The sequence below is a fragment of the Streptomyces sp. NBC_01571 genome (assembly GCF_026339875.1).
Classification (GTDB): Bacteria; Actinomycetota; Actinomycetes; order Streptomycetales; family Streptomycetaceae; genus Streptomyces.
In genome coordinates, this window is sequence record NZ_JAPEPZ010000001.1 from 7,655,574 (window position 1) to 7,712,733 (window position 57,160).

Genomic DNA, 57,160 nt, shown 5'->3' on the forward strand with positions numbered 1-57,160 from the left:
TGCGCGGCCCGCAGGAGATTCGCGAACTTCCGCTCGTACTCCTCGCCGGTCGCCGCGGTCAGCTCCTGCAGCCAGCCCTGCTGTTGCGCGTTGGGCTGGTTCGGCAGTTCGACGTTGAGCCGGGCCGCGACGACCCGCACCCGTTTGTCGAGGTCGGTGTGGCCGACGATCAGGTGGTCGCCCGCCTCCTTGACGGCCTTGGTGGGCGCCCGTTCGATCGCCTGCTGTCCGGCCGGCAGTTCCCAGAGACCGGCCAGGCGGACTCGTACGATCAGATCGCGGTCGGAGGCGGACAGGGGCCCCACTGTGTGTTCACCGTCCCCGCCGCCAGATTCGCCTGTCCCGTGCCCGCGCGGTCGGCGTACGACCACACGGGGAACGCGAGCGCGCCGACCGTGGCGACGAGTGCCGCGATGACGAGCGCCGAACCGTTGATACGCCGCAAGATGAGCCTTCCCGGGGGAAACCAACTGGTCGTTGGAAACCTGCACTTGGCCAGCGACATGAGGTAGGTGAGGGACGGCGGGAATGTTCAAGCGCGTCTAAAGCGATGGCTCGGCTACGGTCAAATCCGCTGGTCGTCCTCGTCGGAGAAGGCCGGCGTTCCTGAACCGTCGGCGGTCGAGCCGGCCGGTGCGTGAAGAGTCCGGCGCACGGCGTCGCGGAGCCAGTGGTGGCCTCCGTCGGCCGCGTGGCGCGGGTGCCAGGCCATGCCGATGGTCAGGGGCGGCAGGGGCAGCGGGATGTCGAGGAGGCGCGGGCCGAGGACGGTGGCTACGTCGGTCAGCGGGGCGGGCGCGACGCGGGGGCGGCCGGCCGGTGACCGCCGTCAGTGCGGGAGGGACCTGACGCGGTCCACACCTTCGACCACGACGGTTTCGCCGGGCGCGATCTCCGTGAAGCCCGCGTCGCGGACCAACGGCATCCCGGACACGACGAGTTCACCCCAGCGGTCCTTGTCCGCGGTGCGGACGGCGAGCGGGAGACCTGCGTCGCGCCAGGCGGCCCGTTCCTCGTCCGACAGCTCCCACCAGGCCAGTTGGGCGCCGTGCCCGGCCTGCGCCATCGTCTTGCCGGCGGACATGTCGAGATGGGGGTTGAGCCACAGCGTCGGTGCGGTGGTGTCGGCGTCCACCGGAGGCTCCGGATCGTCGAGCTCCGTACCCGAGACCTGGAGCCGGGCGAGATCCTTCGGCCAGCCGTCCAGCGGGACCGGCGGGAAGACCCGTACCTCGGCCGACTTCCCGGTCACCGTGATGCCGGGCAGCGCCGCGGCCCGCCGCCACTCCGCACCGCGCGCCCGCCGTACGACCTTGCGGATCCGTGCGTCCTGCCAGTCCCGCATGGCCTGCGCCCACTCGCCGTCCCCCAGCGACCGCTCGTCGCCGAGGATCGTCAGGACGGCGCGGGCCGCGGTCTCCAGCGCGTCCGTCCGCGCCGGGGGAGCGGTCTTCTCGATGCGCACGACCATGGGCAGCACGAACTGTGGTGCCTCGTCGCGTGCGATGCGCTCGTCGCGGAAGGGACTCTCGCCGGAGGTGGTGGGGTCGCTGCTCACCTCCCCAGTGTGCCAGGCGGAAGATCCGTTCTTCGGCCCGTGCCGTCCAGGGCCTGCGCGAGGATGACCGCATGACCATCGCTCTACGACTGGCGGGCATCGGACGCCGCTACGGGCTCCGGGGCTCCTGGATCCTGCGCGGCGTCGACCTCGACGTCACCCCCGGCACGCTGATCCGCGTCGAGGGCGCCAACGGCACCGGCAAGTCCACCCTCCTGCGTCTCCTCGCCGGGACCGACGCACCCACCGAGGGCCGGATCACCGGGCGCCCGCGCACGGCCTACGTTCCCGAGCGGTTCCCCGCGGCGCTCCCCTTCACCGCGTCGGGCTACCTCACCCACCTCGGCGCCGTCCACGGCCTGGGCCGCCCGGCCGCCGCACGCGCGGCCGGGGAGTGGCTGGAGCGGCTGGGCGCCGCCGCGTACGCCGGTACGCCGATGGCGGAGCTGTCCAAGGGCAGCAGCCAGAAGGTCGCCGTCGCGCAGGCCCTGCTCGCCGCGCCGGACCTCCTCGTCCTCGACGAGGCCTGGACCGGCCTCGACACGGCCGCCCGCGCCGAACTCGAACGCGCCGTCGCCGAACGCACCGCGGCCGGGGGAGCGGTGGTGTTCGTCGACCACGATCCACAACGGCTCGCCGGGTCGCCGGACGCGACGTACACCGTGGTCGGCGGCGGCCTCGAGCACCGTCCTCGGACGGCCGCCTCGACGCCGGAGGGACCGCACGTCCTCGTCGAGGTCCAGGGGCCGCCGGACACCGCACCGCCGGCCGACGCCGTACGCCTCGCCACCTCGGTCGACGGGACGGCGCCGGGCACGGTGCGGCTGACCGTTCCGGCGTCCCGCTCGGACGTCCTGCTGCGCGCCCTGCTGACGGCACGTCCGCCGTGGCACGTGGTGAGCGTGGCGCCGGGAGGTGTGGAACCGGGAGGCGGGGAGCCGGGAACCGCGGAGCCGGGGTCCGTGGAGCCCGGATCGGTGGAGCCCGGATCGGTGCACGACGCCCCGTGGGACGACGTACCCCCGCTCGGGACCGGAGGCCGCCGATGACCGCCCTCCTGCGCTACCAGACCGCCCTCCTCCTGCGCTCCCAGCGCTGGCTTCCTCCGTTCGTCCTGTACGCGGCCTTCCTCGGGATCGGCGTCCAGAGCGGGCAGCCGGTGCTCGACTCGCTCGGCTACACGGCCGCCGCGGTACTTCCCGTCGCCGCCTGGCTGGTCCGGGTCTGCGCCACCAACGAGCCCCCCGCGGTCCGCGGTTGCACGAGCGCGGCGGCCGGCCCCGGCCGGGCGCACCTCGCCTGTCTGCTCGTCGCGCTGACGACGGCGGTACTCATCGGCGCCGCGGCCACCCTGGTCGTCACGCTGATCAGCGACCCGACGAGCACGGACCACCAGAAGCGCGTGCCGGTGCTCGCGGCGGCCGGCGCCGGACTGCTCGTCGCGCTGGTGTGCGCCCTGCTCGGCACGGCGGTCGGCGCCCTCACGACATGGCCGCTGTTGCGCACGCCGGGACGCGCGGTTCCGGCGATGCTGCTGGTGGTGCTGCTCGCCCTGGTGGCACCGGGCTCACCGGCGCGGGCGGCGCTGACGGACCTGATCAGCGGCTCGCGGACGGGTACGGTTCCCGCTTCGCTGCTGCCGCTGACGGGTGCCGCGCTGCTCACGGCGGCGGCGCTCGCGGCGGCCTGCGCGCTCACGTCACGCCGGTCGCCCTGAACGGACGGCCGCGACCGAGGGGCACCGCACCCAGGCACCTCCGCGACCGGGGCCTCCGCGACCGAGGTGCCTCCGCGACCGAGTGCCTCCGTGACCGGGTGCCTCCGTGACCGGGTGGCCTCCGGCGTCGGCGGTCACGCGGTAGCCCGACGGTCACCCGGAGCGGGCGGTCACATGGAACCGGTGATCATCCGGAGCACGCCGTCCGCTGTGCCTCCTGCCAGGCGCAGACGGGACACAGCGTGATCCCCTTGTACGACTCCGGGTACTCCGTCGGCTTCCGGCACAGCACACACTCGGCGAACGGCGGGCCGGCCTCGGCGGGGGCGGCCGGCCCACCCGGGGTGCTGCGGTAGTCCTCGCTCATGGGCCCAGCGTACGGCGGACGGCCGGGGCACCTACCGGTGCTGGTTCGTCGCCCCGATCAGATCGGACACCTTGACGAAGCGGAAACCCTTCTTCCGTAGTTCGGGGACGATCGTCCGCAGCGCCCGCTCGGTCGCCGGAGCCGCACTCCGCGTGCAGTGCATGACGACGACGGACCCGGGCTTCACACCCTCCAGGACCTGCCGTGCCACCGCGTCGGAGTCGGTGGCGAACGCGTCCCCGCTCACCACGTCCCACTGCACGGCGGTCACCCCGACCGCGCTCAGGGTCCGCAGCGCCTGCTGGTCGTAGCACCCGCCGGGGAAGCGGAAGTACGGCATCGGGTGGGGCACGCCCGCCCTCTTGAACGCGGCGTACGCCTTTTCCACGTCCGCCCGCATCGCGTCCTCGGCGACGGTCGGCAGCCCGTAGCAGTCCTTGGTGAAGGCGTAGTGGCTGTACGAGTGGTTCGCGACCTCGAAGAGGGGGTCCCGCCCGATGGCCCTCGCCTCCGCCGGGTACTGGTCGGCCCAGCGCCCCGTCATGAACACGGTCGCCGGCACCTTGAACGCGCGGAGCGTGTTGATCAGCCGCGGGTTGTCGAAGTGTTCCCCGCCCGCTGCCCGGGACCCCTGGTCCGCCGTCATGTCCGCGTCGAAGGTCAGGGCGACGGTCCTGCCCCGGGCACGCGGGCCGTTCGTGAAGACCGGGGTCAGTCCACTGGGGCCGGGGGCCAGCGTGGGCGGCCGTGAGGGGACGGCGCTGCCGGAGGCCGACGTAGGGGGACCCGGCGGGGCCGGCTTCGGGGTCCCGGGGGCCCCGGAGCTCCCGCAGGCGGCGAGGGCGACTCCCAGGGCCCCGAGGGCGCAGGCCGCGACGATGCGTCGTACTGGAATCATCACAGGACGACGATATCTAGGTAAATGTGACTATCAGGTCATCGATGTGCAAGTCGGACGGATACGGCAGGCAGGCCACCCGTCCGGCTGCCCCGGACCGTCCGGGTGCGGCTCAGCCCTGGGCCAGCTCCGCCACCTGCTGCCACTTCTCCCACGTCGCCAGGCGCTGCTCGTAGTCGGCCTTCGCGATGCCCAGCGGCGCCGTGCCGAAGAAGCAGCGCAGGGGCGGCTCATCTGCATCCACGAGTTCCAGCACGGCCGCGGCGGACGCCTGCGGGTCGCCCGGGGTGCCCACGCGCTCGCGGCGCTGTGCCTGTACCTGCTCGTGGTACTCGGCGTACGCCGGCAGCTGTTGCGACGTGCTCGACGAGGAGCCGGCCCAGTCGGTGGCGAACCCGCCGGGCTCGATCAGGGTGACCTTGATGCCGAACTGCGCCACCTCCTGGGCCAGCGACTGGCTGATCCCTTCGAGCGCCCACTTCGACGCGTGGTAGATGCCGACCAGCGGGAACGCGCTGATGCCGCCGATGGAGGAGACCTGCAGGATGTGACCACCGCCCTGCTCGCGCAGGAACGGCAGTGCCGCCTGGGTGACCCACAGCGCCCCGAACAGGTTCGTCTCCAGCTGCGCGCGAGCTTCCGCCTCCGTGAGTTCCTCGACCATCCCGAAGTGGCCGTAACCGGCGTTGTTGACCACCACGTCGAGGCGTCCGAACCGCTCGTGGGCCTGGCGCACGGCGGCGAAGTCGGCGTCCCGGTCCGTGACATCGAGTCGCAGGGGCAGGAACCGCTCCCCGTAGGCGGCGGAGAGATCGTCCAGGGTGGACAGATCGCGGGCCGTGGCGGCCACCGAGTCGCCGCGTTCCAGCGCCGCGATCGCCCACTCCCGGCCGAAGCCCCGTGAGGCACCGGTGATGAACCAGATCTTCTGCGTCATGGTGTGCTCCTCGTGAAACCCGACGCCCACTCCGTCGAGACGCCGTGGTGCTTCCTGCGCCAGGGAACACCTTGGAGTGCGCTCCATGGCAACTCCGGCCACACGGGGCAACTCCCGAATGCGCCGAGTAGCCCCCGCGGGCGTGGATCAAACGCTCCTCAGCAGCTGTTCCCGGTACTCCGTCACGTCGAAGTCGGCCTTCGGGTACCGCGGGTCCAGCGCTTCGAGGTGCTCCAGGAGCAGCGTTCCGATCGCCCAGTTCCGGTACCACTTGCGGTCGGCGGGAACCACGAACCACGGCGCCGCGGGCGGGGAACAGCGCTCGAGCGCGATCTCGTACGCCTTGCGGTACTCGGGCCACAGCGCGCGGTCCTCGATGTCGCCGGTGCTGAACTTCCAGTGCTTGGCCGGATCGTCGAGACGTCGCAGCAGGCGGCGGCGCTGCTGCTCGTAGGAGATGTGCAGAAAGCACTTCACGACCGTGACGCCGTCGTCGGCGAGGGACTCCTCGAAGCGGTTGATCTCCCGGTAGCGGCGGGCGATCTCCTTGTGCGGAGCCAGCCCACGGACGCGGGCGACCAGGACGTCCTCGTAGTGCGAACGGTCGAAGAGGCCGATCTCGCCCGCTTCGGGGAGCGCCCGCCTGATCCGCCACAGGAAGGAGTGCTTGCGCTCCTCGGGGGTCGGCGCCTTGAAGGCGCGGATACGGCAGCCGGCCGGATTGAACATCCCGGCGACGTGCTTCACGGTGCCGCCCTTGCCGCTGGTGTCCATGCCCTGGAGGATCAGCAGCACCCGCCGCCGGTCGCCCGCCGTGCTCGCCGCCCACAGGCGTTCCTGCAGGTCGGCGAGGGCTTCGCGCATGCCCGCGATGGCGGCAAGACCGGCGGTTTTGCCGTCCTGCCAGGCGGGGGTGGCCCGGGCGTCGTGCGAGGTGAGGTCGACGCCGCCGCCGTCCGGAAGGCGCAGCAGCGCGCTGAGCCGGGCGGGCTCCTCGGCCTCCGCCGGCCCGTTGGCCTCCTCGGGCCCGACCGCCTTCTTCGGCCCGCCGCCGTCCTTCTTGCCCACCGCGCACCCCTTCCGGCCGTGTCCCTCGATGGTGCGTCGGGAGGCCGGGCCCCGCTACTCACGCCGGGGCTTCCGGCGGGGCGCGGCGTGCGACGCGGTGGTCGGCGTGTGACGCGGTGGTCGGCGTGCGACGCGGTAACCACGGTCGAGCGGGCCGGCGCCGCGGGCGTGGACGGTCGCCGACCCGCGCCGCGGTACCTCGTCCGCGGCCCGCGCGCGAGGCGGCGGCCCGCCGAAGAGGCGGCGGCCGTCGCGCGGACGCGGGCGATCTGGCCGGCGGCGGCATCCCGGGGTGTGTCGCCTGTCACCCAACGCGGTTCTATGCGGGGAAAGTTCGCGGTGAGGGGGAGTGGGGCGGCGGACGAGGGCAGGCGGGTCTCAGTGTGTGTGCCGACACTCCGCGGCGCTCGGCGCGGCAGAGGGAGTCGTCGGTCCCGGACCGGGTCCCGGCGCGGAATCCGGGCGCACCTCAATTCCTTGACGGCGCAGGCGAATTAGGGGCGTTGCGATGGCCCGGTTCCTGGGCGCGATCCACCCGTTCGCCCGGTTTGACTTCCCTGTCCCGTATGTCTAGGTTAGATGGAGATCGAACGATATGGGCGCCTTTTGCCTGGTAAAAGGCGGACAATTGCATCTCCGATCGGCGGCCAGATGGTCGCCGAGTTGTTCGACGGACGGGTGCCCCGCCGCGGGGTCCGCTGACGCGGAAGCCTCGGTTGGCCCGATGCCACGCTTGTCGCGTGTGAGTCGACGGCAACTCCCGTTCATTCCATGGCCGATGTACCGGGCCCTTTCGCGGACGCAGCCAGTGCCTCACCGGCGCCGGGGCGGCATCGCGGTCACCAGGACATGGACCCGTCAACGCTCCCTGGAAGGGGAAAGCACCATGCGGGTAAGCAAAGTAACGATCTTCAGGCTGCTTGCCAGCCTGTTCGCCACTCTGGCTCTGGCCATCGGTGGAGCGGGCATAGCGAGTGCCGCGACCACCACCAGCCACACCCAAGCAGTGGCATCCGACTACAACTGGGGCGGCCACGGTGGCGGCGGCTGGGGCGGCGGCGGCTACGGTGGCGGCGGCTGGGGCGGCGGCTACGGCGGCGGCGGCTGGGGCGGCGGCTGGGGCGGCCACGGCGGCGGCTGGGGCGGCCACGGTGGCGGCTGGGGCGGCGGCGGCTGGGGCGGCGGCTGCTGACACCTGAGAGAAACAGCACCGGGAGCCGGAGTCGGCAACGACTCCGGCTCCTGCACGTGCTGAACGGCCCCTGGGCGAACGGTCCTTGGCCGCGTAGTCCGGGCGGGCGCACGGTCTCACGGCAGGGCCGTTGCGACCCCGCGTATCGCCTGCGACCGTATCGCCTGCGTCGATCCCCGTCCGTATCGCCTGCGTCACTCCCCGTCGCGGGTCCCGTCGCGGAGTCCGTCGGACTCGTCGCGAAGTTCATCGGAGTCGTGGTGAGGTTCAGGCGCTGATGCCGAGGCCGGGGCCGGGGGCGTCGCCGGTGACCCCGGCTGAGGCTGGGCCCGCTCCAGGAACCGCAGCAGTTCGACGGGGAAGGGCAGGACGAGCGTGGAGTTCTTCTCCGCCGCCACCGCCACCACCGTCTGCAGCAGCCTCAGCTGCAACGCGGCCGGCTGCTCGGACATCACCCCGGCGGCCTCCGCCAGCTTCTTCGACGCCTGCAGTTCCGCGTCCGCGTTGATGATCCGGGCCCGCCGCTCGCGGTCGGCCTCGGCCTGCCGGGCCATCGACCGCTTCATCGTCTCCGGCAGCGACACGTCCTTGATCTCCACCCGGTCGATCTGCACGCCCCAGCCCATGGCCGGGCTGTCGATCATCAGCTCCAGGCCCTGGTTGAGCTTCTCGCGGTTGGAGAGCAGGTCGTCGAGGTCGCTCTTGCCGATGATCGAACGCAGCGAGGTCTGCGCCATCTGCGACACCGCGAAGCGGTAGTCCTCGACCTGGATGATCGCGTCGGCCGCGTCCACCACCTTGAAGTAGATGACCGCGTCCACCCGCACGGTGACGTTGTCCCGGGTGATGCCGTCCTGCGCGGGCACCGGCATCGTGACGATCTGCATGTTGACCTTGCGCAGCTTGTCCACGCCCGGAACGACCAGGGTGAACCCCGGTGGGCGTATACCACCCCTGAGCCGCCCGAGCCGGAGGACCACGCCCCGCTCGTACTGCTTGACGACCCGGGCCGCGGCCGCGACGTACACCAGCCCCGCGGAACCGACCGCCACCGCGGTCACCAGGATTTCCTGGAGCATGACGACCCCCTTTCGAGTCGCCCGCTGCGCCTGAGCGCACCAAGCCCGATACCCGAATTTTACGCCGGTGGGGCCGGGCGCGATCACGCCGTACCTCCGCGTAGTCGTCACCGCCCCGAGCGGGGTCGACTCCGGGTCACACCCTCGGAGAGGGCTGGAACTACGCCTCCACGAGCCCCTTGGCGTCCCGTGCGAGGGCGGTCAGCCGGGATATCGCGCGGAAGTACTTCTTGCGGTAGCCGCCGTTCAGCATCTCCTCGCTGAAGAGCGTGTCGAAGGGCCTGCCGGAGGCGAGGACGGGCACCTCGCGGTCGTAGAGCCGGTCGGCGAGTACCACCAGCCGCAGTGCCGTCGACTGGTCCTTGACCGGCTGGACGTCCGTGAGGCAGACGGCCCTGAGGTCGTCCGTGAGCGCGCCGTAGCGGCTCGGGTGCACGCGGGCCAGGTGGTCGAGCAGATGCGGGAAGTCGTCGAGGGACGCGCCCGCGGTGGCGTACGCGGCCTTGGTGACCTGCTCGTCGGTGAACGGCGCCGGGGCCTCGGGCAGCCCCCGGTGGCGGTAGTCCTCGCCGTCGATGCGCAGCGGACGGAAGTGCGCGGACAGCCCCTGGATCTCCCGCAGGAAGTCGGCCGCCGCGAACCGGCCCTCGCCGAGCTTGCCCGGCAGGGTGTTCGAGGTGGCCGCGAGCGCGACCCCCGCGTCGACCAGCTTGCCGAGCAGGGTGGAGACGAGGACGGTGTCGCCGGGGTCGTCGAGTTCGAATTCGTCGATGCACAGGAGCCGGTGGCCGGAGAGCGTCTGCACGGTCTTCTGGAAGCCGAGTGCGCCGACCAGGTTCGTCAGCTCCACGAAGGTGCCGAAGGCCTTGAGCGAGGGCTCCGCCGGGGTCGCGTGCCACAGGGAGGCGAGCAGATGGGTCTTGCCGACTCCGTAGCCGCCGTCGAGGTAGACGCCGCGCGGGCCGGCGGGGGTTTTCGGCGTCCTGCCCCTGCCGAAGCCGAAGAGGCCCCGTTTCGCTCCACCCACGGCGTGTGCCCCGCCGAGACCGGCCGCGAAGTCCGCGAGGACGCGTACGGCCTCGGTCTGGCTCGGCTGGTTCGGGTCCGGAATGTACGTTTCGAAGCGCACCGAGTCGAAGCGCGGCGGCGGCACCATCTCGGCGACGAGCCGGTCCGCGGGCACGTGCGGCTCGCGGGCGCACAGGGACAGAGGGGCTGCCTCGGGTATCGGATCGATCCCGGAGGCGGCGGTGGAGGACGACACGGTCAACCACTCTATGCGCCGTGCCACACTGCACGACATGCGACGCCTGTTCCCTGTGACCTACGAAACAGCAGCCCAGGGCGCGGCCGGGGCCTCTGTTACCCCTGGTACGCCCGGTGCGCGCGGTGCGGATGCGACGGACCGCGAGTGGGGGCTCCTGGAGCTGGCGGAGGTGTACGCCTACCCGGGCGCCCGTGCCGACGGTGTCCGTACGCCCTGGCTGCGGGCCAACATGGTCTCCACGCTCGACGGCGCCGCCCAGCACGAGGGGAAGTCGCAGGGCATCTCCAGCGCCGCCGACATGCGGATCTTCGGGGTGCTGAGGGCGCTCGCGGATGTCGTGGTCGTCGGTGCGGAAACGGTACGCCAGGAGGGGTACCGCCCGGCACGCGCGCGTGCGGAGTTCGCGGTCTCACGGGAGGCGTCCGGGCAGGGCCCCGCGCCCGCGATCGCCGTCGTCACGGCGGGCCTGGACCTGGACTTCTCGCTCCCGCTCTTCACCTCGCCCCTGGTGCCCACGCTGATCCTCACGGGGGTCGCCGCGGCGCCGGACCGGGTGGCGGCCGCGGAGAAGGCGGGAGCTGAGGTGGTGTTCGCCGGTGAGGGCACCGGAGTGGACCCCGCCCGGGCCGTACGGGCCCTCGCCGACCGCGGGCTGACCCGGCTGCTCACGGAGGGCGGTCCGCGGCTGCTGGGCCAACTGGTGGCGGCCGGGGTGCTCGACGAACTGTGCCTGACGATGTCCCCGACCCTCACCGCGGGCGGCGCGCAGCGGATCGCCGGCGGCCCCTCGACGGAGGTCCCGGAGCGGTTCGAACTGGCGTCCTTGCTGGAAGAGGCCGGGTTCCTGTTCACCCGATACCGTCGATCCTGACCGGCCGTCGGAAGATCCAGTTCCGTTTAACTTCCGCTGGGCACACTAAATTTCGCAGACCCCGTGCGATCACGGGGCAGGATGGTTTCCGCAGGGGGCCAGGGAGTCCCACGGAGGAGAAGGGCGTCTGTCGTGTTCACAAGCGTATTGATGATCGAGAAGGCCCTGACGTCCGCCGATATCGAATTTGTCACCACCTTGCACGGTGATGAGACGGTCGCGTTCCATGTGCTGCTCCAGCCGCGGGGCGACCAGGCGGACCGGCTGCTGCGGGCCATCGACGACGTGGCGCTGGGCGAGCTGGACGAGGCGGCCCACGAGCGCGAGACCCCGGAGGGCGAGGAGGCGGCCGGACAGGGGCAGCGGGCGCTGGAGGTGTCGCTGGTGGCACTGCGCGCCTCCGGCAGCGAGGCCGAGGGCCGGCTCATCGAGGACCACCCGCTGGACGCGCTGAAGGGGCTGGTCAACGAGATCGACGCCGATGAGGTCATCGTGCTGACCGACCCGCACTACGTGGAGGAGTTCTTCCACCGGGACTGGGCCTCGCGCGCCCGTCACAAGGTCGGTGTGCCGGTGCTGAAACTGTTCTCGCACAGCAAGGCATAGGCTGGGCCCTCACCGGCGTACCGCGCCGGACGCACCGCGGCGGCGGTCGCACGACCCGTCGCACCACTTCTTGTCGCACCACCTGGGGAGAGACACGCATGGCACCCGGCCTTCCTACCGCCATGGACCGACCGCACTTCATCGGGATCGGCGGAGCCGGGATGTCGGGCATCGCGAAGATCCTGGCGCAGCGCGGGGCGAAGGTGGCGGGCAGCGACGCGAAGGAGTCCGCGACCGCCGAGGCCCTGCGCGCGCTGGGTGCCACGGTCCACATCGGGCACGCCGCGGACCACCTGGCCTCCGACGCCACCTGTGTGGTCGTCTCCTCCGCGATCCGCGACGACAACCCGGAGCTGGCCCGCGCCGCCGAGCTGGGTGTCCCGGTGGTCCACCGTTCGGACGCCCTCGCCCGCCTGATGGACGGCCTGCGCCCGATCGCGGTGGCGGGCACGCACGGCAAGACCACGACGACGTCGATGCTGGCGGTGTCGCTCTCGGAACTGGGGCTGCGGCCCTCGTACGCGATCGGCGGCGACCTGGACGCCCCCGGCTCGAACGCGCTGCACGGCGAGGGCGAGATCTTCGTCGCCGAGGCGGACGAGTCGGACCGCAGCTTCCACAAGTACGCGCCCGAGGTCGCGATCGTCCTCAACGTGGAGCTGGACCACCACGCCAACTACGCGTCCATGGACGAGATCTACGAGTCCTTCGAGACGTTCGCGGGCAGGATCGTCCCCGGCGGCACCCTGGTGATCTCCGCGGACAACGAGGGCGCGCGCGAGCTGACGCGGCGGCTGCCGGCCGACGTGCGCGTGGTGACGTACGGCGACTCGGCGGACGCGGACGTCCGTGTCCTGTCCGTCGTCCCGCAGGGCCTGAAGAGCGAGGTGACGGTGGACCTCGACGGCTCGGAGCTCACCTTCACGGTCTCCGTTCCCGGCCGCCACTACGCGCACAACGCGGTGGCCGCGCTGGCGGCCGGCGTGGCGCTGGGCGTCCCGGCGTCCGAGCTGGCCCCCGCGCTCGCCTCCTACACCGGGGTGAAGCGCCGCCTCCAGCTGAAGGGGGAGGAGGCGGGTGTGCAGGTCGTCGACTCGTACGCGCACCACCCGACGGAGATGGCGGCGGACCTGGAGGCGATGCGCGCGAGCGTCTCCGGCCGCATCCTGGTCCTGTTCCAGCCGCATCTGTTCTCCCGCACCCAGGAGCTGGCCAAGGAGATGGGCGAGGCCCTGTCGCTGGCGGACGCCTCCGTGGTCCTCGACATCTATCCGGCCCGCGAGGACCCGATCCCGGGCGTCACCAGCGAGCTGATCGTCGAGGCGGCGCGGGCGGCGGGCGCGGACGTGACGCCGGTCCACGACAAGGCGGAGGCCCCTTCGGTCGTCGCGGGAATGGCGAAGCCCGGTGATCTCGTTCTCACCATGGGCGCGGGTGACGTGACCGATCTCGGCCCCGAGATCCTGGCCCGTCTGTCGAAGTAGTCACAGCGTTTGTAAGGGGTTGAGCTTCATGTCGTACGACATCGAAAAGCCGGACGAGCAGTGGCGCGCGGAGCTGACCCCGGCCGAGTACACCGTTCTGCGCCGTGCGGGCACGGAGCCGGCCTTCACCGGGGAGTACACCGACACCAAGACCAAGGGCGTGTACTCCTGTCGCGCCTGCGGTGCCGAGCTGTTCACCTCCCACGAGAAGTTCGAGTCGCACTGCGGCTGGCCGTCCTTCTACGACCCGAAGGACTCCGACTCGGTCGAGCTGATCGAGGACCGCTCGCACGGCATGACGCGGACCGAGGTGCGCTGCTCCCGCTGCGGATCGCATCTCGGGCACGTCTTCGAGGGTGAGGGGTACGCGACCCCCACCGATCAGCGGTACTGCATCAACAGCATCTCGCTGCGGCTGACGGAGGACGAGGGCTGAGCCCGACTCCGCTCACAGCGTGGGGCCGGCCCGAGTGGCCGGCCCCTTCGTCGTGGGGCCGGAGCGACCGGTTCGGTCGGCCGCCCGCAGGTCCACGCGGAACGTGACCGGTGGGGTCCGTGGCAGGGCCCTGCGTGGCTCGTGGAGTCCTGCCACCCGGCGCGCCACGAACGCCTCCGCGTCGAAGGTGCCGGTCAAACCGGGGCTGTCCGGGGGGAGTTCGGCGACCACGACGGTCTGGGTCCGCTGTGGTACGAGCGGGGCGCCGGCCTGGGCCTGGAAGGTCCAGCCGAAGCCCGCCGGCCCCTCGTCGACGCCCGTGACGACGGGGAGCCGGTCGACACGGCCGGCGCCGCCGGTACGTGTGTGCTTGACGCCCATCCCGAGAAGCCTGGTCAGCGTGGGCCGGAACTCCGAGCTGAAGCCCCGCGTCGCATGGGAACCGGTGTACGTCAGATGCGGACGCAGCAGCATGAGGGGCGGCTGCGCTCGCAGCACGATCCGTACCCGGGCCGTCTCGTAACGGCGCCCCGCGGGCAGTTCGCGCAACATGAAGGTGAACTTGAGCAGTTCGAGCCGTCGCCGCTCGGAGCCGGCCCGTCTGCCCGCCATCGCGGGGAAGTCGGCCGCGGTGACGCGGTAGTTGTCCACCTTCAGCAGCAGCACCCCGCCCTCCTGGACGAAGCGGCTGCGGTCGCCGGGCAGCGACTCGCCGACGAACAGGTCCCGGACGGCGACCGCCGGGCCGTCCGCGGAGGACCCGGCGGACACCGAGCGCCCGGACGCCGGGGGATCGTCGCGCAGGAAACGCAGCCACTCCGGGGAGTCCGCCCCCGTGGAGCCGTCCTCGGTCATCGTGCTCACCCCAGTCCGTACAGCAGGAACGGCGACCACTCGTGTGGCCGGTACCCCTCGGCGGCCAACTCCCGCTGTACCTGGCACAGCGCGAGCGCGGGAGGGTGTCCACCGGCCGCGAGAAGGCGATGGAAGCCGTAGGAGATCTCGAAACCGGCCGTTTCCTCCACCTCGCACAGGGTGAGGACGAGCGTCGTCGGCCCGGCGGCGGGGTCGCGGCGTTCGGCGGCTCACGGCTCGCGGGTGCACGGCTCGACGGCGGGCGGTTCGACGGCGGGCGGCTCCCGGTGACCGTCGCCGTGTAGTGCCGCGGCCGTGGCCACCCCGCCTTCGGGTTCGCCCACAGCCGTACCGTCCCGGTCACGGAGTCGCCGTGCAGCCGGAACTCGGCGGTGCCCGCGTCCGCCTCGCGGGGCAGCAGTTGTCGCGGCACGGGGTCCGGGCCGGGCCACGCCTCGGCCTCGGGCCACATCATCCAGTGCGGCAGCACACCGTCCCGGTGCTCGGGGCCGACCCGGACACCGACCGCGCCCGGCGTGTACCGGACCTCGCCGTCGCCTTCCCACGCCACCATCCAGAACGGTGCCCCAGGGCGGGGTTCACCCTCCGCGGCGAGGGTGAACACCTCTCCGAGGAGCAGTGTGCCGGGGAGTTCCGGCAGCGCCGTCCCGTCCAGCTCCGGCCGGATCAGGACCGTGTACGCCACCTCGGACCCGGACACGCCGTATGCGGGCGGGTTCACCACAGGTCGTAGGGCCGGTCGCCGTCGAGCGTGTCGGCGACCGACGTCTCGGAGGGGGTGTCCGGGCCCCGCTCGTCCGCGGGGGCGGGGCCGCTGTCGCCGCCCGGCACGAAGAGCCAGCCATGGGCCTCGAAGAGCTTCACGCGCAGCAGATGCCGTACGAAGGAGTCACCGGGAATGCCGTGATGGCCGTGACGCAGCACGTCCTGGTAGAGCCGGTCGGCCGCCACGAGGACCAGGTCCGCCGCGGGGTTGCGGCGCAGCGCGTCCCTGACCGGGCCGGCGTCGCACATCCGGAACGCCTCCACGACGGCGTCGCCCACATATCCGTGGTCGGCGCGGTACACCACGCCTTCGTGCAGGGCCATCCGCAGTCTGATCCGGCTTCCCGCGTCCCGCAGACCGTTCACGCCGCCCAGTTCGGCCGTCACCGCCCGCAGGAAGGAGGCGATCAGGCGCGGCTCGTCCACCTTGCCGCCGGTCGGCAGCAGCGCGAGCCCGCCGTCCCCCTGCGGCTGCACCTCGTACTCGCCCGGCGACAGTCCCGCACGGGCACAGGCACCGTCGAGGAGCGCCCGCAGCCGACGCTGCACGTCGAACTGCGCCCCCTGGCCGAGCCCGCTGTACCCCTCCACGTCGTACGCCACGCACACACGACGGTTCCCCGGCGCTTCCAACCCCACTGCCCCCAGGTCCGGTGGTGGAGCAACGGTAGCCCAACGCCCTTCACGCATAGGGGAGTTAGGGGAGTCGGGGGTGCCCGGCGCCGGGCGTCGGTGGCCGGGCCGCTGTCAGTGGTGCGCTCTACTGTGGTGCCGCAGGGGATCCACGGCGAGAAACAGGAGGTTCACATGACCAACCTGCCCGATCGGCCGCACACCGCGCTGCTCGTCATCGACGTCCAGAACGGGGCGATGGCGGGTACCCATGGGCGCGACGAGGTGATCGCGAACATCAACACCCTGGTCGAGAAGGCCCGTGCGGAGGAAGCGCCCGTGGTCTGGGTGCAGCACTCCGACGACCAGCTCGTGCGGGGCAGCGAGAGCTGGCGGTACGTGCCGGAGCTGGTCCGGCGTGACGGGGAGCCGCTCGTGCACAAGATCTACGGCGACTCCTTCGAGAGCACCGAGCTGGAGGAGCTGCTCGCCGAGCGCGGCGTGGGCCGGATCGTGGTCACGGGCGCGCAGACCGACGCGTGCATCCGCGCGACCCTGCACGGGGGTCTGGTCCGTGGGTACGACGTGACGCTGGTCGGCGACGCGCACACGACGGAGGACCTCACGGCGTACGGCGCACCGCCTCCGGACCAGGTGATCGCGCACACCAATCTCTACTGGCGCGAGGCGATCGCGCCCGGCCGTCGCGGAGGGACCGTCGACACGGCCGAGGTGACGTTCGCGGCGTACTGAGCGACGTGGCGTATCGAGTCACGTACCGGCCGACGTGGCGTATCGAGCCGCGTACCGAGCGAACCGGCGTACCGAGCCACGTGCTGAGCGACTACCGCCGGCCCTGCGCGGAGGAGGCGATCAACTCGTCGATCAGGGTGATCAGCACGTCCCGGCACGACTCCCGCTCCCGCGCGTCGCAGAGGAGCACCGGGGTCCGCTCCGGCAGGGCCAGGGCGTCCCGGATCTCCTCGGGTGTGTACGGATGCCGTCCGTGGAAGCCGTTGACGCCCACGACGAACGGGATACCGCGTCGCTCGAAGAAGTCGACGGCGGCGAAGCTGGACTCGGGCCGGCGCACGTCGATGAGGACCACGGCCCCGAGGGCGCCGATGGCGAGGTCGTTCCACATGAACCAGAACCGCTGCTGGCCGGGGGTTCCGAAGAGATACAGGACCAGTTCGGGGCTGAGGGTGATGCGGCCGAAGTCCAGGGCCACGGTGGTCGCCCGCTTCTCCTCGATGCCGTCGAGGTCGTCGACGTCCAGACCGGCGGAGGTGAGGGGTTCCTCGGTGCGCAGCGGGACGATCTCACTGACCGAGCCGACCATGGTGGTCTTGCCGACGCCGAATCCTCCGGCGATCAGGATCTTGACCGCTTCGGGTGCCCGGGGTGGTCCGGGTGGTTCGGCTGCTCGTGGTACGCGCGGTGTTTCGGGTGCTGAAGTCCCTCGCGTGGCGGGGTCAGAGCCGGCCAAGGCCGTCCCTCACTTTCTGCAGCAGGTCCAGATCCGGGGTGCGGGAGACGAGACGCGGCGCCTGGACCGTGATCCGGCCCGCCTCCAGCAGATCGCAGAGCAGGATGACGACGACGCTCACCGGGAGGTCGAGCTGGGCGGCCAGTTCCGCCACGACGACCGGCCGCGCGCACAGCCGCACGATGCGCTGGTGCTCGGGCTGTGACCGGGCGGACCCGTCGGGCGGCGGGTCCACGGCGGTCACCGACGTGATGAGGGTGAAGTCGGCGCGGCTGGGCCGGGTTCGGCCTCCGGTCAGCGTGAACGGCCGTACCAGACGGCCGGCCGCGTCGTCTTCGCTCACCTCACTCGCCGTGGTCGGCGGCGGCGCTGCCCGCACGCGGCGCTGCCCTGAGGTGCTCGCCGATCTTCTTCACCAGCATGTTCATCTGGTAGGCCACCACGCCGGCGTCCGCGCCCTTGTTGGTGAGCACGGCGAGATGGGCGCCGGGTCCCGCGGCGGTGAGGATCAGATAGCTGTCGCGCATCTCGATGAGCGCCTGCCGTACGGGGCCGCCGCGGAAGTCCATGCTGACCCCCTTGCTCAGGCTCATCAGTCCGGACGCGGTCGCCGCCAGCCGTTCGGCGTCGTCGCGGACGAAGGCCGTGGACTTGCTGACGACCAGTCCGTCCTCGGACAGCACGACGGCGTGGTTCACGTCGGCCACTCGTTCCACCAGTCCGGTGAGCAGCTGGTCGAGCTGGCTGTGTGTGGCGGGGCTGGGGCGTGTCATTTCTCAGTCCTTCAAGAGCGGTCTGCGGGCGGAGTCGACGAGCGGTCTGCGGGCGGGCCCGACGAGCGGCCCCCGGGCGGCGGTGACGAAGGGTCCGTGGGTGGCGGTGACGAGCGGTGCGCGGGTGTGGGGGCCGCGGCGGGGACCCGGTCACCCAACTCTCCGGGCGCGTGCTCCGCCTCCCCTTGTCCGCTCGGTTCGCCTCCGTCGTACGGCGCCCCGTCGTCGGTGTCCCGGGCCCGGAGTGTGCCTCGCTGGAAGCCGGCCAGTGAGGAGGCCGCCCGTTCCGGGGTGAAGTCGGTGAGGTCGGTGAAGGCGTCCGCGTCCTGGCCGCCGGTGTCCGCCGGCCCGGCGTCCTCGCGCAGTTCGGTGGCGAGGCTGGTCTGCGGCACCCGGCGTGGGAGCGGGGTGAGTCCATCCCGCCGGACGGCGGCCGCGGCCGGGGCGACGCCGGTGCCGGACCGGGAGGCGGCCGGAGCGGTGCCGGACCGGGAGGCGGCGGGGTCGGCCGTGCGGGCCCGGGCGGCGGCCCGCGCCTCTCCCGTGCGCTCGTGCGACAGGCGGCCCTCGGCGGCAGCGGTGCCCGGGCTCGGCACGGCCCTGGCCGGCGCGGGCACGTCGGCGTCCGCCGGGTCGGCGGGGTCCGTGTCCGGAGCGGCCGGGCCCGGTGTCTCGCACACCACGATCTCGTGCGGGATCAGCACGATCGCGGTGGTCCCGCCGTACGGCGAGGACCGCAGGGTGACGGCGATGCCGTGGCGGGTGGCGAGCCGGGCGATCACGAACATGCCGAGCCGCAGGTCGTCGGCCAGCGCCACCACGTCGAACTGCGGAGCCACCGTCAACTGGGAGTTGAAGGCCGCGTAGTCCTCCTCGGACAGGCCCAGCCCCCGGTCCTCGATCTCCACGGCCAGCCCCTTGGCCACCATCGCGGCCCGCACACCCACCGGGCTGGGCGCGGGGGAGTAGGCGGTGGCGTTGTCGATGAGCTCCGCCAGCAGGTGGATGACGTCCGCCACCGCGGGCGGCGTGAGGTACACCTCGTCGTCGGCGTGCACCTCCACCCGCTGGTACTGGGCGACCTCGCCGACGGCACTGCGCAGGATGTCGATCAGCGCGACCGGTTCGGTCCAGCTGCGCCGGGGCTGCTCACCGCTGATGATGACGAGGTTCTCCTCGTAGCGCCGCAACTGGCTCGCCGTGGAGTCGAGTTCGTACAGGCCCTTGAGGATCCGCGGGTCCTGGTGCTCGCGTTCCAGCGCGTCGAGCTTGCTGAGCTGCAGGTTGACCAGGTTCTGGCTCTGCCGGGCGATGCCCAGGATCACCTTCTGGAAGCCGCGTCTGGTGTCGGCGAGTTCCACCGCGGTGTGCACCGCCGTGCGCTGCGCGGTGTTGAAGGCCTGGGCCACCTGGCCGAGTTCGTCCCCGCCGTAGTCCAGCGGCGGGGTGGCGAGGTCCACGTCCACCTTCTCGCCCCGGTCCAGTCTGGCGACCACGTCGGGCAGCCGCTCCTCGGCAAGGCTGAGCGTGGCCAGCCGCAGACCGCGCAGCCGCCGGGACAGGGAGCGCGTGATGCGCCACGACATCACGACGCACAGCAGCAGGGCGACGAGTCCGCCCGCGCTCAGCGCGGCCGCCTTGAGCAGCAGGCCGTGGGCCTTGTCGGCGCTGCGGTCGAGCAGTCCCGCGGTCTGCTGCCGGATCAGGTCCGAGTACTGGGCGGAGATCCTGGTGAGCGCGGCGTTCCAGCGCCGGCCCGCGTCCGGCAGCTCGACCGTCCGGGCGACCGCGCCGTGCGCCGTCCGGGCCGCGAGCACCTGGTCCTCGACGGATTCCAGGGTCTTCCAGTCCTGGCTCTGCAGGATCCGTTCGACCCGCGTCTTCACGGCGCCGTCCAGGGAGGAGAGGACCTGGCCGCGGAAGACCCAGCGCCGTACGTCGACGAGTTGCGCGAACCGTGTCCACGCCTTCTCGTCGAGCTTCCCCGCGGGCCAGGCGAGTGCGAGTTCGGCGTCCTCCTGGGCGACCAGCTCCGCGCCGCTTCCCAGGGTGATCAGCGGGCCGGCCTGGGAGGTGAGGTCGCCGTCGTCGACCTGGGAGAGCTCCTGGAAGGCGTGGATCTGGCCGTCGATGATCGCGGTGTACTGGTCCAGCGCCTGCTGGGCGGTGATGTCGGTGGGGTGGTCCACCTGTCCCCGGTAGTACTCCAGGCTTCCCACCGACGCCAGGACCGAGTACAGGCGGTCCCCGACCCGGACGGGCGCGTTCTTGATGTCGTCCGAGCGGCGCACCAGTTTCGCGACGGCCTCGTCCGTCCTCCCGCGCTGCCGGTCCAGCGCGGTCCGCCAACCGTGCGGCGAGGCCAGCCACGCCGCCGACAGACTGCGCTCCTGTTGCAGCGCGAGCGTCGCGTCGGTGCCCATGGCGCCGGTGGACCTGCTCAGTTCGGTCTGCGACCGCAGCCGCAGCCCCTCCGAGAAGATCTGTGTGGTCGTCACACCCCACATGGCGCCGAGAGTGACGCTGGGCACCAGCGCCAGCAGGATCAGGGAGAGACGTATGGAGCCGAGACGGCGCCGGGCACCTGTCCGTGGAGACATCGTCGTCCTAGTGCGATCAGCGGGGGGAGGAGCGGTTCGGCGGACGGGCGGGGGGGTGACCGCGGGTCCGGTACGGCACTGGGGGTGCGCAGGATGCTATCCGTACAAGTGCCCGTACGCACCGTGAGTGTCCGAAAACCTTGGGGCCTGTGATGCCGTGCGCGCCGCCGCGGACGAGCGGCGGGACCGGCTCAACGGGTCTCGTCGGCGGCGAACTTGGCGACGGAGGCGACGTTCTCCTTGGTGACGAAGGCCGGTCCGGTGAGCACGGGTGCCGTTCCGCCGCCGCTGAAGTTGCCGTTGGACCTGTAGAGCCAGAGCGAGTCCACGGCGAGATAGCCCTGGAGGTAGGGCTGTTGGTCCACCGCGAACTGCACGTCCCCGCTCTGCACCGCCTTCACCAGGCTGCTGTTGAGGTCGAAGGTGGCGACCGCCGCCCTGCTGCCCGCCTCCTTCACCGACTTCACCGCGCCGAGCGCGAACTGCGCCCCCATCATGACGACTTCGTCGATGCTCGGGTCCTGCCGAAGTCTGGCCGCGACGGCGGAGGCGACCGCCTTCATGTCGGTGCCGTTGACATAGAGCAGGTCGGTATCGCCGGCGAACGCCTTCTTCACCCCGGCGCAGCGTGCCTCCAGGGCGACGTTGCCCTGCTCGTGGATGACGCAGAGGGCGTGCTCGGCCTTGAGCTCGTCCAGCTTGTCGCCGAGCGCCCGGCCCGCGACGCTCTCGTCCTGACCGAAGTACTCCAGCAGGCCCTCGGACCGCCAGGCGTCGATACCGGAGTTGAGGCCGACCACCGGTATGCCGGCGGCCTTGGCCGCGGTGACGGCGCTCTTCATCGCCTCCGGCTTGGCCAGGGTCACCGCGATGCCGTCGACCCGGTCGCGGACCGCGTCCCGCACCAGGCTCGCCTGCCCCGCGGCGTCGGAGTCGCTCGCGTAGGTGAGGTCGATGTCGTCCTTGGCGGCCGCCGCCTGCGCGCCCTTCCGCACCAGTTCCCAGAAGGCGTCTCCGTCGGCGCCGTGGGTGATCAGGGCGACCTTGATGTGGCCGGTGCCCGCCTTCCCCGCCGCTCCGGTGGCCGCGCCGGAGTCCGATCCGCCGGAGCAGCCGGCCAGGAACAGGGTGACGGCGACGGCGACGACCGTGCGGCCCGCGGATCTGGGGGAGTGGTGAGGTGTGGGGGACGTGTTCATCGGAGTGCGGCACCTCGCTGTGCGGCCCAGCAGAAGGACGGGGAGAGGGAACTCGGCGCGGTCATCGGGCTGTTGTGCACCGACTGTCGGACTTTCGTTGGGCCGGAGCCAATCGTGTGTGACGCACGGTCGTCAAGTGAGCGGTCATGAGCGGGGAGTGCGCACGGTCGAGTCCAGGCCTCGCCGGGAAGTGGATCGTCACCCTCTTGACAGGTGACGAACGGCTTGCGAGGATCAGGCGCAACGTTCAAGACGGGGAGGTCCTAATGACGGGTGAGAAGCAGAAGCCGGGTATGGCCGAGGCGGCGGTCCGGCGGGCTCGGTTCGGCGCGCTTCCGGAGCCGATACGCCTGGAGGACACGATCGAGGAACGGCCGGCCACGGTGCCGGATCCGGCGAGGGACGCGTACAACGAGGACGAGTGGCTCGTCCGCACGTGCCTGTGAGACCGCGGTCCGGCCGGTCGGCGCGGACGTCTCCTTCGTACGTACGGCGATCCGTACGAGGCTGAAGGGTGCACGGCGGTCAGCTCCCGGCGAGACCGTCCGCCTCCGCGACCGCCCGCGCGAAGGCCTCGGGCGCTTCCTGCGGCACGTTGTGACCGATGTCCGCCAGAGTGCGGTGCGCGTAGGGCCCCGAGAACCGGGCGCGGTACGACGATCCGTCGCCGGCCGCGGTGAAGGGGTCCTTCCGACCGTCGAGGGTGACGGTGGGCACCGCGACGACAGGGCCCGCGGCCAACTGCCGTTCCAGCCGGTCGTAGCGCGGGTCGCCCTGCGCCAGGCCGAGCCGCCACCGGTAGTTGTGGATCACGATGGCGACGTAGTCCGGATTGTCGAAGGCCTTCGCCGTACGGTCGAACACGGCGTCGTCGTAGTGCCACGTCGGGGAGTTGAACGTCCAGACCAGGCGTGCCAGGTCGGCCCTGTTCTCCTTGAGGCCGAGCCGTCCACGCTCCGTGGCGAAGTAGTACTGGTACCACCACGCCCACTCGGCCTTCGGCGGCAACGGCTGCTTGTTGCGCTCGCGGTCGGTGATCAGATAGCCGCCCACGGAGACCAGGGCCCTGCACCGCTCGGGCCGGAGCACGGCGATGATGTCGGCCGTCCGCGCTCCCCAGTCGAAACCGGCCAGCACCGCCTTCTCGATCTCGAGTGCGTCCATCAGCGCGACGATGTCGAGCGCGACCACCGACTGCTGGGCGTTGCGAAAGGTCCTGGCGGACCGGAAGCGCGTGGTGCCGTGGCCGCGCAGGTACGGGACGATCACCCGGTGGCCGCGCGCCGCCAGCAGCGGCGCGACCTCGACGAAACTGTGGATGTCGTAGGGCCAGCCGTGCAGCAGGACGACCGCGGGGCCGTGGGCGGGGCCGGCCTCCGCGTAGCCGACGCTCAGTTCACCGGCCTCGATCCGCCGGAGACGGCCGAAGGACGCGTGCCCCGGCGAGGGCGTCGGCGAGGCCGCCCCCGTGGGACCCCCGACCGCCCCGTCCGCGGTGGCGCCGGTGTCGGACCACCCGGTGAGCGAAGCCCCTGCCGCGCCCACGCCCACGATCTTGCCGAAGCTCCGTCGATCGACCATGCGAAACCCTTCCGTGGCGGTCAGGGGACCGGCAGCGTCTGCTCGGCCCAGATCGTCTTCCCCGCGCAGGTCGTGCGGGTTCCCCAGCGGTCGGTGAGCTGGGCGACGAGGAGCAGCCCGCGACCGCCCTCGTCGTAGGTGCGGGCCCGGCGCAGATGGGGAGAGGTGCTGCTGGCGTCGGAGACCTCGCAGATCAGGGCGCGGTCGCGGATGAGCCGGAGCTGGATCGGCGCGCCGCCGTAACGGATGGCGTTGGTGACCAGTTCGCTGACGACCAGTTCCGTCACACAGGCGATCTCGTCGAGTCCCCAGCGGGTCAGCTGCTCGGTCGCGTGCCGCCGGGCCTCGGCGACCACCGCCGGATCGGCCGGCAGGTCCCACACGGCCACCTGCTCGGCGTCCAGGGCGCGGGTGCGGGCCAGCAGCAGGGCCACGTCGTCGGAGGGTCGCTGGGGGAGCATGGCCTTGAGCACGTTGTCGCAGACGTCCTCCAGGTCGCCGGCGGTGGGGGTCGACAGCGCCTCGCCCAGGGCGGTGGTGCCCGTGTCCACGTCGAGATCGCGGGCCTCGACGAGACCGTCGGTGAAGAGGGCGAGCACGGTCCCCTCCGGCAGGTCCAGCTCGGTGGACTCGAAGGGGAGGCCGCCGACCCCGAGCATCGGTCCCGCGCTCACCTCGACGGCCCGGACGGTTCCGTCGGGGAACAGGGCGACGGGCGGCGGGTGCCCGGCGGCGGCGACCGTGCAGCGCCGGGACACCGGGTCGTAGACCGCGTACAGACAGGTGGCGCCGATCTCGCCGCCCGTCGCGCCGTCGTCGCCCGCGAGGTGGCCGACCAGGTCGTCGAGGTGGGTGAGCAGCTCGTCCGGGGGCAGATCGACGTCGGCCAGCGTCCACACCGCCGTGCGCAGCCGGCCCATCGTCACGGAGGCGTGGATGCCGTGCCCGACGACATCGCCGACGACGAGCGCGACCCGGGTCCCGGACAGCGGGATCACATCGAACCAGTCGCCGCCGACACCGGCCCGGGACACGGCCGGAAGATAGCGGGAGGCGAACTCGACCGCCGCCTGTCCCGTCATCGCCTGCGGCAGCAGACTGCGCTGCAGGGCCAGCGCGGTGGTGCGCTCCTTGGTGTACCTGCGCGCGTTGTCCACACATACGGCCGCCCGGCCGGCCAGCTCCTGCGCCAGCGTCGCGTCGTCCCGGTCGAAGGGGTCGGGGTTCTCGGCGCTGAGCAGCCGGGCGAAGACCGCCACCCCCAGGGTCGTGCCCCGCGCCACCAGCGGTACGGCCATCAGGGAGAAGGCGCGGTGGGCCGCCTGGTGCAGCTTGGTGGACCGGGAACCGTGCTGCGCGAGCCAGGTGTCGACGCCCGGATCGCCGGTCCCGGCGAGCACCGCACGACCGGTGGCCAGGGCGCGGGCCGGCGGGGAGTAGGACGGATAGACGTCCGCCGCGCCCAGGTCGATCGCGGCCTCCGGCACGCCGGGGGTGCCGGAGTGGTGGGCGACGCGGCGCAGTTCCACCTCGGCGTCCACCGGTCCCACGGCCGGTTCGTCGCCCCGGAGCACCGAGTCCAGCAGGTCCACGCTGGCGAAGTCCGCCAGCTTGGGCACCGTCAGCTCGGCCAGTTCCCGTGCGGTGTGGATCACGTCCAGCTTGGTGCCGATGCAGGTGGCGGCCCTGTTCAGCAGGGCGAGCCGCTGCCGTGTCCCGTACTCCTCGGTGCTGTCGAACGCGGCCAGGCCGACCCCGAGCAGCTCCCCGGCCGGCTCACGCAGCGGCCACATCTCGATGGTCCAGGCACGGGTGCGCGATCCGGAGGGGGAGCGGGTCCAGCTCTCGTAGTGGACCGGCCGTCCGGTCTCGACCACCTTGCGCAGATGATGCAGGAAGCCGCGGCTGAGTTCCGCGTTCTCCACGGTGTCGGGAAAGAAGCGGTGGCGCACCTCGGCCTCCCGGACCCCTATGATCCGGCACGCCGTGTCGTTCACCCGCAGATACCGCTGTTCGGTGTCGAAGACCGACATCGGCGTCGACGACTGGGTGAAGGCCAGCTCGCCCAGTATCCGGCCGCGCTCGTCCGGCGCGCCGGTGATCACGTATCCCCGCTGCTCCCCGTGTTCGCCCTGGAGCGGGCAGACCCGCAGGGCCAGTTCACGGCGCCGACCGTCCCAGTTCCGTACGGCGACGATCGCGGCGTGGCTCGTGCGCAGGATCTGCCAGGCCGCGGCGGCGTCCCCGTCCACCAGGGCCGACACCGGACGTCCGGCGATCTCCGCGGCGGCGTAGCCGGTCAGCAGGCGGGCGCCCTCGCTCCAGCCCCTGACGATGCCGTGGGCGTCGACCACCACCATGGCGTCGCCTCTCGCGGCCGCGCGCCCGGCATCGCCCGGCAATATCACCATATGTACAAGGATGCGGTGATCGGGCAGCCGCATCAACCCAGGGGCCGGAGCGGGCGCCGGGCGCGTTCGGCTCTCCCGAGGGCCGCGCCACGGGCGTCGGCGCCGCCCCGGCCGTCCACGCGTCCTGGCGCCCGGCCGGGGCGGGTGCCGCCACCGGGTCCTCCGGGTCCTCCGGGCTACGCCTTCGTCGCCGTGGTGTGCCGCTGCCGGCGGCCGCGCAGCAGACGACGGCGCGGCTCCTGGTCGGGAAGCCAGCCGAAGGCCATGCAGCTGCCGGCCGCTCCGAGGAGCAGGCCGAGGAAGAAGCCACCGAGGTTGGAGGTGAGCCAGGTGCCGAGCGAGAGAAGGATGCCGAGCAGCGAGTAGAACAGCCGCTGTGCGGGGTTGAAGAGGATCAGCAGACCGCACACGAGCATGACCGCGGGCAGCAGATATCCCGCCACGCCCTGCATGCCGATGTGCATGACGACCTTGAGGGACGCCTTCTCGGTCAGGAGGATCTCCGCCCCGCCCAGGGTGAGCAGCAGCCCGCCCCAGAAGGGGCGGCGCGCGCGCCACTGCCGGAAGCCCGACCTCGGATTCCGGAGCCGGGACATCAGCAACCCGTGCCGCTGAAGCGGAGCTTGAGGCCCGGAAGCTTGAACACGGCGGCGGTGGTGGCGTAGTTGGTCTGCCGCAGGTTGCCGATGTGGACGGTGTCGGCCTGCTGACTGAAGACGCCCTTGTTCCCCTGGACGCCGGCTTTGTCGAGCGTGCTCGCGTCGTTGCCGATCTCGATGTTCCCGAAGGACGCGTCACCCGACAGCTCGGTCGAGTCCGTGGTCAGGTCGGTCGCCTGCACCTTGTCCGAGCCGCCGCCCGCGGTGATGACCAGGTTGGTGCCGCCCAGGTCGACGCTCTGGCACAGCTTGGTGAGCGTCGCGCTCTTGATGGCGGAGGTGACGACCAGGACCTGGCCACCGGTGTCGCCGGCGTTCGGGCTGTCCTCGGCCATGTTGTCGAGGTTCCCGAACTGCTCGAAGCCGGTGCCGTTCAGCTCCGTGGCCGTCACGACGAACGGCATGCCGGAGATGGCGAACTGCACACCCAGGGCGCCCTGGGCGGTGAGGATCATCAGTCCCGCGGCGATCGCGGTGGCAGGCACCGCCATCACCGCGGCGCGGCGCAGACGGACCCGCCCGCGTCGGTCGGAACCGCTCTCGGGGTTCTCGGGGGTGGGACCGGTGGACGCCGTGGCGTCCGAGGACGAGGCCATGTTCTGCTCCCTGGACATAGTCAACGCAGGTGCGGCTTGAGCGGCACGTGTCCTGGCGCGGACAGGGCTGCCGCGTACGCCTCCTCGCAACTCCCGGCGATCGCAAGGGCTTTCTCGTTACGCAGCAGTAGCCTTCCTGGAAGTTACCGGGGGTTACATTCGCGGGTCAAGGGACTTGTGGCAAGCGGATGTCGATTGTGTGGCATCTGTGTGCACGACTTCCCGCCGCCGACCCGCTGACCTCCAACTTCCTTACTGAGCCTTGACGTTGACTATCCATCAGGTCTACAACTCAGCCTTGTTTCCGATGGATCCGTGGCGCCGGGTCCGTCAGCACGGCGCATGTCACCCTCCCGGCCCCGCCCCCTGCGGCGGGGCGTGCGTGACCCCTTTGAACGTCCCGTGCGCATCCTCGTCACCGTCGTCACACCCCCCACGGCACCGGTACGGCCGCCTTCCCCCGTTGGGGCCGCGCCCGGTAGCCCCTCGCCGCTGCCGGTCCGTCGCGTACGGAGAAGACGTCACGGGCCGGCAGTGGCCTCCAGCTCCGTGTCCACCGGGACGGCCAGGACCGTGCCTCCCGGTGAGCCCGGGACCGCACCTCTCTCCGAACCAGGCCCCGCACCCCCCGTCAGATCAGAAAGAGGCTCCCCCATGCGTACGCGATCCCTGTTCGCCCTCGTCGGTGTCGCCGCGGCCCTCTCGGTCTCCGCGATCTCCCCCGCCTCCGCCGACGACACCCCGGTGCTCACCGCGGGCGGCGCCGCCGTCGCCACCGGCGATGTGCTCACCGCCTCGCTGGCGAGCGGCACCAAGGCCACCCTCTACTCCAGCAGCACCGGCACGAGCGGCGTCTCCTGTGCCGCGTCGGCCTTCACCGCCACGGCCACCGACAACCCGACGGCCCCCGGCACCGCCACCGAGTCGCTCACCGGCCACACCTTCGGCAGTTGCACCAGCAACGTCATCGGCGTGCTCGGCGTCACCGGCGTCACGGTCAACAACCTCCCGTACGCCACCACGGTCGCCTCCGACGGGACGGTCACCGTCACCCCGGCCGCCGGCTCGACCATCCAGACCACCGTCGTGCTGCGCACCCTTCTCGGCAGCATCACCTGCGTCTACCAGGCCCCCAGCCTGACCGGTACGGCGAGCAACACCGACAACAGCATCACCTTCACCAACCAGCAGTTCGCCAAGGCCTCGGGCTCGTCCCTGTGCTTCAGCAACGGCTACTTCACCGCCAAGTACGCCCCCGTCACCGACACCACCCAGCCGGGCAGCCCGGCGGTCACCGTCAACTGACCGACCACCGGACCACCGGTCACCGCCGGCGTCGCAGCGTGAGCGCGACGCCGGCGGTGAGCAGGAGGGCCGCCGCTCCCCCCGCCCCCGCGACGAGGGGGAGCGAGCCGCTGCCCCCGGACGAGTTGTCGGCGGCCGGGGTGAGGTGGTCGGGCGCGGACACCTGCGACGCGGACGGTGTGGCCGGCTGCGAGGGCGTCGGTGACTGCCCGGCCGGGGACTTCGTCCCCTGCGTGGCCTTCCCGGTCGCGCGGCGGGGTGCGGTCGTCCGCGCCGCCGGCGCCGATGTCGGCGCGGCCTTGCCACCGCCGCCCGTGCGCCGGGCGGAGGGGAAGACCACGTCCGAGCACGAGTAGTACGTGTCCGTCGTGCTCGTGTTCTGCCAGATCGTGTACAGCATCTGACGGCCGGTGCGGTCGGAGGGCAGCGTGGCCCTGATCCGGTAGGCGCCGTTCACCAGCGCCGGGTCGGTGGCCGTGGCGAACGGCTCAGCCGGCAGGTCGGACCAGGTCAGGGGCTTGGACGGGTCGTAACCCGGCTTGCTCAGATACAGCTTGAAGGTCCCCGTGTGCGGAATCGTCGAACGGTAGGAGAGGGTGAAGGTCGCGCCCGGTGTCATCCGGGTCGAGGGCCAGTCGGCGCGGGCGAGGTCGAGGCCCTTGTACGCGGGCAGGTTCCCGCTGCACAGCTTCCCGTCGGGGATCACCTGCCGGTCCCTGCCGTTGACGCCGGCGACCCGGAGGTTGTCCCACGCGGTGAAGGGCGCGCCGTTCGCCGCGATCGCCGCCTCGCAGGCCGCGGTGCGGTTGTTGCCGCCGCCCTCGGGGGAGCAGGCGAACACCCGGCTGACCGGATCCGTCGGCGCTCCGTGCGCCTGGGCCGGTCCCGCGGCCCACGTCAGCAGGAGCAGCGGGGCCGCCGCGGCGACAGCGGCCGCGGTGGCGGTGCGGTGTGCGGTCATCCGGTGGGTCTCCTCGACGGCTGGGATGCGGGTGCGGCCGTACCGCGCCTCGCGGCGACGGCCACAGGGCTGCGCTGCGTGACGGCCACAGGGCTGCGCTGCATGGTGAAGTACGGGGGCGCGCGGCCGTGTGTTCAGATCCGGAGTACGCCGGAGTACGGGGAACACGGCCGTGTGTCCGGATCCGGGGTGAGGCGGCGACCCGCCGGGTGTCCGGATCCGGGTGCGGGGGTGTGCCGCCAGGTGTCCGGATTCGGTGTGCGAGCGTGTGCCGCCGGGTACGTGAGGGGACAACTCCGGCGGGCGGGCGCCACCGCCGGGCAGGGGTGCCGACGCGCTGCCACGGCCGCCGCCGGCTCGGCCGGTACCGCGGACGCAGCCGGTACGGTGAGCCGCATGCCTGAGCCCGTCGCCTCCGCCGAACCCCCCGCCGCTGCCGGCGCGCCCGTGATCCTCGGCAACGTACCGGGCTCGTTCCCCCGGAGCGTGCTGGCCGAACGGCATCCGGCGCTCATCCGGAAGGTGCGGGACGCCTTCCCGTACGGCCCCGAGCGGCGGCGCGCGCTCGACGCCCTCCTGAAGAACTCCGCCGAGGGCGTCCTCGAACCGCTCGGCGCGCGGGCGCGGGACCGCGAGCAGTGGGAGCTCTGGGGCGGCCGGGAGTACTTCGGCCGGCCCTGGTTCGACGTGCCCTTCCTCTGGTCCGAGAGCTACTTCTACCGCCGACTCCTGGACGCCGTCGGCTACTTCACTCCAGGGCCCTGGCAGGGCATCGACCCCTTCCGGCCGTTCAAGCTCGCCGAACTCGACACCCCTGAGGCGGACGGGGAGCTCGCCGCGCTCGACGAGCTCGCCGACCGGCCCGCGGCGGAACAGGAGGAGGCGCTGCTGCTCGGCTCACTGTGGGGCAACCGCGCCGACCTCGGATTCCGCCTCGCGGCCGCGAACGACGAGCCGGCCACCGTCTCCCAACTGGTCGTGAACGAGGGCGAGTCGCTGCGGTCCCTGTTCGCCGGCGGCACCCTCTGCGTGGTCGCGGACAACGCCGGCCGGGAACTCGTCCCCGACCTGCTGCTCATCGACCACCTCCTGCGCGGTCGTCGCGTCGAACGGGCCGTCCTGCACGTGAAGCCGTACCCGTACTACGTCTCCGACGCCACCACCGCCGACGTGGTCGACGCCCTGCGCCGGCTCAAGGCCGCGCCCGGTGCGGCCGGGGCGTCGGGCCACCGCCTGTGGTCGGCGATGACCGACGGCCGCCTCACGGTCCGGGCCCACCCCTTCTCCTGCGCTCCCCTGCCCTACGCCGACATGCCCGACGACCTGCGCCGGGAGTTCGCGGAGGCCGACGTCACCCTCATGAAGGGCGACCTGAACTACCGCCGCCTCGTCGGCGACCGGAGCTATCCGGCCACCACCCCGTTCGCCGGGACCACCGCCTACTTCCCGGGACCGGTGGCCGCCCTGCGCACGCTCAAGTCCGACGTGGTCGTCGGCCTCGACCCCCGCACCGAGACCGCGCTCGTCGCGGCCGAGGACCAGCGCTGGCGCACCGGCGGCACGCATGCGCTGATCCAGGTGAGGCGCTGAGACCGCGGGCTCATCCCACCAGCACGGGCAGTGACTTGAGGCCGTTGATGAAGTTCGAGACGAGACGGCGCGGGGCTCCCGCCGTGGTCAGGGCCGGCAGGGCGCGCAGCGACTCCTCGTAGAGCACGCGCAGTTGCAGCCGCGCGAAGTGCGCACCCAGGCAGACGTGCGGCCCGTCGCCGAAGGAGACGTGGGGGTTGGGGGAGCGGGCCAGGTCGACCCGGTGCGGGTCGGCGAAGACGCGCTCGTCGTGGTTGGCCGAGGCGTGGAAGACGACCACCTTGTCGCCCGCGCGGATGCGCTGCCCCGCCAGCTCGGTGTCGACGGCCGCCGTACGGCGGAAGGTGAGGACGGGCGGGTGCAGACGCAGCAACTCGTCCACCGCCGTGTCGAGTCCGACCCTCCCGGAGCGCAGGGCGGCATACGCGTCCGGATGCCGGGCGAGCGTCAGAAGACCGCCCGGAGCCGCACTGCGCACGGTGTCGTTGCCCGCGACCGTGAGCAGGAAGAAGAACATCTCCAGTTCCGCCGGGGCGAGTTCGGGATCGGTGGCGAGAGTGGTCAGCACGTCGTCACTCGGATGGGACTTCTTGTGGAGCGCCAGTCCGTGCGCATAGGCGAACATGTCGCGCAGCATGGCCGGGGAGCGCGGATTGACGGGCCTGCCGTTCGCGTCGCGGACGGGCTCGCCCGCCTCGTCGGGGTCCTGGTAGCCGATCACCCGACGCGTCCAGTGCAGCAGCAGGTCGCGGTCGCGCTCCGGTACGCCGAGCAGGTCCGCGAGGTTGAGCAGGGCGTAGTCGTCGGTGACGGAGGCGACGAGGTCGCAGCGTCCGTCACCCGCGCGGGCCTCGCGGACCGCGCCTTCGAGCAGGGCGCGGGCCCGTCCGCGGACGACCGCCGTGAAGTGTTCGATCCGGCGGGGGGGTGAAGGCGCGGCTGACCAGACGCCTCAGCCGGCCGTGGTCCGGGGGATCCTGATTGAGCATCATCCGGCGGATGAACGGCAGGTCGTCCGGGTCGGGATCCCGGATCTGGGTCGCTCCGAGACGCGAGGAGTACGTCGCCGGGTCCTTGAGCACCCGGACCACGTCCGCGTGCCGGGTCACCGCCCAGAACCCGGTTCCGGCGGGCCAGCCGAGCACCTCGGGTTCGTCCTGCCAGGCCACGGGGTGATGGTCGCGCAGCGTGCGATAGGCGGTGTGCGGGACTCCGTCGGCGTACCGCCGGGGGTCGAAGACGTCGGGGACGGGCGGCGTGGTCTCCCGTACGCTCACGCCTCGGCTCCGGTCCTGTCCGCGTCCGCTTCCTCCGCGCGCAGGAAGGACTCCACCACGCCGATCAGGTCGAGCGGGCTCTCGTCCATCGCGTAGTGCCCGGTCCTGGCCAGCTCATGGAGTTCGGCGTCCGGGTACCAGCGCATCCAGGTCTCCCGCATCAGGGTCGCCGACAGGGCGGGGTCCAGGGCGCCCGTCACGGCCAGCGCCGGCACCCGCGCGCCCTCGACCTCGGCGTGGAAGTCCGCGCCGGCCCACGAGTCCAGATAGGCGCGGAACGCCTTCGGGTCGCTGAGTGCCAGCGACCGCGCCACCATCCTGTCCAGCCAGGCCGCGGGCAGGCGGCCGCCGGTCGTGACGTCCATGATGGTCCGCCGGTTCTCCGGCCGGTGCGCCGCGTCCGCGAACAGCTCCCACTGCTCCTCCGGCAGGGACAGCCCCGACGCGGGCACCGGCGAGACCCCGACCAGGCGGCGCAGCCGGTCCGGGGCGAGCGTGAGCACGCGCTGCGCTACGGCGCCCCCCATCGAGTGGCCGATCACCGAGAACCGCGCCCACCCCAACCGGTCCGCCAGTTCGACGACATCGGCGGCCGCCTCGGCGGTCGTGTACGCGCCGGCGACGTCCCTCGCCTCCCCGTAGCCGCGCAGGTCGACCAGCGCGTACTGGAACGCGGCACGGTCGAGGTCGGGCAGCACGGCCGCGTACGCGGACCGGTCGGCGAACCAGCCGTGCACGGCGATCACCTTGTGGGCGCCGTCGCCGTGCACTTCATGGGGAAGCACGAAGGAGGTCATGCGCCCACGGTGACGCCGGGCGCCCGGGTCGGCAAGAGCACCGACGACGCCCGGCACGCGGCCGGGGGGACCCACGTGCGGCCGGGCAGCCCGTCGCCGAGCGCCAGGCGGGGTGGGTGTCGTCACGGACCCGGCTCGACCCGCCGTTCCCGAACCGGCCCGGCCGGACGGCCCGTTTCGTACGGATTCACGCGATGGTGTGATCATGTCCCGGTGGGTGGATGTGCCCCGAGGGGCCTGGGTAGGGCCCGGCCATGACGCAGCCGTTCGAACTCCCGCACTTCTACATGCCGTATCCCGCGCGGCTGAACCCGCACCTCGACGAGGCGCGTGCCCACACGGTCGAATGGGCACGGGGGATGGGCATGCTGGAGGGCTCCGGCATCTGGGAACAGTCCGACCTCGACGCGCACGACTACGGCCTGCTGTGCGCGTACACGCACCCCGACTGCGACGGGCCGGCCCTCTCGCTCATCACCGACTGGTACGTGTGGGTCTTCTTCTTCGACGACCACTTCCTGGAGACCTTCAAACGCACCCAGGACCGCCAGGGCGGCAAGGCCTATCTGGACCGGCTGCCCCTGTTCATGCCGCTGGACCTCTCCACCCCCGTGCCGGAGCCGGAGAACCCGGTCGAGGCGGGGCTGGCCGACCTCTGGGCGCGCACGGTGCCCTCGATGTCGCTGGGGTGGCGCAAGCGCTTCGCGGTCTCCACCGAGCACCTGCTCAACGAGTCGATGTGGGAGCTGTCCAACATCAACGAGGGGCGGATCGCCAACCCCGTCGAGTACATCGAGATGCGCCGCAAGGTGGGCGGTGCCCCCTGGTCGGCCGGGCTCGTCGAGTACGCGACCGCCGAAGTGCCCGCCCCGGTGGCCGGGTCGAGGCCGCTGCGCGTGCTGATGGAGACGTTCTCGGACGGCGTGCACCTGCGCAACGACCTGTTCTCCTACCAGCGGGAGGTCGAGGAGGAGGGCGAGCTCAGCAACGGCATCCTCGTCCTGGAGACCTTCTTCGGCTGCACCACCCAGCAGGCCGCCGAGACCGTCAACGACATCCTCACCTCGCGCCTGCACCAGTTCGAGCACACGGCGCTGACCGAGGTCCCCGCGCTCGCCGTGGAGAACGGGCTCACCCCGGACCAGGTCGCGGCGGTCGCCGCGTACACCCAGGGGCTCCAGGACTGGCAGTCGGGCGGCCATGAGTGGCACATGCGGTCCAGCCGGTACATGAACGAAGGCGTCCTGGAGGAGAACCGGCCGTTCGGATCCGGCGTCCTCGGCACCTCCGCCCTGGACGTCGGTGCCCTGCTCTCGGCCGCCGGGGCGGAGCGGCTGCGCGCGTACACCCATGTCCCGTTCCAGAAGGTCGGCCCTTCACAGCTGCCCGACTTCCTGATGCCGTTCGAGGTGACGCTCAGCCCCCATCTCGACGGGGCCCGGCACCGCCTCACCGACTGGATGCACGCCATGGGCATGCTCCAGGAGGGCGTCTGGGACGAGGACAAGCTGGACGCGTACGACCTTCCGCTGTGCGCGGCCGGCATTCATCCCGACGCCACCGCGGACGCCCTTGACGTCAGCTCGCAGTGGCTGGCCTGGGGCACGTACGGGGACGACTACTATCCGCTCGTCTTCGGCAACCGCCGCGACGTGGCCACGGCCAAACTGGTCACCGCGCGTCTGTCGGCCTGCATGCCCGTCGACGGCGAGGAGGTCCCCGTCCCCGCCAACGGCATGGAGCGCGGCCTCATCGACCTCTGGCAGCGCACCGCCGCCGGCATGGACACCGACGAGCGAAGGCAGTTCAGGTCAGCGGTCGACGTGATGACGGAGAGCTGGGTGTGGGAGCTGTCCAACCAGATCCAGCACCGCATCCCCGATCCGGTCGACTACCTGGAGATGCGCCGGGCCACCTTCGGCTCGGAGCTCACCATGAGCCTGTGCCGGCTCGGCCACGGCCGGAAGGTCCCGCCGGAGGTCTACCGCAGCGGTCCCGTCCGGTCACTGGAGAACGCGGCGATGGACTACGCGATGCTCCTGAACGACGTCTTCTCGTACCAGAAGGAGATCGAGTACGAGGGTGAGATCCACAACGGCATCCTCGTCGTCCAGAACTTCTTCGGCTGCGACTACCCGACCGCGCTCCGCGTCATCCACGACCTGATGACCCAGCGCATGCAGCAGTTCCAGCATGTCGCCGCTCACGAAATGCCCATTCTGTACGAGGACTTCAGGCTCCCCGAGGAGGTGCGCGAGATCATGGAGGGCTACGTCGGGGAGCTGCGGAACTGGCTGGCCGGAATCCTCAAGTGGCACCAGGAATGCCGCCGTTACGGCGCGGAGGACCTCGCCCGCCGCGCCCACGGCTTCGTACCGGACCTGGTGCCAGGGGTGCCGTTCGGTGGTCGGGGATTCGGCCCCGCGTCGGTTCCTGGAGTTCCTTCCGACTTCCCCGCGTCCCCGGTTCCCTCCGCCGCCCCGGTCCCGGTGCCGGCACCGGCGGGGGAGGCCGCGTCCGCGTACCGTCTGCCCGCCGGGGTGGGGGCCGGGAGCATCGGTGACGGCGGGGCGTTCAGGCTTCCCAGGGGCACGGGAGCAGCCGCCGAGTTCACCCTGCCGTCGGATCCCAGGGACTCGACGGGCCCGGCCTCGATGGACTAGACGGACTGGACGGGGCCGACGGGGCCGATGTGTCCGGCGGGTTCGACGGGTTCGACGGGTTCGGCGGGTTCGGCGGATCGGGTGACGGGTCGGAAGGCACCGTCCGCTCCGGTGGTGCCGCGGCCGAGGTGACGACGGCCGTCTCCTCGGCGCGGCTCCGCTCGGCGAACGCCCTGGCCGCGCCGGAGAGGCTCGCGAGCAACTCCGCGGCGGCCGCGGCGACCTCACGGGCCTCCTCCGCGAGCGTCGCGTCGACGGCGGTGGCCCGGGCCAGCGCGTGATGCTCCTGGACGACGTACACGCCGAGATTGGTGTCCCGCCACCACGCCGTCGTGTCGTCGCCGGGGTTTTCCAGGGTGGCGCGCAGCGACGCCAACGTGTGGGCGGCCTGCCCGAAACGGCCCTCCTCCCGCTCCAGCCGGGCGAGTCCGAGGAGGGCCGAGACACGGTCGCGGGCCGTGGTCAGCAGCGGCAGGCGCAGACGCTGGGCGCGCAGGGCCTGGAAGGTGTCGCCCAACTGCTCGAACTCGCGGACGAGGGAACCCAGCGGGTCCGCGAGGCTCCGGCCCGGGGCCCTGCCGTCGCGCCCGGCGGCGTACACGCGCAGGTCGAAGTCGTCCAGCGCGCGGATCAGCGCGACGCGGGCGAGTTCGACCAGGCCCTGCTCGCGGGCGAGGCCGGTCCAGGTGAACAGCGGCTCGTCCGCCGGATCGGTGCCGAAGAACGAGTCGTCGAGATCGCGTGCCCAGCTCAGCATCTCGGCCGATCCCGCGCCCGGCTCGGGCATGCCGCCCAGTCCGCACCAGGTGTCGAAGTCCGTCTCGCGCACCTCCAGCAGCAGCGGCAGATCCTCCGGAAGGCCGTGCAGGCCCACCAGGGCGGCGGCGAGGCGCAGTTCGTCGGTCATGGACGCCTCGGCCTCGTGCCGCAGCAGGTGCCGCAGCAGCGGCAGGTCGCCCTCGCGCCGGTCGAACTGGGCGGCACGCAGCGCGAGCGCGCGCCGCGCCCGGTCCCCGGCCACCTCGTCCCACGCGGCGCCCGTCCGCAGCAGCGCCAGGTCGGCGCGGCCCCGCGCGAGGACCGTCTCCCACAGCGGCGGACGGGGGTGCGGGTCCAGGAGGTCGTGGGCGCCGCCCTCCGCGGCGCCCAGCAGCAGGAAGTCGGGCTCGGTCCGCAGCAGGGCGGTGTGCAGCAGGCCGACGAGCTGAGTCGGGGAGCGCTCGGGCAGGCCGAGTGCGGCCCGCAGTTCGCTCCGCTCGGCGTCGATGCCGTAGTACTCCCGGATCCCCTCGTCGCTCTCGGCGACCGCCGCGAGGATCCTCTCCTCCCCGTCGGCCGGCGCGAGCCGCAGGTGGTCGTGCCAGCCGGGCAGCCCGACCAGCACCTCCAGTGCCTCGTCCACGCTGTTGCCGATGACTCCGGCCGAGCCCTCGGAGTCCGCGTACAGCACGGAGCCGTCCCCGCACACGAAGTACGTTCCCCCCGTGTCGTCGCCCGCTATCGGCTCCAGCGGTCCACCGGAGGCGAGCCGTACGTCCTCGGCGTGCTCCGCCCGGCCGAGGTCGAAGTCGAAGGGGAACGCGGCCAGTTCGGCCAGGCGGGGGTTCTCCCGCAGCAGACGTAGGGCGTGATCGGTCATGTCACCGAACGTAACAGCCTCCACCGACAACGGGACTTCCGGCTTCGGCCGGGCGCGGCTCGGGCGGCGGGACACGCGGGTGATTCGAACGGCGGTGTCAGTCTCACTCGTTCGTGAATCGTCGTGCGCCGGGGCGCAGGGTAGATCAACAGCCGGGGGCGGTCCGTAGAGCAGCTGCCGGAGGCGATCCATGGAACAGACCGCGTTGCGTCCCAAGCCGATGCCCGGTCAGGAGACGGGCGGCGACGACCGTCCGGCGCCCGCCGTCCGGCGCCCGCACGCCGTGCGACGCCGTGGCAGGCGGCTGATGTCCCTGCTCTTCGGCCTCTTCGTCGGGACCGTCCTGGTCCTGTCGGGCGTCGGACTCGGCACCGTGGGCGCCACGGTGATCGGCATGAGCAGACTGGCGGACCTGCAGAAGCAGGCCGGTGACGCCAAGGCAGGGCGGGAGCAGGGACAGGGAAAGGGGCAGGGGCAGGGGCACGAGGGAGGACATGGACAGCGGGGAGTGCGGAGCCCGGGGCCGGGGCCGGATGAGAGCGCGGGGCCCCGGTCCGCGTCCCCGCGTGGAGGTGCCGAGGCGGTCACCAGGGCGACGCTCGGGGTCGAGGCCGTCGACGCGTCCAAGGGTGCCGGCGCGCTGATCACGGGTGTCCACAACCCCGGCCCGGGCTACACGGCCGGTCTGGTCCGCGGAGACGTGCTCGACGCCTTCGGCGGGACCCACGTGGGCTCGGCCGCCGATCTGGCGAGGGCCGTCGCGTCTGCGGATCCGGGGAGCGCGGTGACGCTCGGTGTGCGCCATGCCGGCGGCGGCCGTCAGCAGCTGACCGCCGTCCCGGGCATCGTGACCTGACGCGGGCGCCGGCCGGCTCGCCCGGCTGACGCCCGGCCCATGGACCGGGCGTCGCGCGCGGTCGCGAACCGGTGGATCCGGGATCACAGAGGCATACCATCGTCCATAAGACCCCCGGAACGGCTCCGCGGCCGTCGCGAGCGGCTCGCGAGGACCACGGCGAAGGGGCAGGATGCTGCCCGTGGCCCCTGGGGGAACTCGGACATGCGGAGGCATGGATGACCGGCACGCCCACACCCTTCACCGCCGGTGACTACGAGGCCCGTATGCGGCGCGCGGCCGGGGCCGCCACGGAGGCCGGACTCGACGGCCTCCTGGTCGCCCCCGGGCCCGACCTGGTGTGGCTGACCGGCTACCGGCCGGTGGAGACCGAGCGGCTCACCCTGCTCGTGCTGCGGGCCGGACAGGACCCCGTGCTGGTGGTGCCCACCCTGGAGGCCCCGGACGCGGCGGCCGCGGCACCCACGCTGACCCTCCGTGACTGGACCGACGGCAAGGACCCGTACGAGGCCACCGCGTCGCTCGTCGACGGCAGCGGCCGCTTCGGCGTCAGCGACAACGGCTGGGCACTGCACCTGCTCGGTCTCCAGAAGCGGCTGCCGGATTCCCGCTACGTCGCCCTCACCGAAGCCCTTCCGATGCTCCGCGCCGTCAAGGACGCGGCGGAACTGGAGCGGCTGGCGGCGGCGGGCGAGGCCGCCGACGCGACGTACGAGGAGATCCGGAAGGTTCCCTTCGGGGGACGCCGGGAGACCGATGTCGCCGCCGACATCGCCGATCTGCTCCGGCAGTTCGGGCACTCCCAGGTCGACTTCACGATCGTCGCCTCGGGGCCCAACGGTGCCAACCCGCACCACGAGGCGGGCGACCGTGTGATCGAGCGCGGCGACATGGTCGTCCTCGACTGCGGCGGCCTCAAGCACGGCTACGGCTCCGACACCTCCCGCACGGTCCACGTCGGCGAACCGGACGCCGAGGAGCGCGAGGTCCACGACGTGGTGCGCGCGGCCCAGGAGGCGGGCGTCGCTGCGGTCCGGCCGGGGGCCGCCTGCCAGGACGTCGACCGGGCGGCCCGCGCGGTCGTCGCCGAGGCGGGATACGGAGACCGCTTCATCCACCGCACCGGGCACGGCATCGGCGTCACCACGCACGAACCGCCCTACATGATCGAGGGCGAGGAGCAGCCCCTCGTACCCGGGATGTGCTTCTCGGTGGAGCCCGGCATCTATCTGCCCGGCCGCTTCGGGGTGCGCATCGAGGACATCGTGACGGTGACCGAGGAGGGCGGATGGCGCCTCAACACCACGTCCCGCGAGATGGCGATCGTCGACTGACCGGCCACCGGGAGCACCACGGCGCGACCATGACCCAGGCACCCGCACCGACCGCGGACACCGTCCGCCGACTGGTCCGTTCACTGATCGCCGACAGCGAGCCGGCCGACGCGGGGCCCGAGGTGCGGCCCGTGACCGAGGGCGGCGAGCACTCCACCTGGTGGGTCGGCCGCCGGCACGTGCTGCGGTTCACCCGGGACCGCGAGGCCGCGATGCGCGGACGCCGGGAACTGAGGGTGCGCGACCTGGTCCGTCCGCTGGTCGGTGTCCCCGTGCCGGAGTGCGTCGCGCACGGCGACTGGGCGGTCGGTCTGGCCTACACGCTGGACACCAGACTGCCCGGGCGCTCCGGCGAGGTGCAGGACGTCTCGGCCGTCGGGGAGGCGGACCTGGCCGGTCTGCTCACCGGACTGCGCGAGGTGCCCGTACGGCAGGCGGAGGCGCTCGGTGTGCCCCGTGCCGAGCCGCGCTCCCTGGAGGAGCTGCGGACGGCCGCCGAGGGGGCAGCCGAGCGGCTGGCCGCCGAGGACGAGTTCGACCCCGGGAACCTCGCGCAGCTCACCGCGGCCGCCGCCGTCCAGCTCGCCGCCCAGACCGGGGCCGCCGTCCTCGTGCACCACGCTCTCAGGGGGGAGCACCTGGTGGTGAGCGCGGACGGGCGGGTGCGGGGCGTCCTCGACTGGACCGGCGCGGTCCTCGGGGACCCCGCCGAGGACATCGCCGGGCTCGCCGCGGCCGTCGGGGCTCCCGCCGCGGTACGCGCCGCCACCCTCGCCGGGTACGGCGCCCGCCCCTGCCTGCGCGGCCTGTGGCTGGCCCGCTGCGACACGGTGATCCGGCTCGCCGACCGGCTCGCGGGGCGGGACGACAGCTCCTTGGCCCCGCTGCGGACGCAACTCCACCGCGCCTGGGAGTCGATCCTCCTGGAACGGGTCACGGAACTGCCGGGCGACGACTGAGCCCCCGGCAGCCCGCACGCCGCCGGTCCGCGCAGGCCGGCGTCCGCGTTCTCACGCCTGCGTCAGCACCACGCACGACTCGCCGGGGACGCTCAGCAGTCCGTCCGCGTCCGGTGTCCGCACCGGCTCCCACGCGGCCAGCACGCGTGCCTGGCGCAGGCCGAGCGGGATCCCGGCCGCCTCCTTGCCGAGGTTCACCGCCACCCGGACGTCCCCGCGCCGCAGGGCGAGCCAACGGCCCCCCTCGTCGTGGGCGATCCTGACAGCGGCGAGATCGGGGTCCGAGAGGTCGGGGTGCCGCCGGCGCAGGGCGATCAGATCGCGGTACCAGGCCAGCACGCGCGCGTGGACCGCCTTCTCGGGCTCCGACCAGTCCAGACAGGAACGCTCCCGTGTCGCCGGGTCCTGCGGGTCGGGGACGTCCTCCTCCGCCCAGCCGTGCGCCGCGAACTCCCGGCGTCTGCCGCGTCGTACGGCCTCCGCGAGTTCGGGATCCGTGTGGTCGGTGAAGAACTGCCAGGGTGTGCCGGCGGCCCACTCCTCACCCATGAACAGCATCGGGGTGAAGGGCCCGGTCAGCGTCAGCGCGGCTGCGCAGGCCAGCAGGCCGGGGGAGAGCGACGCCGAAAGCCGGTCACCCTGGGCGCGGTTGCCGATCTGGTCGTGGGTCTGGGAGTAGCCGAGCAGTCGGTGCGCCGAGACCCGGGTACGGTCGAGCGGGCGGCCGTGGTGTCGCCCGCGGAAGCTCGAATAGGTGCCGTCGTGGAAGTAGCCCGACGTCAGCGTCTTGGCGAGGGCCGCGAACGGGGGCCGCGCGAAGTCCGCGTAGTAGCCCTGTGCCTCACCGGTCAGTGTGGTGTGCAGCGCGTGGTGGAAGTCGTCGTTCCACTGGGCGTGCAGCCCGAGGCCGCCCTCCTCGCGGGAGGAGATCAGCCGAGGGTCGTTCAGGTCCGACTCGGCGATCAGGCAGAGCGGCCGCCCCAGCTCGTCGGCGAGCGTGTCCACGGCCGTGGACAACTCCTCCAGGAAGTGCAGCGCGCGGGTGTCGCGCAGCGCGTGCACCGCGTCCAGCCGCAGCCCGTCGAGACGGAAGTCCCGCAGCCACGCCAGCGCGCTGCCGACGAGATACGCCCGCACCTCGTCCGAACCGGGTGCGTCCAGGTTCACGGCCGAGCCCCAGGGCGTCTGATGGGTGTCCGTGAAGTACGGCCCGAACGCGGGCAGGTGGTTCCCGGACGGCCCGAGGTGGTTGTGCACGACGTCGAGGACGACGCCGAGGCCCAGCTCGTGCGCCCGGTCCACGAAGCGCTTCAGCGCCTCGGGGCCGCCGTACGGCTCGTGCACCGCCCACAGCGAGACACCCTCGTAGCCCCAGCCGTGCCGCCCGGGGAACGGGCACAGCGGCATCAACTCGACGTGTGTGACGCCCAGTTCGGCGAGATGCCCGAGGCGCTCGGCGGCCGAGTCCAGGGTGCCCTCGGGGGTGTACGTCCCCACGTGCAGCTCGTACAGGACCGCGCCCGGCAGCGGACGCCCGGCCCACTCGGCGCGCCAGGCGTACCGGTCCTGGGCGACCACCGCGCTCAGCCCGTCGGGGCCGTCCGGCTGCCGCCGCGAGCGCGGATCGGGCAGTACGGGGCCGTCGTCCACCGTGAACCCGTAGCGCGTCCCGTCCCGCGCCTCCGCGTCTCCCGTCCACCACCCGGCGCGCTCCGGATCGCGCTCCAGCGCGCTCGTGGCGCCCTCGCAGTGGAGTGCCACCCGGTCGGCCTGCGGTGCCCACACCTCGAACCGCACTGACGGTTCCCCCTTGTCCGCTCTCCGTGACGTAGCCCGTCCATGGTGCGGCACACGAGATCGATTCGCGCTCCTCTCCACCCATTTGCCGCGCGTTCGCCACGTGATGGACGCGTGGCGGGAACACGTCGGTGGCGACGGCTGTTTCCGGGTCTTCTGGACACCCCGCGCCTCCTGGCCGACAATCACCTGCGTGACGTCGTCTTTCGAGTTCCACACGTACCCCGCGCGGTTGTCCGACGCGGAACGCGACCGGGCGCTGAAGGCCCTCCGTGACGGCGTCGCTCTCGGACGTCTCTCGCACGACACGTTCATCCATCGCATGGAGCTGGCGCTCTCCGCCCGCCGGTCCGACGAGCTCGCCGCGCTCACCGCCGACCTGACCACCGAGGGCCGCTGGTCGAGGCTGGTGTTCGGCACTGTCGAGGCCGTCTCCGGCTTCACCGTACGGGTGCGCAGGGCCTGGCAGGCCGAGCGGCTTCCGAAGCTGCTGCTGCCGCACCCGGGCAACGGCTACCCGTTGCGGATCGGCCGCGACCCCGCCAGCGGACTGCGGCTCAACCACGAGACGGTGTCGCGGATCCACGCGGAGCTGAGCCGCCAGGGCGGCCTGTGGGTGGTGCGCGACCTGGGGTCGACCAACGGGACGACGGTCAACGGACGGCGGGTGATCGGCGCGGCCGTCGTCCAGGACGGCGACCAGATCGGTTTCGGGCGGATGTTCTTCCGGCTGTCGTCCTCCTGATCCGACCGGCCGGCCACCGATCCGACCGATCCGGCCGACCCGGACTGAGCCGCCTGATCCTCCCGATCCGCCTGATCCGACCTGATCTGCCGTGATCCGGATGATCTGCCCGATACTCGCCGTCCGTCCGATCCTCACAACCTCTCGCACGGTCGGACCGAGCTCTGGCCTTGGTTTCACTCAGCGATTTCGTCGCCTTCCCTTGTGTTCCGCGGTGTTGACGTACCTTCACAGTCGTGACTGACTGTGTGTACACCGTGTACATCAGGTGAAGCGACGGCACCACATGTGTGGAGGTGCGCCCTGCCGCCACTCCTCCGCTACCCGACCGTGGACGAGCTGGGTGCCCGTGCCGCCGCGCTCGTCGCCCGCCGTCCGAGGGACGCCCGGCTGCGCCGCGTGGGCACGTCCCGGGCGGGCACACCCCTCTGGCTCCTCTCCGTCGGGCACGGCGACCGCCAGGCCCTCGTCGTCGCCGGACCGCACGCCAACGAGCCGGTGGGCGGCGCCACGGTCCTCCGCCTCGCGGAACGGGTGCTCGCCGACCCCCGGCTGCGCGACGGCGCGGACGCCACCTGGAACCTGCTGCTCTGCCTCGACCCCGACGGCTCCCGCCGCAACGAGGCCTGGCTGTCCGGCCCGTACACCCTCGGCCGCTACTTCCGGCACTTCTTCCGGCCCGGCTTCCTCGAACAGCCCGAGTGGCTGCCCGAGGGCACGGACGCCGTGACCCTGCCCGAGACCCGCGCCCTCCTCGACCTCCAGGACGAACTGCGGCCCTTCTTCCAGTGCTCCCTGCACGGCGTCGACGTCGGCGGCGCCTTCGTCGAGCTGACCCGCGAGCTGCCCGGCCTCGCCCAGCGCGTCGCCCACACCGCCGCGCGGCTCGGCATCCCGCGCGAGCTCGGACCGTACGACACCCTGTACTGGCCGCCCCTCGGGCCCGCCGTCTACCGCATCCCACCGCCGCACCGCGGCGACCTGGCCGCCGCGATCACCGAGGCCGCGGTGGAGTCCACCTGGTTCCACCCGCACCGCCACGGCACCGTCACGGCGGTCGTCGAGGCACCCATGTGGGGTGTGGCGGCCGTGGAGGACGCCACCCGGCCCGCCGACACCGACGCGGTGCTGCGCTCCGTCAGCCACACGCTGCGCCACGACACACGCCTTCTCGAGGGCATCCTCGCGCGCGTGCGTCCCGGTCTCGGCACCGCTCCGGACGCGGCCCGCCTCCTCGCGCCGGTCGACGACTATTTACTGGTCGGCCCCGGCCTCGCGGACTCCTGGGACCCCGATCTGCGGGACTCCGGTTCGCGGCCCCTGCCGTCGCTCGGCACCGCCCGGCTGACGTCCCTGCGCCTCGCCGGGCGCCGGGTCGCCCTGCGCACGGCCGGTCTGCTGCACCAGCTCGTCACCGGTTCCGGGCGCGACCCGCGCAAGGCGCTGCCGGAGCTGGACCGGCTGATCGACGCCTGGTGCGCCGACTACCGCGAAGGCTGCGGGGCACGCTGGATCCCGGTCGCACGCCAGGTCGAGTACCAGGCGCGCGTGGTGATCGCCGCGTTCGAACTCGCCGGGCGGTACGCACCGGTGGGCTCGCCTTCGGGTGAGACGGGGTGGAGTTCACAGGCCGCACTGCCGATGCACCGGGAATGACGAGAACCACCGAAGCGGTGCGCGGCGCGCCCGCCTGCTGGCCTCGGCGGCCCCGCTCACCGCCGCCGCGGCACCGGCACCGATTCCGGCATCGGCACAGGCACCGGCCCCGGCCTCCGCCCCTGCCTTGACCTCGGCCGCCGTACCGACCCCAGCATCGGCCGCCGTACCGAACCGAGCATCGGCCTCCGTACCGGCACCGGTCCCGGCGACGACCCACCGGCCCGTCCCCGGAAATTGGCTCCGCCTCACGGTCACCCGCGGCGAGGCCTCTCCCCAAGCCCTCCCACCCCTGCGAGCATCCGTCGGAGCGCCCGTCCGAGTAGCCGCCCGAGCACGCCTCCGAGCAGAGATCACCCCCGGCACCGGCACCCGCGGCACGCTCCTGCTCTGCGACCCGCCCCAGGGCCACCCCCACGCGGCGGAGGCCTGCGCGGAACTCGCCGCCGCCGAGGGGGACATCGGCCGGATCCCGGTCACGCCGGGCGTCCTGTGCCCCATGATCTACGCACCGGTCAGCGCCGCCGCGCGGCGAGTGGAACGGCCGACCGGTCACCTACGCGCACACCTTCGCGAACTCCTGCGTGATGGGTGCCGCCACGGGCGCCGTGTTCGCGCTGGGGGAGTAGCTCAGGCCACGTCGCGTGCGTGCAGGGCCGCGGCGACCACCGTGCGGGACTGGTGCTCGACCTGATGCTCCAAGGGGACCCAGCGGGCGCCGAAGCGTTCGGCGAAGGCGTCGCTCCAGGAGGCGACAAGACGTTCGAGGCGCGGCGCCGCCCGGTCGTCGACCTCCTGGAGGACGCGCAGCAGCATCGCCGCGGCCCGCAGCGGCAGCCGGCGCCCGAACGCGTCCACGCTGCCGACGTACGCCCTGGTGGTGTCCGCCGGCGGCGTCCGGACCCAGTCGTCGGCCAGCCCCGGCACCAGCTCCAGAGCCCACTTGGCGGCCCGCAGGAGCGGCCCGTCGGGACCGGGCAGCCGCGCCATGACCTCCGTCAGCACGGTCTCCACCTGACGCGCGTCCCGCCGCAGCCGGTGCGCCAGACCCCGCATCGCCGCTGCCGGTGCCGGGTGCGGCGCGGGGTCGGCCACCAGATCGCTGGCCCACATCGGGACCTCGACGACCGCCGTCAGCCCCCCGTACCGGTGCGCGTGGTACCAGGTGCTGTGCCGCGCGTCGTCGGGCATGCTCGGATAGGCCGCGTCCGAGCCGGGGGCCGGCATCACGTGCACCCCGGGCCCGGAGGCCGGCCAGCCCGCGGCGTCCGACGCTCCCGTCTCCACCGGGATGTGCAGCTCCGCCGCGGACTTGGCGAACGGCTCGGCGAGCCCGGGGATGTCCTTGGTCAACTGCACCCAGCTGCCGCCGAGATCGGTGCCGTGCAGGGTCGCCTGGAGGTAGGGCCGCAGTTCGTCGATGACCCGGGTGAGGGCGCGGGTCTCCGGCGGCAGCCGGTCGGGCGGCAGTACGGACGGCGACCACTCCGGCTGCTCGGGTCCCGCCGGACGGAAGAAACCGAGGTGGTAGTCGAGCAGGGTGCGCGGCGCCGGCGTCACATGCAGACTCGCCCCGTCCGGGTCCGCGCAGAGCAGGAAGTGCCAGGAGGTGTCGGACCGCAACTCCACGTCGTACAGGACGCGTTCGGCCAGTGACAGGAGCGTCGAACCACCGGCCGGCTCGTTGGCGTGGGCGCCCGCGACGACGAGGACCGCGCGCCGCGCGTGACCGACGGACAACAGGTGGAGCGGCCTGCCCGCGCGTGAGACACCGATCTGTCTGAGCGTGCACAGGCCGGGCCGGTGGGCCGCCAACGCCCGTGCGGACGCGACGATTTCGGTCACACTGGGGTAGCGCAGCTCCTGCAGGAGACTCACCCCCGACTTGTCCGCCCTGCATCGCTTTCCGCAGTACTCCACGGACTGCGGCACCTGTCAAGCAGAGGCGGGGCGGCGCCGGGCGCGCCAGGTGGCGTCCACCGCCGGCAGCGGGGGCGCGCACCGCCGGAAGAGGGAGGTCGTGCCGGGGCGTTCGTCGATCCTCCCGGGCGGGCCGGGGCCCGGCGGCGAGCCCCGACATCACCCGTACGGGCGTACGGGGGGCCGCGCTCCGTGCCCGGCCCCGGGCGTTCGGCCCGTCGCGGCGGCCCTGATGTCAGCCGCTCGCCGCGGAGCCCGCGGGGCCCGCGGGGCCGTCCTCAGCGACGCGTTCCAGCAGCGCCACCGGCGACCGCTCGAAGAGCTCCGCCACGCGCGCGTGCCCCGTGAACTCCCGTCCCGGAGCGAGCAGGTCCGTCCAGCGTCCCGCGGGCAGCGCGAGACGTGTGTCGCGCCAGCCGCCCTCGTCCGCCAGCCGCAGCGACAGCCGGGTGACGGCCGAGACCACCTCCCCGGAGCGCACGAACGCCACACAGTGCGCGGCACCCGGACCCTCCGCGGTCAGCGGCGCGTACGTGGCCGTGTCGCCGAAGACGTCCGGGCGCCGCCCGCGCAGCCGGAGCGCCGCCGTGGTGAGCGCGGCTTTCTCGGAGACCCCGGCGGTGCCCCGCGCCGACGGCCGCTGCGAGGACGGTCGGGGCGGTGCGAACGGCCTCCGGTTGTCCGGGTCCACCAGCGCCAGGTACTCCTCCTCGGTGCCCTGGTACACGTCCGGCACCCCCGGCATGGTGAGCTGCACCAGGGCGGCCCCCAGGACGTTCGCCCGGACGTGCGGCGCGAGCCCTGCCCTGAAGTCGGCCACGTGCCGCCCCGGCGCCCCGCACGGGCCCGCCGCGACGAACGCCGCGACCGCCGCCTCGTACGCCGGGTCCTGCTCGGTCCAGGCGGTGTGCAGCCCCGCCTCCCGGACGTGCTTCAACAGCGCGCCCTGGACGCGGTCCGGGTCGGCGTGGCCCAGCCCGAACACCGTCTGCCACGCGGCCCACGCCAGCTGGGGATCGGGAACGCCCGCCGCCCCCTCCGGCGTCACCTCGGCCAGGAGGTCGCCCCACCGGCGCGGGCACTGGGTGAGCACGGACAGGGCCGCGCGTACGTCGGCGCTGCGCTTCGTGTCGTGGGTGGACAGGGCCGTCCCGGTGCCGGGCCAGTCGCGCTGCACGCGCGCGCAGTAGGCGTGGAAGTCCTCCGGGGACACGGCGGGCGCTCCCGGGTCGCCGCCCACCTCGTTGGCCGACAGCAGGGGCACGTAGCGGTAGAACGCCGTGTCCTCCACGGACTTCGCGCGCAGCGCGGACGAGGTCTGGGCGAACCGCGCCCGGAACTCCGCGTGCTCCGGCCCGTCCCCGCCGCGCCCGAGCACCAGGTTCCGTACGACGTCCACGGCGTGCGCCTCCTCCGGCACGGTGAAGACCGCGCGGGCCTCGGCGGCGGCCTCCGCGGTGACGACCTCGGAGGCGTCCGTGGAGGGATACGGCCGGTACACGTCGACCCGCACGAGCAGCTCGCGCAGCGCGGTGCCCAGGGCCCAGGGAGCGTGGTCGCGCAGCCCGGGGTCGAAGGAGCGGGCGCACAGGCGCTCCGCCACACGCGTGAGACGGTCGAACTCGGTGGCCAGCTCGTGGGTGATCACCTTGTACGCCGCCCGGCGCACCGTCGCATCCCAGGAGCCGCCCAGGTCGGCCCGTGGAGCCGCGAACCTCCGGTACTGGCCCAGGAGTTCATCCGCCCCTGCCGGGTCCGCGAAGAGGCCGTCGACCTGCCGCAGCGCGTCGTAGCCGGTGGTGCCCGCGACGGGCCAGGCGGAGGGCAGCGGCTCACCGTCCGCGAGGATCTTCTCGACGACCGTCCAGCGTCCGCCGGTCGCCTCGTGCAGGCGGCGCAGATACGCGTCCGGGTCCGCCAGGCCGTCCGGATGGTCGACTCGCAGTCCCTCGACCACGCCGTCGGCCATCAGCTCCAGGATCTTGCCGTGGGTCGCCGCGAACACCTCCGGGTCCTCGACGCGGACTCCGATGAGTTCCGAAATGCTGAAGAAGCGGCGGTAGTTCAGTTCGGTGCGGGCCAGGCGCCACCAGGTCGGGCGGTACCACTGCGCGTCCAGGAGCTGGGGCAGCGGCAGCTCCCGCGTGCCCTCGCGCAGCGGAAACTCGTGGTCGTAGTAGCGCAGTACGTCGCCGTCCATCTTGAACCGGTCGATCTCCGTGCCGAGCCGGCCCCCGAGCACCGGCAGCAGCAGCCGGCCGCCCTGCGCGTCCCAGTCGATGTCGAACCAGCGCGCGTACGGCGACTCGGGCCCCTCGCGCAGTACCTCCCACAGCGGGCGGTTGTGGCGCGGGGCCATGGCCATGTGGTTGGGCACGATGTCCACGACCAGACCGAGCCCGTACGTGTGCGCGGTGCGGGCCAGGGAGCGCAGTCCCGGCTCGCCGCCCAGTTCCGCCCGTACGCGCGTGTGGTCCACCACGTCGTAGCCGTGCGCCGAGCCGGGGAGGGCCTCCAGGACGGGGGACAGGTGCAGATGGGAGACCCCGAGCGAGGCCAGGTACGGCACGGCGGCCTCGGCGGCCGCGAAGGGGAACTCCGGTTGCAGTTGGAGCCGGTACGTGGCGGTCGGCGCGGCGGGAACCATGGAGTCCGGGATCTCCCGTTCGGGACGCTCAGGTGTCATGGAAACCTACGTACCCCTCTCGCCCGGTTTCGTGACATCGGCGCCCGCATCCGGGTCCCTGTGGTGCCGGGTCCCGGACACGGGAAGACCCCCGCGCGCGTGCCCCGCGTCCTCGGCAGGAGCCGCCCGGGAACCGTCCGGACGGGGTCGGACGGAGGGTCGGGGTCGGACGGACGGTCGGGATCGGCCGGACGGCCGGGACGGCGGGACGGTGGGGCGGCCGGACGGCCCCCGGGCACGGTTTCCCGGTCCGCGCCCGCCCGCCCCGCCGTCCGCCGGTCCGGCGCGAAGGGTCAGAGATCCTGGGCGGGCCGTTGCAGCACCGTCACGCTCCGGTCGATCAGCGTCAGCCGGTCGCCGGCCTGGACCTTGGCGCCCGTGCCCGGCACCGGCCCCTCCGGCAGGGCGGTGTCGACCACCACCTGCCACTGCCGTCCGTGGTCGACGGGCACCACGAACTCCAGTGTTCGCGGCGAGGCGTTGAACATGAGCAGGAAGGAGTCGTCGGCGATGTGCTCCCCGCGCGGGCCCGGTTCGGAGATCGCGTTGCCGTTGAGGAAGACGGACAGCGCGTGGGTCTGCGTCGAACCCCAGTCCTGCTGGGTCATCTCGGTGCCCGCCGGGGTGAACCACGCGATGTCGGACAGTTCGTCGTGCGTGCCCTGGACGGGACGGCCGTGGAAGAAGCGGCGGCGCCGGAAGACCGGGTGGTCGCGGCGCAGCCACACCATCGCGCGTGTGAAGTCGAGCAGTTCGCCGCCGTCCTGCGGCCACGGCACCCAGGCGAGTTCGCTGTCCTGGCAGTACGCGTTGTTGTTGCCGCCCTGGGTGCGGGCGAACTCGTCGCCGTGGCTGAGCATCGGCACACCCTGGGAGAGCATCAGCGTCGCGATGATGTTGCGCATCTGACGGGCCCGCAGGGCGAGCACGGTCTCGTCGTCGGTCTCGCCCTCGGCGCCGCAGTTCCACGAGCGGTTGTGGCTCTCGCCGTCGCGGTTGTCCTCTCCGTTGGCCTGGTTGCGCTTGTTGTTGTAGGAGACGAGGTCGTTGAGCGTGAACCCGTCGTGGCAGGTGACGAAGTTGATGGAGGCGAGCGGGCGGCGGCCGTCGTCCTGGTAGAGGTCCGACGAACCCGTCAGCCGGGAGGCGAACTCGGCGAGCGTGCGGGGCTCGCCGCGCCACAGGTCGCGTACGGTGTCGCGGTACTTGCCGTTCCACTCCGTCCACAGGGGTGGGAAGTTGCCCACCTGGTAGCCGCCCTCGCCGACGTCCCAGGGCTCGGCGATCAGCTTCACCTGGGAGACCACCGGGTCCTGCTGCACCAGGTCGAAGAAGGACGACAGCCGGTCCACCTCGTGGAACTGCCGGGCGAGGGTGGCCGCGAGGTCGAAGCGGAAGCCGTCGACGTGCATCTCGGTGACCCAGTAACGCAGCGAGTCCATGATCAGCTGGAGCACGTGCGGGGAACGCATCAGGAGGGAGTTGCCGGTCCCCGTGGTGTCCATGTAGTAGCGCGGATCGTCCGCCAGACGGTAGTACGAGGCGTTGTCGAGGCCGCGGAAGGACAGCGTCGGGCCCAGGTGGTTGCCCTCGGCCGTGTGGTTGTAGACCACGTCGAGGATGACCTCGATCCCGGCCTCGTGCAGCGCCCGGACCGCCGACTTGAACTCCAGGACCTGCTGGCCGCGGTCGCCCCAGGAGGCGTACGTGTTGTGCGGGGCGAAGAAGCCGATGGTGTTGTAGCCCCAGTAGTTGTTGAGCCCCATCTCCACCAGGCGGTGGTCGTTCACGAACTGGTGCACCGGCATCAGCTCCAGTGCCGTCACCCCCAGTTCCGTCAGGTGTTCGATGATCGCGGGGTGTGCGAGGGCCGCGTACGTGCCGCGCAGTTCGTCGGGCAGTGCCGGATGCTGCATCGTGAGGCCCTTCACATGGGCCTCGTAGATCACGGTGTGGTGGTACTCGGTGCGCGGGCGCCGGTCGTCCCCCCAGTCGAAGTACGGGTTGACCACGACCGACGTCATGGTGTGCGGCGCCGAGTCCAGGTCGTTGCGCTTGTCGGGGGACCCGAAGGGGTAGCCGTACACCTCCTCGCCCCAGGTGATCGAGCCACTTATCGCACGTGCGTACGGATCGAGCAGCAGCTTGGCGGAGTTGACGCGCTGTCCGCGCTCGGGCGCGTACGGCCCGTGCACCCGGAACCCGTACCGCTGCCCGGGCATGATCCCGGGCAGATACGCGTGCCGTACGAACGCGTCGCTCTCGCGCAGTTCCACCGCCGTCTCCGAGCCGTCGTCGTGCAGCAGACACAGCTCGATCCGGTCGGCGGCCTCCGAGAAGACCGCGAAATTGGTACCGGCGCCGTCGTACGTGGCACCGAGTGGATATGCCTCACCAGGCCAGACCTGCATGGATACGACTCTCCCAGTAGTGCCGCGCCCCGGGGGGCGACTCCGAAGCGAGTCTCCCCGAAAGTGATGGAACCTCCTATGACTTACGTCCCTCTTACCCGCTGACCAGGCATACCTCGTATGCCGAACCAGTGGTACTCAAGAAGCTCCTAGAGAAACAGGGGGAGTAGGGGGAAATGTGCGCAAGATAGTGCACCGCCATCTGGGAAAAGTGGTGGCGGGTGCGGCCATCGCGGTGGCCGGGACGGCCGTGATGGTCGGGATCACCCTGCCGGGCTCGGCGGGGGCCGACGAATCGGGCCGGGGCCCGGCCGGCTCGCAGCGGGCGGGCTCGGAGCAGGAACAGGGGCAGGCCGCCGCGCGGCCCGGCGTCGTGGAGCAGGCTCCGGCGCAGGGCGACAAGGGCACCGGCCGTGACCCGCTGACCGACGACGAGACGGCACGGGTCGAACGGATCGCGGCGGACCGGAAGTTGTTCGGCTCCAGCGAGAACGTCGAGGGGAACCGCGGCCCGCAGCGCATCGGCGTCGACCTCGCCGAGCCCGAGGAGAACGAACTCGACGACCCCGGAGCGCCGCGCCGCGCGGACGTCACGTTCTACGACTACGGGAACGACACGCTCGTCACCAGGACCGTCAACCTCGACACCGGCAAGGTGGAGAGGACGGACACCCAGCACGGGACCCAGCCGCCGCTGGGCCGTGACGAGATGACCGAGGCGGCCAGGCTGCTCATCGCCGACCCGCTCGGCGCGGGCCTGCGGGCCGACTACAAGGACGCCACCGGCAAGGAACTCACCTCGCCCGACCAGCTCACGCTGAACAGCATGGTCTACCGGGCGACCCCGGGCGCCCGGCCCGGCCTCCTCGCGAAGTGCGGCGAGCACCGCTGCGTGAGGCTCTTCCCGAAGGTCAGGAACGGGTCCTGGATCGACAGCCGTGACCTGGTGATCGATCTGAGTGCCCGCAAGGTCGGCACGCTCGGCTGACGTCCGCGTCCGCCTCCGAGAAGCGGCGCCGCCTTCACCTTCACCCTTTCCAACTCCCTACTTCTGCATGCTTTCGCGAGGAGTCTCTTCGTCATGCGCGTGAACAGGAACAGCCGTGCCCGCAGCCGGACGGCGGTGGGCCTTTCGGCGGCCGCGCTGGCCGTCGGCGCGACGACGGCCGCGGGTCCGGCCGTCGCCCAGCCGAAGTCCGCCCCGGCGGCCGCCAGTTGCAGCACGGCCTACAAGATCGAGCAGAAGCTCTCCACCGGCACCACCTGGCGCATGTGCTGGCACTACGAGAGCGAGGCCGGGCTCGTCCTGGAGAACATCTCGTACCAGCCCAAGGGCGAGGCCCAGCCGATCAAGGTCCTCACCAGCGCCAAGCTCGGCCAGATCCACGTCCCCTACGACGACGGCAAGGCCGAGTACGACGACCTCACGGGCGCCGGGTTCGGCCAGGGCCTGATGAAGATGGCGCCGGGCGAGTGCCCCGGCGGCACCATCAAGAACGTGAAGATCCCCAACGCCTGGGACCCGCAGCACCCGAACGTCAACGGCCTGTGCACCACGACCCGTTCGCGTGGTCACGCCTACCGCATGGAGGCCGACACGGGGAACAAGGTCTACCAGACCCAGGGCAAGGACCTGTTGATCTACACCGTCAACAAGGTCGGCTGGTACGAGTACATCACCGAGTGGCGCTTCCAGGACGACGGCACCGTCAACATGAACATCGGTGCCACCGGCAGCCTCTCGCCCGGCGACTACGACGCGGGCGACGGCCGCGGCTGGCCCATCGGCAAGGGCGCGAAGGCCTACGCCACCAGCCACAGCCACAACGTCTTCTGGCGGCTCGACTTCGGCCTGGACGGCTCCTCCAAGAACAGGATCGAGCAGTACGACTCCGTGGTCAGCCCGCCCCGCAACGGCAACGAGGGCCCGACCAACAAGACCACCCGCACCAAGATCACCAAGGAACTCGCGGGCGACGCCAAGAACATGCGCTGGTGGCGCGTGGTCAGCGACACCGGCAAGAACAAGGACAACCACGCCCGCTCCTACGAGATCGTCCAGGGTGCCACCACCAAGTACCTCGGCCGCAGCTTCACCAAGCACGACCTGTACTTCACCGAGTACAAGAAGTGCGAGCAGTTCGCCAGCAACAACCTGCTCAACTGCGGAGCGGGAGCGGGCAAGTCCGTCGACAGGTACGTCAACGGGCAGACCCTCACCCACCCCATCGTCTGGGTCAACGTCGGCTTCCACCACATCGCGCGCGACGAGGACCAGCAGCCCATGCCGGTCCACTGGCAGGGCTTCTCCATCGCTCCGCGTGACGTCACGGCTATGAATCCGCTCACTCCGCCGGAGCTGGCCGACCAGAACGGGCATGTTGAAAACGGTAGTTGAGAAACGACCTGTCCATCGGGCTGCACCGCCCGCCGCTCCCGGAGTACCCTTCCTTGATCGTTGAGTGGGGCTGACCCCACGGGAGAGCTCGGGGGAGCGGAAGGCGGTGCGCGGGTGGGCTCGGGAGGGCTGGAGTTGCCTCCTGGTGACGAGGGTCACGAGGGAAACTCCACAGATGTCCCACCCGGCGCGGTGTCCCTGGCACGGCCGATGGAGATGGGATCCATTGGACCGGAACTGGACTGGGGCGCCGACGCCTGGCGCGAGGTGCGTACGCGCGCCCAGCGGGCCGGGCGCGCCTACATCTGGCTGAACCTGGTCGAACAGCGGCTGCGCGCGGTCGTGGCCGCTGTTCTGCGCCCCATCTACGAACCCGTCCACGGCGACGACTGGGTGGTCGCGGCGGCCGGCCCCGCCGGGCAGGAGTGGGTGCAGCGCGCGGTCGCCGTACGCGAGGTCAGCCGGCGCAAGGGGTACCTGCTCGACCCCGCCGACGACAACGTGCTCAGCTTCCTCACCCTGCCGCAGCTGCGCGAGCTGATGGTGCAGCACTGGCCGTGCTTCGAGCCCTACTTCGACGAGCGCCGGGACGTCGAACTCGCCCTGGACGAGCTGGAAGTCACGCGCAACGTGGTCTCGCGCAACCGGGCCCTGTCCGAGGCGGTGCTGGGCCAGGCCGAGCGGGCCGCCGCGAAGCTCCTGGAGATACTCGGCGCCGGCAGCGACACTCCCTCCGCGCGGCGGCTGCCCGTCGACGCCGTCGAGGACCTGGTCGGCGACCGGTACGCGGACGTGGTCGGAGTCCACTCCGACCGGGTGCGGCTGCTGCGGCAGTTCCCCGCGGAGGATCTCTTCGGCGGAGCCCGCCGCCTCGACGCCATCGGCATCGGCCTGAACCTGCTGGTGCAGAACTTCTCCGGGCGGCGGCTGGTGCGGCTCGCCGAGTCGGGCTGCCGGGTCAGGCTGCTGTTCCTCAACCCGGCCTCCAGCGCGGTCAAACGCCGCGAGCGGGAACTCGGCATCAAGCGGGGCGAACTGAGCCGGGCCGTCGAGATGAACATCCTGCACATGCGAAGGGTGCGGGCCAGGCTGCGTGACCCGGGCGCGTTCGAGATCCAGGTCTACGACGAGACACCGCGCTTCACGGCGTATCTCGTCGACGGGGACGGCTCCGACGGCATCGCGGTCGTGCAGTCGTATCTGCGTCGCGCCCGCGGCATGGAGGCGCCGGTGCTCGTGCTGCGCGGCGGTGGCCGAGTGGTCAAACCGGACGAGATCGGCGAAGAAGGGCTCTTCCCGACATACCGCGAGGAGTTCGAGGTGGCCTGGGCTGATTCGCGGCCGGTGTCCTGAAGTGTCGCTCTCCCCCGGAAGCGGAACGCGGTCCTCGGGTTGTCAGTGGCTCATGCGATCGTGGAGACCACTGGGGGAAAGCACCACGAAGAAGGGGGGCCGCCGATGGGCTGGCACCAGGAGCTGCTGATCGGCTTCGACCTGGAGACGACCGGTACCGATCCGCGCGAGGCGCGCATCGTCACGGGCGCCGTGATCGAGGTCAAGAGCGGGGAACCGCTGGGGCGCCGGGAATGGCTGGCCGATCCGGGCGTACGGATCCCGGCCGACGCGGTGGCGGTGCACGGGATCTCGAACGAACGGGCGACCGCGGAGGGCCGCCCCGCCGACCAGGTCGCCGACGCGATCGCGGAGGTACTCGTCGGGTACTGGAAGACGGGCGTCCCGGTGGTCGCGTACAACGCCGCCTTCGACCTGACCCTGCTCTCCGCCGAACTGCGCAGGCACGGACTGCCCTCGCTGCGCGAGCGGCTCGGCGGGAGCGACCCCGCCCCGGTCATCGACCCGTACACCATCGATCGCTCCGTCGACCGCTACCGCCGCGGCAAGCGCAACCTCGAAGCGGTCTGCACGGAGTACGGGGTGGAGCTGCGCGCGGCCCACGACGCCTCGGCCGACGCCCTCGCCGCGGCCCGGCTCGCCGGGGCGATAGCCGGCCGGCACCCGAAGGTCGCCGCTCTCGGCCCGGCCGAGCTGCACCGCCGCCAGATCGAGTGGTACGCCGAGTGGGCGGCGGACTTCCAGAGCTTCCTGCGCCGCAAGGGCGACGCGGACGCGGTGGTCGACGGCACCTGGCCGCTGCGGGACCTGGCCGACGAGCGGGTCTGACACCCCGCCCGGACCGCCGGGCCCGAGCGAGGACCCGCGGTGCTCGGACCGAATGCCGGTGCAGGCAGGCGGACACGACGACAGGACGGCCGGAGCGCGAACCCGCGGTGCCCAGAACGGGTATCGGCTCAGACGGGCAGGCGGCGCGGACGGCCGGAGCGGGAACCCTCGGCGTTCGGAACGGGTGCCGGCTCAGGCAGTGGGCACGCCCGAGCACGGGCAGGCCCGCGCGGTGACCCACGGGCTCAGAACGGGTACCAGCGCACCGATTCGTCCCCGTCCCGCAGCGACGCCACCCGCCGCTCGAACTCGGCCAGCGCCTTGGGACTGGCCGGCGCGTGCTGGGCCACCCACGCGCAGCTGGCGGTCTCCCGCGCACCCCGCAGCACGGAACAGCCCTCCCACCCGCGCACGTCCCAGCCGTAGACCCGGGTGAAGGAGTCGTACGCGTCCTCGGGCAGCCCGTAGCGGTCCCGGGAGAGCGCCATGACCACCAGATCGTGCTCGCGCAGATCGGCGGAGAAGGTCTCCAGGTCGACCAGGACCGGGCCGTCGGGGCCGACATGGACGTTGCGCGGCAGCGCGTCCCCGTGGATCGGGCCCGGCGGCAGGTGCGGGGTGAGAGCGGCGGCGGCGGCCGCGAAGCCGTCGCGCCGGGCGCGCAGGAAGGCCGCGTCCTGCGCGTCGATCGCGTCGCCCGCGAGACGCAGCCAGCGCTCCACACCGCCCAGCAGCTCGCGGGGCGGCAGGGCGAAGGAGGGCGAGGGCAGCGCGTGCACCACCCGGAGCAGTTCGGCCAGATCGCGCGGCTCGGCGGGGCGTACGGGCGCGGGCAGCCGGTGCCACACCGTCACCGGATGACCGTCCACCAGCCGCGCCTCGGCCTCCGCCGCCCGCACCGCGGGGACGTCCGCCTCGGCGAGCCAGGCCGCGATGTCCAGCTC

Annotated in this window: 48 protein-coding genes and 4 pseudogenes (2 of these 52 only partly in view); 22 read left to right on the top strand and 30 right to left on the bottom strand. The window is 72.2% G+C overall.

The annotated features are described in order from the left end of the window. From OHB41_RS34480 to OHB41_RS34490, 3 genes and pseudogenes are all read right to left on the bottom strand, one after another. Positions 1–445, bottom strand: a pseudogene (locus OHB41_RS34480) (DUF4142 domain-containing protein); it reaches 343 nt to the left of the window's first position. Positions 446–565: 120 nt separating this feature from the next. Next, positions 566–820: pseudogene (locus OHB41_RS34485) on the bottom strand (hypothetical protein); the annotation flags it as partial. Between the two features lie 9 nt (positions 821–829). Then, a complete protein-coding gene (locus tag OHB41_RS34490; RefSeq protein WP_266702489.1) occupies positions 830–1,558 on the bottom strand; it encodes an aminoacyl-tRNA hydrolase in 729 nt (242 codons plus the stop codon). Between the two features lie 71 nt (positions 1,559–1,629). Between OHB41_RS34490 and OHB41_RS34495 the strand changes: the two genes are divergently transcribed. Both OHB41_RS34495 and OHB41_RS34500 read left to right on the top strand, forming a co-directional pair. Beyond that, entirely contained in the window at positions 1,630–2,607 is a 978-nt protein-coding gene (locus OHB41_RS34495; protein ID WP_266702491.1) for an ABC transporter ATP-binding protein, read from the top strand. After that, positions 2,604–3,275, top strand: a complete 672-nt coding sequence (locus tag OHB41_RS34500; RefSeq protein ID WP_266702493.1) for an ABC transporter — start codon at positions 2,604–2,606, stop codon at positions 3,273–3,275. Before OHB41_RS34495 ends, OHB41_RS34500 begins: the two co-directional genes overlap by 4 nt. 187 nt (positions 3,276–3,462) lie before the next feature. On the opposite strand, the gene OHB41_RS34505 is transcribed toward OHB41_RS34500, so the two are convergent. From OHB41_RS34505 to OHB41_RS34520, 4 genes are all read right to left on the bottom strand, one after another. Beyond that, positions 3,463–3,642, bottom strand: a complete 180-nt coding sequence (locus tag OHB41_RS34505) for a hypothetical protein (protein ID WP_266702495.1) — start codon at positions 3,640–3,642, stop codon at positions 3,463–3,465. Between the two features lie 31 nt (positions 3,643–3,673). Beyond that, positions 3,674–4,540 (bottom strand): polysaccharide deacetylase family protein, encoded by an 867-nt coding sequence (locus OHB41_RS34510; protein ID WP_266702497.1) that lies wholly within the window; start codon positions 4,538–4,540, stop codon positions 3,674–3,676. 112 nt (positions 4,541–4,652) lie between these two features. After that, entirely contained in the window at positions 4,653–5,477 is an 825-nt protein-coding gene (locus tag OHB41_RS34515) for an SDR family oxidoreductase (protein ID WP_266702499.1), read from the bottom strand. 147 nt (positions 5,478–5,624) lie between these two features. Beyond that, complete coding sequence (locus OHB41_RS34520) at positions 5,625–6,449, bottom strand: PPK2 family polyphosphate kinase (RefSeq protein WP_266706360.1); 825 nt, start codon at positions 6,447–6,449, stop codon at positions 5,625–5,627. A 982-nt stretch (positions 6,450–7,431) separates the two neighbouring features. On the opposite strand from OHB41_RS34520, the gene OHB41_RS34525 reads away from it, so the two are divergent. Further along, positions 7,432–7,737 (top strand): hypothetical protein, encoded by a 306-nt coding sequence (locus OHB41_RS34525; RefSeq protein WP_266702501.1) that lies wholly within the window; start codon positions 7,432–7,434, stop codon positions 7,735–7,737. Positions 7,738–7,931: 194 nt separating this feature from the next. On the opposite strand, the gene OHB41_RS34530 is transcribed toward OHB41_RS34525, so the two are convergent. Then, a complete protein-coding gene (locus tag OHB41_RS34530) occupies positions 7,932–8,816 on the bottom strand; it encodes a slipin family protein (RefSeq protein WP_266702503.1) in 885 nt (294 codons plus the stop codon). A 160-nt stretch (positions 8,817–8,976) separates the two neighbouring features. Further along, the gene (zapE, locus tag OHB41_RS34535; RefSeq protein WP_451290101.1) at positions 8,977–10,119 is read right to left on the bottom strand and encodes a cell division protein ZapE; all 1,143 of its coding nucleotides are present in this window, start codon (positions 10,117–10,119) and stop codon (positions 8,977–8,979) included. Here zapE and OHB41_RS34540 point away from each other — a divergent pair. The 4 genes from OHB41_RS34540 (at position 10,118) to msrB (ending at position 13,480) form a co-directional block, all read left to right on the top strand. Next, the gene (locus OHB41_RS34540; RefSeq protein WP_266702507.1) at positions 10,118–10,954 is read left to right on the top strand and encodes a pyrimidine reductase family protein; all 837 of its coding nucleotides are present in this window, start codon (positions 10,118–10,120) and stop codon (positions 10,952–10,954) included. The two genes, zapE and OHB41_RS34540, sit on opposite strands and share 2 nt — an antisense overlap. A gap of 132 nt (positions 10,955–11,086) precedes the next feature. Beyond that, entirely contained in the window at positions 11,087–11,560 is a 474-nt protein-coding gene (locus tag OHB41_RS34545; protein ID WP_266702509.1) for an indole-3-glycerol phosphate synthase, read from the top strand. Between the two features lie 98 nt (positions 11,561–11,658). Further along, on the top strand, positions 11,659–13,044 hold the full coding sequence (murC, locus tag OHB41_RS34550; protein ID WP_266702511.1) for a UDP-N-acetylmuramate--L-alanine ligase: 1,386 nt from the start codon (positions 11,659–11,661) through the stop codon (positions 13,042–13,044). A gap of 28 nt (positions 13,045–13,072) precedes the next feature. Next, positions 13,073–13,480: a peptide-methionine (R)-S-oxide reductase MsrB gene (gene msrB, locus OHB41_RS34555; protein ID WP_266702513.1), complete on the top strand. Its 408-nt coding sequence runs from the start codon at positions 13,073–13,075 to the stop codon at positions 13,478–13,480. A 12-nt stretch (positions 13,481–13,492) separates the two neighbouring features. Here the strand turns inward: msrB and OHB41_RS34560 are convergent, their stop codons facing one another. The 3 genes from OHB41_RS34560 to OHB41_RS34570 form a co-directional block, all read right to left on the bottom strand. Further along, on the bottom strand, positions 13,493–14,344 hold the full coding sequence (locus tag OHB41_RS34560) for a hypothetical protein (protein ID WP_266702515.1): 852 nt from the start codon (positions 14,342–14,344) through the stop codon (positions 13,493–13,495). Continuing rightward, on the bottom strand, positions 14,341–14,505 hold the full coding sequence (locus OHB41_RS52385) for a hypothetical protein (RefSeq protein ID WP_353962909.1): 165 nt from the start codon (positions 14,503–14,505) through the stop codon (positions 14,341–14,343). The genes OHB41_RS34560 and OHB41_RS52385 overlap by 4 nt, the downstream gene beginning before the upstream one ends. 568 nt (positions 14,506–15,073) lie before the next feature. Next, entirely contained in the window at positions 15,074–15,724 is a 651-nt protein-coding gene (locus OHB41_RS34570; RefSeq protein ID WP_266702519.1) for a nucleotidyl cyclase domain-containing protein, read from the bottom strand. Positions 15,725–15,928: 204 nt separating this feature from the next. On the opposite strand from OHB41_RS34570, the gene OHB41_RS34575 reads away from it, so the two are divergent. Further along, entirely contained in the window at positions 15,929–16,486 is a 558-nt protein-coding gene (locus tag OHB41_RS34575) for an isochorismatase family protein (protein ID WP_266702521.1), read from the top strand. Positions 16,487–16,577: 91 nt separating this feature from the next. Here OHB41_RS34575 and OHB41_RS34580 read toward each other — a convergent pair whose 3' ends face one another. The 5 genes from OHB41_RS34580 to OHB41_RS34600 all read right to left on the bottom strand — a co-directional run bounded on the left by OHB41_RS34580 (position 16,578) and on the right by OHB41_RS34600 (position 21,794). Next, positions 16,578–17,222, bottom strand: a complete 645-nt coding sequence (locus tag OHB41_RS34580) for a GTP-binding protein (protein ID WP_451290105.1) — start codon at positions 17,220–17,222, stop codon at positions 16,578–16,580. Then, positions 17,209–17,565: a DUF742 domain-containing protein gene (locus OHB41_RS34585; protein ID WP_266702523.1), complete on the bottom strand. Its 357-nt coding sequence runs from the start codon at positions 17,563–17,565 to the stop codon at positions 17,209–17,211. The genes OHB41_RS34580 and OHB41_RS34585 overlap by 14 nt, the downstream gene beginning before the upstream one ends. Before the next feature lies 1 nt (position 17,566). After that, positions 17,567–17,995 (bottom strand): roadblock/LC7 domain-containing protein, encoded by a 429-nt coding sequence (locus tag OHB41_RS34590; protein WP_266702525.1) that lies wholly within the window; start codon positions 17,993–17,995, stop codon positions 17,567–17,569. A gap of 11 nt (positions 17,996–18,006) precedes the next feature. Further along, positions 18,007–20,595, bottom strand: coding sequence for a sensor histidine kinase (locus OHB41_RS34595; protein WP_266702527.1), 2,589 nt, complete (start codon positions 20,593–20,595; stop codon positions 18,007–18,009). A gap of 191 nt (positions 20,596–20,786) precedes the next feature. Continuing rightward, positions 20,787–21,794, bottom strand: coding sequence for a substrate-binding domain-containing protein (locus OHB41_RS34600; protein WP_266702529.1), 1,008 nt, complete (start codon positions 21,792–21,794; stop codon positions 20,787–20,789). 266 nt (positions 21,795–22,060) lie between these two features. Between OHB41_RS34600 and OHB41_RS34605 the strand changes: the two genes are divergently transcribed. Beyond that, a complete protein-coding gene (locus OHB41_RS34605) occupies positions 22,061–22,240 on the top strand; it encodes a hypothetical protein (RefSeq protein WP_266702531.1) in 180 nt (59 codons plus the stop codon). Positions 22,241–22,319: 79 nt separating this feature from the next. On the opposite strand, the gene OHB41_RS34610 is transcribed toward OHB41_RS34605, so the two are convergent. The 4 genes from OHB41_RS34610 to OHB41_RS34625 all read right to left on the bottom strand — a co-directional run bounded on the left by OHB41_RS34610 (position 22,320) and on the right by OHB41_RS34625 (position 27,041). Next, on the bottom strand, positions 22,320–23,375 hold the full coding sequence (locus OHB41_RS34610) for an alpha/beta fold hydrolase (RefSeq protein ID WP_266702533.1): 1,056 nt from the start codon (positions 23,373–23,375) through the stop codon (positions 22,320–22,322). 20 nt (positions 23,376–23,395) lie between these two features. Further along, entirely contained in the window at positions 23,396–25,786 is a 2,391-nt protein-coding gene (locus tag OHB41_RS34615) for a SpoIIE family protein phosphatase (RefSeq protein ID WP_266702535.1), read from the bottom strand. A 176-nt stretch (positions 25,787–25,962) separates the two neighbouring features. Beyond that, positions 25,963–26,382 carry a DUF6114 domain-containing protein gene (locus OHB41_RS34620; RefSeq protein ID WP_266702537.1) on the bottom strand — a complete coding sequence of 140 codons (420 nt, stop codon included), beginning with the start codon at positions 26,380–26,382 and terminating at the stop codon, positions 25,963–25,965. Then, the gene (locus OHB41_RS34625; RefSeq protein WP_266702539.1) at positions 26,382–27,041 is read right to left on the bottom strand and encodes a DUF6230 family protein; all 660 of its coding nucleotides are present in this window, start codon (positions 27,039–27,041) and stop codon (positions 26,382–26,384) included. Before OHB41_RS34625 ends, OHB41_RS34620 begins: the two co-directional genes overlap by 1 nt. Positions 27,042–27,695: 654 nt before the next feature. On the opposite strand from OHB41_RS34625, the gene OHB41_RS34630 reads away from it, so the two are divergent. Next, positions 27,696–28,346, top strand: coding sequence for a Tat pathway signal sequence domain protein (locus OHB41_RS34630; protein WP_266702541.1), 651 nt, complete (start codon positions 27,696–27,698; stop codon positions 28,344–28,346). 19 nt (positions 28,347–28,365) lie between these two features. Here the strand turns inward: OHB41_RS34630 and OHB41_RS34635 are convergent, their stop codons facing one another. Next, entirely contained in the window at positions 28,366–29,307 is a 942-nt protein-coding gene (locus OHB41_RS34635; protein ID WP_266702561.1) for a lytic polysaccharide monooxygenase auxiliary activity family 9 protein, read from the bottom strand. Positions 29,308–29,703: 396 nt separating this feature from the next. On the opposite strand from OHB41_RS34635, the gene OHB41_RS34640 reads away from it, so the two are divergent. Continuing rightward, positions 29,704–30,897, top strand: a complete 1,194-nt coding sequence (locus OHB41_RS34640) for a damage-control phosphatase ARMT1 family protein (protein WP_266702564.1) — start codon at positions 29,704–29,706, stop codon at positions 30,895–30,897. A 10-nt stretch (positions 30,898–30,907) separates the two neighbouring features. On the opposite strand, the pseudogene OHB41_RS34645 reads toward OHB41_RS34640, so the two are convergent. Further along, positions 30,908–32,174 (bottom strand): annotated as a pseudogene (locus tag OHB41_RS34645) (cytochrome P450). Then, positions 32,171–32,971, bottom strand: coding sequence for an alpha/beta fold hydrolase (locus tag OHB41_RS34650; protein ID WP_266702566.1), 801 nt, complete (start codon positions 32,969–32,971; stop codon positions 32,171–32,173). Before OHB41_RS34650 ends, OHB41_RS34645 begins: the two are co-directional and overlap by 4 nt. Before the next feature lie 254 nt (positions 32,972–33,225). Here OHB41_RS34650 and OHB41_RS34655 point away from each other — a divergent pair, with 254 nt between their 5' ends. Then, positions 33,226–35,634, top strand: coding sequence for a terpene synthase family protein (locus tag OHB41_RS34655; protein ID WP_266702568.1), 2,409 nt, complete (start codon positions 33,226–33,228; stop codon positions 35,632–35,634). Here the strand turns inward: OHB41_RS34655 and OHB41_RS34660 are convergent. Beyond that, positions 35,582–37,273, bottom strand: a complete 1,692-nt coding sequence (locus OHB41_RS34660; protein ID WP_266702570.1) for a hypothetical protein — start codon at positions 37,271–37,273, stop codon at positions 35,582–35,584. The genes OHB41_RS34655 and OHB41_RS34660 overlap by 53 nt on opposite strands. Before the next feature lie 190 nt (positions 37,274–37,463). Between OHB41_RS34660 and OHB41_RS34665 the strand changes: the two genes are divergently transcribed. The 3 genes from OHB41_RS34665 to OHB41_RS34675 all read left to right on the top strand — a co-directional run bounded on the left by OHB41_RS34665 (position 37,464) and on the right by OHB41_RS34675 (position 40,422). Then, a complete protein-coding gene (locus OHB41_RS34665) occupies positions 37,464–38,129 on the top strand; it encodes a PDZ domain-containing protein (RefSeq protein ID WP_266702572.1) in 666 nt (221 codons plus the stop codon). Positions 38,130–38,347: 218 nt separating this feature from the next. Continuing rightward, a complete protein-coding gene (locus OHB41_RS34670; RefSeq protein WP_266702574.1) occupies positions 38,348–39,463 on the top strand; it encodes an aminopeptidase P family protein in 1,116 nt (371 codons plus the stop codon). A gap of 29 nt (positions 39,464–39,492) precedes the next feature. Further along, positions 39,493–40,422: an aminoglycoside phosphotransferase family protein gene (locus tag OHB41_RS34675; protein ID WP_266702576.1), complete on the top strand. Its 930-nt coding sequence runs from the start codon at positions 39,493–39,495 to the stop codon at positions 40,420–40,422. Between the two features lie 51 nt (positions 40,423–40,473). Here the strand turns inward: OHB41_RS34675 and treZ are convergent, their stop codons facing one another. After that, on the bottom strand, positions 40,474–42,219 hold the full coding sequence (gene treZ / locus OHB41_RS34680; protein WP_266702578.1) for a malto-oligosyltrehalose trehalohydrolase: 1,746 nt from the start codon (positions 42,217–42,219) through the stop codon (positions 40,474–40,476). 193 nt (positions 42,220–42,412) lie between these two features. On the opposite strand from treZ, the gene OHB41_RS34685 reads away from it, so the two are divergent. The 3 genes and pseudogenes from OHB41_RS34685 to OHB41_RS34695 all read left to right on the top strand — a co-directional run bounded on the left by OHB41_RS34685 (position 42,413) and on the right by OHB41_RS34695 (position 45,249). Beyond that, positions 42,413–42,964 (top strand): FHA domain-containing protein, encoded by a 552-nt coding sequence (locus OHB41_RS34685; RefSeq protein WP_266702580.1) that lies wholly within the window; start codon positions 42,413–42,415, stop codon positions 42,962–42,964. Positions 42,965–43,252: 288 nt separating this feature from the next. Continuing rightward, on the top strand, positions 43,253–44,620 hold the full coding sequence (locus tag OHB41_RS34690; RefSeq protein WP_266702582.1) for a M14 family zinc carboxypeptidase: 1,368 nt from the start codon (positions 43,253–43,255) through the stop codon (positions 44,618–44,620). Between the two features lie 127 nt (positions 44,621–44,747). After that, a pseudogene (locus OHB41_RS34695) lies at positions 44,748–45,249 on the top strand (SSI family serine proteinase inhibitor). Between the two features lies 1 nt (position 45,250). Here OHB41_RS34695 and OHB41_RS34700 read toward each other — a convergent pair. From OHB41_RS34700 to glgX, 3 genes are all read right to left on the bottom strand, one after another. Beyond that, a complete protein-coding gene (locus tag OHB41_RS34700; protein WP_266702584.1) occupies positions 45,251–46,498 on the bottom strand; it encodes a M14 family zinc carboxypeptidase in 1,248 nt (415 codons plus the stop codon). 277 nt (positions 46,499–46,775) lie between these two features. After that, positions 46,776–49,226, bottom strand: coding sequence for a malto-oligosyltrehalose synthase (gene treY, locus OHB41_RS34705; protein WP_266702586.1), 2,451 nt, complete (start codon positions 49,224–49,226; stop codon positions 46,776–46,778). Between the two features lie 293 nt (positions 49,227–49,519). After that, positions 49,520–51,637: a glycogen debranching protein GlgX gene (gene glgX, locus OHB41_RS34710; RefSeq protein ID WP_266702588.1), complete on the bottom strand. Its 2,118-nt coding sequence runs from the start codon at positions 51,635–51,637 to the stop codon at positions 49,520–49,522. Between the two features lie 178 nt (positions 51,638–51,815). Between glgX and OHB41_RS34715 the strand changes: the two genes are divergently transcribed. The 4 genes from OHB41_RS34715 (at position 51,816) to OHB41_RS34730 (ending at position 56,216) form a co-directional block, all read left to right on the top strand. Further along, positions 51,816–52,625, top strand: coding sequence for a Tat pathway signal sequence domain protein (locus tag OHB41_RS34715; protein WP_266702590.1), 810 nt, complete (start codon positions 51,816–51,818; stop codon positions 52,623–52,625). A gap of 93 nt (positions 52,626–52,718) precedes the next feature. Beyond that, positions 52,719–54,035, top strand: coding sequence for a copper amine oxidase (locus OHB41_RS34720; RefSeq protein ID WP_266702592.1), 1,317 nt, complete (start codon positions 52,719–52,721; stop codon positions 54,033–54,035). A 114-nt stretch (positions 54,036–54,149) separates the two neighbouring features. After that, complete coding sequence (locus tag OHB41_RS34725) at positions 54,150–55,388, top strand: DUF5919 domain-containing protein (RefSeq protein ID WP_266702594.1); 1,239 nt, start codon at positions 54,150–54,152, stop codon at positions 55,386–55,388. Positions 55,389–55,493: 105 nt separating this feature from the next. Beyond that, positions 55,494–56,216 (top strand): 3'-5' exonuclease, encoded by a 723-nt coding sequence (locus tag OHB41_RS34730; RefSeq protein ID WP_266702596.1) that lies wholly within the window; start codon positions 55,494–55,496, stop codon positions 56,214–56,216. Positions 56,217–56,461: 245 nt separating this feature from the next. Here OHB41_RS34730 and OHB41_RS34735 read toward each other — a convergent pair whose 3' ends face one another. After that, positions 56,462–57,160, bottom strand: the 3' portion of a protein-coding gene (locus tag OHB41_RS34735) for a phosphotransferase (RefSeq protein ID WP_266702598.1). The gene runs 165 nt beyond the window's last position; only the last 699 of its 864 coding nucleotides appear in the window; its start codon lies beyond the right edge, outside the window; it ends in the stop codon at positions 56,462–56,464.

Coding starts and splice junctions, on each gene's coding strand:
- OHB41_RS34500 (WP_266702493.1), top strand. CDS start 2,604: ATGACCGCCCTCCTGCGCTACCAGACCGCCCTCCTCCTGCGCTCCCAG.
- OHB41_RS34630 (WP_266702541.1), top strand. CDS start 27,696: ATGCGTACGCGATCCCTGTTCGCCCTCGTCGGTGTCGCCGCGGCCCTC.
- OHB41_RS34670 (WP_266702574.1), top strand. CDS start 38,348: ATGACCGGCACGCCCACACCCTTCACCGCCGGTGACTACGAGGCCCGT.
- OHB41_RS34575 (WP_266702521.1), top strand. CDS start 15,929: ATGACCAACCTGCCCGATCGGCCGCACACCGCGCTGCTCGTCATCGAC.
- OHB41_RS34610 (WP_266702533.1), bottom strand. CDS start 23,375: ATGGTCGATCGACGGAGCTTCGGCAAGATCGTGGGCGTGGGCGCGGCA.
- OHB41_RS34615 (WP_266702535.1), bottom strand. CDS start 25,786: ATGGTGATATTGCCGGGCGATGCCGGGCGCGCGGCCGCGAGAGGCGAC.
- OHB41_RS34635 (WP_266702561.1), bottom strand. CDS start 29,307: ATGACCGCACACCGCACCGCCACCGCGGCCGCTGTCGCCGCGGCGGCC.
- OHB41_RS34625 (WP_266702539.1), bottom strand. CDS start 27,041: ATGGCCTCGTCCTCGGACGCCACGGCGTCCACCGGTCCCACCCCCGAG.
- OHB41_RS34665 (WP_266702572.1), top strand. CDS start 37,464: ATGGAACAGACCGCGTTGCGTCCCAAGCCGATGCCCGGTCAGGAGACG.
- OHB41_RS34510 (WP_266702497.1), bottom strand. CDS start 4,540: ATGATTCCAGTACGACGCATCGTCGCGGCCTGCGCCCTCGGGGCCCTG.
- OHB41_RS34600 (WP_266702529.1), bottom strand. CDS start 21,794: ATGAACACGTCCCCCACACCTCACCACTCCCCCAGATCCGCGGGCCGC.
- OHB41_RS34595 (WP_266702527.1), bottom strand. CDS start 20,595: ATGTCTCCACGGACAGGTGCCCGGCGCCGTCTCGGCTCCATACGTCTC.
- zapE (WP_451290101.1), bottom strand. CDS start 10,119: ATGTCGTGCAGTGTGGCACGGCGCATAGAGTGGTTGACCGTGTCGTCC.
- murC (WP_266702511.1), top strand. CDS start 11,659: ATGGCACCCGGCCTTCCTACCGCCATGGACCGACCGCACTTCATCGGG.
- OHB41_RS34605 (WP_266702531.1), top strand. CDS start 22,061: ATGACGGGTGAGAAGCAGAAGCCGGGTATGGCCGAGGCGGCGGTCCGG.
- OHB41_RS34650 (WP_266702566.1), bottom strand. CDS start 32,971: ATGACCTCCTTCGTGCTTCCCCATGAAGTGCACGGCGACGGCGCCCAC.
- OHB41_RS34720 (WP_266702592.1), top strand. CDS start 52,719: ATGCGCGTGAACAGGAACAGCCGTGCCCGCAGCCGGACGGCGGTGGGC.
- OHB41_RS34505 (WP_266702495.1), bottom strand. CDS start 3,642: ATGAGCGAGGACTACCGCAGCACCCCGGGTGGGCCGGCCGCCCCCGCC.
- OHB41_RS34515 (WP_266702499.1), bottom strand. CDS start 5,477: ATGACGCAGAAGATCTGGTTCATCACCGGTGCCTCACGGGGCTTCGGC.
- treY (WP_266702586.1), bottom strand. CDS start 49,226: ATGACACCTGAGCGTCCCGAACGGGAGATCCCGGACTCCATGGTTCCC.
- OHB41_RS34675 (WP_266702576.1), top strand. CDS start 39,493: ATGACCCAGGCACCCGCACCGACCGCGGACACCGTCCGCCGACTGGTC.
- OHB41_RS34540 (WP_266702507.1), top strand. CDS start 10,118: ATGCGACGCCTGTTCCCTGTGACCTACGAAACAGCAGCCCAGGGCGCG.
- OHB41_RS34590 (WP_266702525.1), bottom strand. CDS start 17,995: ATGACACGCCCCAGCCCCGCCACACACAGCCAGCTCGACCAGCTGCTC.
- OHB41_RS34730 (WP_266702596.1), top strand. CDS start 55,494: ATGGGCTGGCACCAGGAGCTGCTGATCGGCTTCGACCTGGAGACGACC.
- glgX (WP_266702588.1), bottom strand. CDS start 51,637: ATGCAGGTCTGGCCTGGTGAGGCATATCCACTCGGTGCCACGTACGAC.
- OHB41_RS34525 (WP_266702501.1), top strand. CDS start 7,432: ATGCGGGTAAGCAAAGTAACGATCTTCAGGCTGCTTGCCAGCCTGTTC.
- OHB41_RS34620 (WP_266702537.1), bottom strand. CDS start 26,382: ATGTCCCGGCTCCGGAATCCGAGGTCGGGCTTCCGGCAGTGGCGCGCG.
- OHB41_RS34530 (WP_266702503.1), bottom strand. CDS start 8,816: ATGCTCCAGGAAATCCTGGTGACCGCGGTGGCGGTCGGTTCCGCGGGG.
- OHB41_RS34640 (WP_266702564.1), top strand. CDS start 29,704: ATGCCTGAGCCCGTCGCCTCCGCCGAACCCCCCGCCGCTGCCGGCGCG.
- OHB41_RS34655 (WP_266702568.1), top strand. CDS start 33,226: ATGACGCAGCCGTTCGAACTCCCGCACTTCTACATGCCGTATCCCGCG.
- OHB41_RS34660 (WP_266702570.1), bottom strand. CDS start 37,273: ATGACCGATCACGCCCTACGTCTGCTGCGGGAGAACCCCCGCCTGGCC.
- msrB (WP_266702513.1), top strand. CDS start 13,073: ATGTCGTACGACATCGAAAAGCCGGACGAGCAGTGGCGCGCGGAGCTG.
- OHB41_RS34495 (WP_266702491.1), top strand. CDS start 1,630: ATGACCATCGCTCTACGACTGGCGGGCATCGGACGCCGCTACGGGCTC.